General features: G+C 32.6%; 40 protein-coding genes and 1 tRNA gene (2 of these 41 cut by a window edge). 17 read left to right on the top strand and 24 right to left on the bottom strand.

Annotation, left to right across the window (positions count from 1 at the left end):
- Positions 1–1890, bottom strand: partial view of a SusC/RagA family TonB-linked outer membrane protein gene (locus CLV00_RS16275; RefSeq protein ID WP_099716150.1) — the 5' portion only. Its footprint begins 1200 nt before the window's first position; the window shows 1890 of its 3090 coding nt (coding positions 1–1890); it begins with the start codon at positions 1888–1890; the stop codon falls past the left edge of the window.
- 568 nt (positions 1891–2458) lie between these two features.
- On the opposite strand from CLV00_RS16275, the gene CLV00_RS16270 reads away from it, so the two are divergent.
- From CLV00_RS16270 to kdpA, 10 genes are all read left to right on the top strand, one after another.
- Positions 2459–3028, top strand: coding sequence for an RNA polymerase sigma factor (locus CLV00_RS16270; RefSeq protein ID WP_099716149.1), 570 nt, complete (start codon positions 2459–2461; stop codon positions 3026–3028).
- A 195-nt stretch (positions 3029–3223) separates the two neighbouring features.
- Positions 3224–4363, top strand: coding sequence for a FecR family protein (locus CLV00_RS16265; protein WP_099716148.1), 1140 nt, complete (start codon positions 3224–3226; stop codon positions 4361–4363).
- A gap of 132 nt (positions 4364–4495) precedes the next feature.
- Positions 4496–8131, top strand: coding sequence for a SusC/RagA family TonB-linked outer membrane protein (locus tag CLV00_RS16260; RefSeq protein WP_099716147.1), 3636 nt, complete (start codon positions 4496–4498; stop codon positions 8129–8131).
- Between the two features lie 4 nt (positions 8132–8135).
- Complete coding sequence (locus tag CLV00_RS16255) at positions 8136–9560, top strand: RagB/SusD family nutrient uptake outer membrane protein (RefSeq protein ID WP_099716388.1); 1425 nt, start codon at positions 8136–8138, stop codon at positions 9558–9560.
- Positions 9561–9565: 5 nt separating this feature from the next.
- Complete coding sequence (locus CLV00_RS16250; RefSeq protein ID WP_099716146.1) at positions 9566–12004, top strand: zinc-dependent metalloprotease; 2439 nt, start codon at positions 9566–9568, stop codon at positions 12002–12004.
- A complete protein-coding gene (locus CLV00_RS16245; protein WP_099716145.1) occupies positions 12001–12522 on the top strand; it encodes a DUF3347 domain-containing protein in 522 nt (173 codons plus the stop codon). Before CLV00_RS16250 ends, CLV00_RS16245 begins: the two co-directional genes overlap by 4 nt.
- Before the next feature lie 338 nt (positions 12523–12860).
- A complete protein-coding gene (locus CLV00_RS16240; protein ID WP_099716144.1) occupies positions 12861–14198 on the top strand; it encodes a sigma-54 dependent transcriptional regulator in 1338 nt (445 codons plus the stop codon).
- A 163-nt stretch (positions 14199–14361) separates the two neighbouring features.
- Positions 14362–14643, top strand: coding sequence for a hypothetical protein (locus CLV00_RS16235; protein ID WP_099716387.1), 282 nt, complete (start codon positions 14362–14364; stop codon positions 14641–14643).
- Positions 14644–14775: 132 nt separating this feature from the next.
- The gene (gene kdpF, locus CLV00_RS16230; RefSeq protein WP_072975519.1) at positions 14776–14853 is read left to right on the top strand and encodes a K(+)-transporting ATPase subunit F; all 78 of its coding nucleotides are present in this window, start codon (positions 14776–14778) and stop codon (positions 14851–14853) included.
- Between the two features lie 109 nt (positions 14854–14962).
- Entirely contained in the window at positions 14963–16681 is a 1719-nt protein-coding gene (kdpA, locus tag CLV00_RS16225) for a potassium-transporting ATPase subunit KdpA (protein ID WP_099716143.1), read from the top strand.
- A gap of 76 nt (positions 16682–16757) precedes the next feature.
- Here the strand turns inward: kdpA and CLV00_RS16220 are convergent, their stop codons facing one another.
- Positions 16758–17120 carry a four helix bundle protein gene (locus CLV00_RS16220; RefSeq protein ID WP_099716142.1) on the bottom strand — a complete coding sequence of 121 codons (363 nt, stop codon included), beginning with the start codon at positions 17118–17120 and terminating at the stop codon, positions 16758–16760.
- An 84-nt stretch (positions 17121–17204) separates the two neighbouring features.
- Between CLV00_RS16220 and kdpB the strand changes: the two genes are divergently transcribed.
- The 5 genes from kdpB to CLV00_RS16195 all read left to right on the top strand — a co-directional run bounded on the left by kdpB (position 17205) and on the right by CLV00_RS16195 (position 24221).
- The gene (gene kdpB, locus CLV00_RS16215) at positions 17205–19262 is read left to right on the top strand and encodes a potassium-transporting ATPase subunit KdpB (protein ID WP_099716141.1); all 2058 of its coding nucleotides are present in this window, start codon (positions 17205–17207) and stop codon (positions 19260–19262) included.
- A gap of 91 nt (positions 19263–19353) precedes the next feature.
- Positions 19354–19908, top strand: coding sequence for a K(+)-transporting ATPase subunit C (locus CLV00_RS16210; protein WP_099716140.1), 555 nt, complete (start codon positions 19354–19356; stop codon positions 19906–19908).
- A 156-nt stretch (positions 19909–20064) separates the two neighbouring features.
- Complete coding sequence (locus tag CLV00_RS16205; RefSeq protein ID WP_099716139.1) at positions 20065–21147, top strand: porin; 1083 nt, start codon at positions 20065–20067, stop codon at positions 21145–21147.
- 101 nt (positions 21148–21248) lie between these two features.
- Complete coding sequence (locus tag CLV00_RS16200; RefSeq protein ID WP_099716138.1) at positions 21249–22376, top strand: histidine kinase; 1128 nt, start codon at positions 21249–21251, stop codon at positions 22374–22376.
- 108 nt (positions 22377–22484) lie between these two features.
- Positions 22485–24221 (top strand): ATP-binding protein, encoded by a 1737-nt coding sequence (locus CLV00_RS16195; protein WP_099716137.1) that lies wholly within the window; start codon positions 22485–22487, stop codon positions 24219–24221.
- Between the two features lie 641 nt (positions 24222–24862).
- On the opposite strand, the gene CLV00_RS16190 is transcribed toward CLV00_RS16195, so the two are convergent.
- The 21 genes from CLV00_RS16190 to CLV00_RS16095 all read right to left on the bottom strand — a co-directional run bounded on the left by CLV00_RS16190 (position 24863) and on the right by CLV00_RS16095 (position 56123).
- Positions 24863–25066 (bottom strand): hypothetical protein, encoded by a 204-nt coding sequence (locus CLV00_RS16190; RefSeq protein ID WP_099716136.1) that lies wholly within the window; start codon positions 25064–25066, stop codon positions 24863–24865.
- 690 nt (positions 25067–25756) lie between these two features.
- Complete coding sequence (locus CLV00_RS16185; protein ID WP_099716135.1) at positions 25757–26833, bottom strand: PorP/SprF family type IX secretion system membrane protein; 1077 nt, start codon at positions 26831–26833, stop codon at positions 25757–25759.
- Between the two features lie 13 nt (positions 26834–26846).
- Positions 26847–34688, bottom strand: a complete 7842-nt coding sequence (locus CLV00_RS16180) for an Ig-like domain-containing protein (RefSeq protein WP_099716134.1) — start codon at positions 34686–34688, stop codon at positions 26847–26849.
- A 190-nt stretch (positions 34689–34878) separates the two neighbouring features.
- Complete coding sequence (locus CLV00_RS16175; RefSeq protein ID WP_099716133.1) at positions 34879–36135, bottom strand: McrC family protein; 1257 nt, start codon at positions 36133–36135, stop codon at positions 34879–34881.
- The gene (locus tag CLV00_RS16170) at positions 36128–38476 is read right to left on the bottom strand and encodes an AAA family ATPase (RefSeq protein WP_099716132.1); all 2349 of its coding nucleotides are present in this window, start codon (positions 38474–38476) and stop codon (positions 36128–36130) included. Before CLV00_RS16170 ends, CLV00_RS16175 begins: the two co-directional genes overlap by 8 nt.
- A gap of 32 nt (positions 38477–38508) precedes the next feature.
- Positions 38509–39198 (bottom strand): phospholipase D-like domain-containing protein, encoded by a 690-nt coding sequence (locus CLV00_RS16165; RefSeq protein ID WP_091169286.1) that lies wholly within the window; start codon positions 39196–39198, stop codon positions 38509–38511.
- Between the two features lie 203 nt (positions 39199–39401).
- Positions 39402–42014, bottom strand: a complete 2613-nt coding sequence (locus CLV00_RS16160; protein WP_099716131.1) for a hypothetical protein — start codon at positions 42012–42014, stop codon at positions 39402–39404.
- Positions 42007–43488, bottom strand: a complete 1482-nt coding sequence (locus CLV00_RS16155; protein WP_099716130.1) for a hypothetical protein — start codon at positions 43486–43488, stop codon at positions 42007–42009. The genes CLV00_RS16160 and CLV00_RS16155 overlap by 8 nt, the downstream gene beginning before the upstream one ends.
- Positions 43489–43490: 2 nt before the next feature.
- A complete protein-coding gene (locus CLV00_RS16150; RefSeq protein ID WP_091169295.1) occupies positions 43491–44444 on the bottom strand; it encodes a hypothetical protein in 954 nt (317 codons plus the stop codon).
- A 107-nt stretch (positions 44445–44551) separates the two neighbouring features.
- Positions 44552–46741, bottom strand: a complete 2190-nt coding sequence (locus CLV00_RS16145; RefSeq protein ID WP_099716129.1) for a DNA/RNA helicase domain-containing protein — start codon at positions 46739–46741, stop codon at positions 44552–44554.
- Positions 46738–47076, bottom strand: coding sequence for a nucleotide pyrophosphohydrolase (locus CLV00_RS16140; RefSeq protein WP_091169302.1), 339 nt, complete (start codon positions 47074–47076; stop codon positions 46738–46740). Before CLV00_RS16140 ends, CLV00_RS16145 begins: the two co-directional genes overlap by 4 nt.
- Before the next feature lie 233 nt (positions 47077–47309).
- Positions 47310–47459, bottom strand: a complete 150-nt coding sequence (locus CLV00_RS16685) for a DUF6804 family protein (protein ID WP_317614713.1) — start codon at positions 47457–47459, stop codon at positions 47310–47312.
- Between the two features lie 26 nt (positions 47460–47485).
- Positions 47486–48073, bottom strand: coding sequence for a DUF6759 domain-containing protein (locus CLV00_RS16135; RefSeq protein ID WP_099716128.1), 588 nt, complete (start codon positions 48071–48073; stop codon positions 47486–47488).
- Positions 48074–48114: 41 nt separating this feature from the next.
- Complete coding sequence (locus CLV00_RS16130; protein ID WP_091169315.1) at positions 48115–48624, bottom strand: hypothetical protein; 510 nt, start codon at positions 48622–48624, stop codon at positions 48115–48117.
- A gap of 1 nt (position 48625) precedes the next feature.
- On the bottom strand, positions 48626–50344 hold the full coding sequence (locus tag CLV00_RS16125) for a hypothetical protein (RefSeq protein WP_099716127.1): 1719 nt from the start codon (positions 50342–50344) through the stop codon (positions 48626–48628).
- 13 nt (positions 50345–50357) lie between these two features.
- Positions 50358–51878 carry a DUF4407 domain-containing protein gene (locus CLV00_RS16120; RefSeq protein WP_099716126.1) on the bottom strand — a complete coding sequence of 507 codons (1521 nt, stop codon included), beginning with the start codon at positions 51876–51878 and terminating at the stop codon, positions 50358–50360.
- On the bottom strand, positions 51862–53106 hold the full coding sequence (locus CLV00_RS16115; RefSeq protein ID WP_099716125.1) for a DUF4407 domain-containing protein: 1245 nt from the start codon (positions 53104–53106) through the stop codon (positions 51862–51864). Before CLV00_RS16115 ends, CLV00_RS16120 begins: the two co-directional genes overlap by 17 nt.
- Positions 53103–53666 carry a hypothetical protein gene (locus tag CLV00_RS16110; protein ID WP_099716124.1) on the bottom strand — a complete coding sequence of 188 codons (564 nt, stop codon included), beginning with the start codon at positions 53664–53666 and terminating at the stop codon, positions 53103–53105. The genes CLV00_RS16115 and CLV00_RS16110 overlap by 4 nt, the downstream gene beginning before the upstream one ends.
- Complete coding sequence (locus tag CLV00_RS16105) at positions 53653–54273, bottom strand: SH3 domain-containing protein (protein ID WP_099716123.1); 621 nt, start codon at positions 54271–54273, stop codon at positions 53653–53655. The genes CLV00_RS16110 and CLV00_RS16105 overlap by 14 nt, the downstream gene beginning before the upstream one ends.
- 363 nt (positions 54274–54636) lie before the next feature.
- The gene (locus CLV00_RS16100; RefSeq protein ID WP_099716122.1) at positions 54637–55995 is read right to left on the bottom strand and encodes a site-specific integrase; all 1359 of its coding nucleotides are present in this window, start codon (positions 55993–55995) and stop codon (positions 54637–54639) included.
- A 51-nt stretch (positions 55996–56046) separates the two neighbouring features.
- A tRNA-Met gene (locus tag CLV00_RS16095) sits at positions 56047–56123 on the bottom strand.
- Positions 56124–56278: 155 nt separating this feature from the next.
- On the opposite strand from CLV00_RS16095, the gene CLV00_RS16090 reads away from it, so the two are divergent.
- A complete protein-coding gene (locus tag CLV00_RS16090) occupies positions 56279–56671 on the top strand; it encodes an START-like domain-containing protein (protein WP_099716121.1) in 393 nt (130 codons plus the stop codon).
- A 55-nt stretch (positions 56672–56726) separates the two neighbouring features.
- A complete protein-coding gene (locus CLV00_RS16085) occupies positions 56727–57566 on the top strand; it encodes an aminotransferase class IV (RefSeq protein ID WP_099716120.1) in 840 nt (279 codons plus the stop codon).
- Here the strand turns inward: CLV00_RS16085 and CLV00_RS16080 are convergent.
- On the bottom strand, positions 57563–57671 hold the final stretch of the coding sequence (locus CLV00_RS16080) for a YqgE/AlgH family protein (RefSeq protein WP_099716119.1). Its footprint extends 452 nt past the window's final position; the window shows 109 of its 561 coding nt (coding positions 453–561); its start codon lies beyond the right edge, outside the window — the gene reads right to left on this strand; it ends in the stop codon at positions 57563–57565. The genes CLV00_RS16085 and CLV00_RS16080 overlap by 4 nt on opposite strands.

Genomic DNA, 57671 nt, shown 5'->3' with positions numbered 1-57671 from the left:
ATAGAAATAAGAATTGTTATCTGCCGGAAGTGTAGAAGACCAGTCATTTCTGGCGGTAAGGTCTAAATAAAGATAGTTTTTGTATCCAATATTTGCCATTCCATAAGTACTATTTATACGTTTCTTATAAATATTTCTAGATTGTATAGGCATTACATTAATGTTCTGCAAGTTGTAAATTCCAGGAATACTAATTCCCTGTCCTTCAATTTTACCTTCGGAAGTGTATTGATTCATTCGGTTTGCACCCAAAGATAGTTTTGTAGAGAAATCTCCAAAAGTACGGTCGTAAGTAAGCAAAGCATCTGCATTGTACTCTGTAAAAGCGATACTTTGTTCACGGTACATTCCTTGTGGATATCTGGAAGAACCAATAGGTCTTCGTGACCAACGGAAATCATTAGAGTTGTCCATTCCCATTCGAACCATCAAGGAAAGGTTTTCATTGAAATCATACGTTGATGCTATGTTTCCATATAAACGTCCTTTTTTAAATGCATTGATGTTTTCATAAGCAATTTTAAATGGATTGTCTCCCCAACTGAACATGCTGTTTTGTTGAACATCTTTTGTAATCCAGTAATCCTTAAGCCAGTCTAAATCAACATTGGTGTGGTTCCACAATAGATTATACATAAGTCCTTGGCTTCCATATCCGGTTACAGGAGTATTGTCACTACCGCTTTTTGTATAGGTTGCTATTGTTATTACTTTCCATTTGTCAGAAATTTTATAGTTTAAGTTCAAACTGATATTATCTCTTTTTAAATTTGAATTTGGTACGATATCTTCACTGGTGGTCTTTCCGTAACTCAAACGGAAATTAGTCTTCTCGTCTGAACCGGTGATGGATACCGAATTAGAAATCGAACTCCCTTTTCTGAAAAAGTCATTCAAATCATATCTGAATTGAAAAGGTAATGCAACTCCTTGACCAACAGAATAACCTGGACTTCCGTTTTGTAAAATAGACAATCCTGCATCTAGTCTGGGACCTAAATTAGTATCTGCTCCCGGATCATAGGTTAGTTTTGATCCTGCACCGTAAACACCTTGTATTTCTGGCAATCTCAACGCTTCACTTGTCATGTATGAGGAAGAGATGGAAACACCAAGTCCTTTATTTTTTTTACCTGATTTTGTGGTAATAACAATAACCCCATTTGCGGCTCTTGATCCGTACAAGGCAGATGCTGCGGCACCTTTTAATACATTCACACTTTCTACATCTTCTTGGTTTATTTCGGATGCGCCATTCCCATAATCTGTTGGTAAATCACGTTGATTGGTTGAGTTACCACCAACTCCATACGTATTGTTGTTTATTGGTATTCCATCAACAACAAATAGTGGACTGTTATTATTTATGTTTAAAGATTTATCCCCACGAATCACCACTCTAGAAGAGCTTGTAATCCCATTTCCGGAGCCTGTTATTTGAACACCGGTAACTTTTCCTGATAGATTGGAAACAAAATTTGTGGAGTTGACTTTATTAATGTCATCTGATTTTAATTCTTGCGAAGCATATCCTAGAGCTCGTTTGTCTCTTTTGATACCTAAAGCTGTCACTACGACTTCCCCCAAAGCCAATGAGTTATCATCCAATGTCACATCTATTTTAGACCCTTCGGAAGTTAAAATCTCTTTGGTTTTAAAACCCATAAAAGAGAATACTAACGTTTTTCTATTTTCAGTTTTAATGGAATAGTTTCCATCTAAATCTGATATGGAGCTCAGTTTGGTTTCCTTAACCATAATACTGGCGCCTGGTAATGGAAGCCCCGATTGATCGGTTACTTTCCCCGTAATTGTTTTTGTTTGTCCATTAATTAAGTGAACAGAAAAAACAAATAAAAAAAACAATAATTTTTGTCCTAAGATTTTCATTTTTTGTAAAGTTTGATTTTCGAGGACAAACTTAGTTGTAGGATGTTTATGGTGTATTATGATAATTTTAACAAAATGTATTCTTTTATTAATAAACAAAATGGAATGTAAAGTTATTGGTTGACGCCCTTTTATGGAGTGTTTAATAAATTTCTAAAGTGTCATAAAGTATTAAATAACAAGTTCTTATGTGTTTTTTTTTTTGATTTTAGCTTTCTCCAAATAGGTTAAAATTTAAAACTGCTAAAACTAATTAGGATAAAGACATAGATTATTTGGACTTGTAGCTTTAAGGGAGTGTTAAGTGCAAATTCCAGTAATATTAACTCAACCATTTAGAAAAAATAGAAATTGAAGAGGACGCGTAGAAAATTCAAATTTTTTGGAATTTAGTGCGTCACTCTAATTTCTCACTTTTGTATTGTAACCTTTTATGCTTGTTAAAAACCTATTATATAAGAAAATAATGGTTATAAATAGGTGCATTTTTTCTAACTGAATCATCTTTTTGTTTTTAACATAAAAAATGTTTAATATTGCTTTTTTCGATCCTCACCTCTTTTAATTAATGTCTGTTTATAGCAAATATGCTGATCATATTTTATTAAATCTTCTTAGGGAAGATGATCAATTGGCGTTTACAGAAATTTTTGAAAGGTATTCTAAAATTTTAGTTAATCATGCTTATAAAATGCTGGGCAATCAGGATGAAGCAAATGATGTTGTTCAGGAAGTATTCTTATCAATCTGGAACAAACGCTATGAATTAACGCTTACCGGATCTCTTTCTTCTTATTTATACAAAGCCACAAAAAACAGAATACTAAATCATATCGCCCATGAAAAAGTGGTTTCGCGTTATGCGGATTCAATTTCAAACTTTATCGAAAACAGTTACGTTTTAGCAGATTCTAATCTTAGAGAAAAAGAATTAGAGGCAATTATTGCAAGAGAAATTGCTTTACTTCCAGAAAAAATGCGCGAAGTTTTTCTTTTAAGAAAGGTAGAAGAACTCTCCTATGATGAAATTGCACTTCAATTAAATATTACAGATAAAACAGCCAAGCAGCAAGTGTATAATTCGCTGAAGATACTACGAGGAAAATTCAAGTCTTTAATGAGCGTTTTTGTTTGGTGAATTATAGTAGTGCTTTTTGTTAATTTCTATGATAGAATCTAGTCAGAACATCCTTGTTGATGAAAAAGAAATAACATTGGTCTGGATTTATTAACGATATAATAATATTTTTTTTAATTTTTTTTGTCATTGTCTATGACAAAAGTTATTTCTAACTGTCTTACTTAAAACAGGACAAAATTTCGTGTTGTAGTTATGAATGAAACTGAAATCTTAGCTTTGCTACAAAAATACCAGAAAGGTACTTTATCTAATGAAGATAAGGATAAACTAGATGCGTGGTATTTGCATAAAGCGTCTAATAGTAATGGGCAGCTTAGCGAGTATGAACTGCAAGATAGTTACGAATATCTAAAATCGAAATTGCCATTAAAGTATGAAACAAAAGTAGTTAGTCTTTGGCCACGTGTAGCGGTTGCGGCATCAATAGCTTTATTATTGGGTACGGGAATATTTTATTTTACAAAACCAAAAGAACAAATTATTCAGGTTGTTGAAAAACCACAGGAAATTGCTCCTGGAGGAAATAGGGGAATCTTGACACTTTCAAACGGAAAGCAAATTGTTCTGGCGGATATTTCGGCAAAAGATACTATTGCCAAAGAAGGAGAAAAAGAAGAAGTTACAATTAAGATGAATGCAAATGGAGTTATCACGTATATCGTAAATCCAGATGCTGATGCTTCAAAAAATGATGCTAATTCATTCAATACACTTTCAACACCCACAGGAGGACAATACAATATTGTTTTGGCAGATGGAACCAAAGTTTATCTAAATTCAGTTTCATCCATTAAATATCCAACCCAGTTTAATGGAGATCAAAGGATGGTGGAGTTAGAAGGAGAAGCTTATTTTGAAGTGGCCAAAAATAAAAATAAACCTTTTAGGGTAAAATCCGGCAATCATGCTATTGAAGTACTTGGAACTCATTTTAACGTAAATGCTTATAACAATGAATCAGTTGTAAAAACTACTTTATTAGAAGGAAGTGTAGCGATTACTTATAAAAATCAAAAAGCAATTTTAAAACCGGGACAACAATCTAATGTGTCTGATAATTTTAATAAGATTGCAATTCGGGAAGTGGATACCGAAGCTGCTATTGCTTGGAAAAATGGCCGTTTTAAATTTGATAATGCCAATCTGAAAACAGTAATGAAACAATTGGAGCGCTGGTACGGAATCAAAGTAGAATACCGTGGCGATGTTTCGGATGTAAGGTTTAACGGAGGTACGTTTATGAATAAAAATTTGTCTGAAGTATTAAAAGTACTTGAGCTTAGTAATATAAAATTTAAGGTCGAAGGAAAAACGATTATTGTGTATCCCTAGATGTTAAGTTTACCCGATTATTAAGGCTATTAACCAAAAAACCAGAAGCAGTTACGATGCTTCTGGTTGTGATAAAGGTTAATGACCAATATAAATTGTTCTCGTTGTTTAACCCTAACCAAATGTAAATGTATGAAATTTAATTTACAACCAAAAAAAAATCCCCAAAGACCAGGGAAGAGAATTCCTAGGCTAAATTTATCAACTTATTTATGGGTATTCAGTACACTATTTCTACTATGTAGTTATACTTCTGAAGCACAAAATATTTCGATAAATGTAAAAGATGCACCTCTTGAGACTGTGCTGAAAAACATTGCTAAACAGGCTAACTATGAAGTTTTTTACAGCCAAAAGCTTCTAAAAAGTGCTAAGCCTGTCACTATTTCTGTAAAAAATACTCCGTTAAGAAGTGTTTTGAATTCAATCTTTGATGCTCAGCCATTAAAGTACTCCATCACCAATCAAACCATTGTGATAAGTGCTATTATAAAAGAGGATAAAGGAACGGGTTCTATCGATGTTCGCGGTCGTGTCATTAATGCTAAAAATGTACCTTTTCCCGGAGTAAATGTTCGGGTTGTGGGAGCTGAAATTGGAGCAATAACAGATTCTGACGGTAGTTTTGTTTTAAATAATGTACCTGAAAATGCAACAATTGAAAGCTCAGGATTAACTATTGAGAAAAAATCTTTTTCTGTTAATGGACGCACTGAATTGACGCTTGTAGTTGAAGAGAAAGTGTCTATAATGAAAGAAGTTGTTGTGACTGGTTTTCAGACTCTTGCCAGAAGCCACTCCACTGGTGCAATTTCTAAAATTGATGAAAAAACCTTAAACGAAAATATCAATGCTAATTTATTAACTGCACTGGAAGGTCGTGTGGCTGGTTTGATGTTTCAAAAAAATCCTTCTGGATCTGCAGCAGATAAACCCATATTACGAGGTATAGGTACTTTTTCTTCTTTAGGAGTTGGCTACACTCCGCTATTGGTAATTGATGGTTTGCCAACTGAATTGACTCTGGAAGAGATTAACCCTTATGATATTGAAAGTGTAAATGTCCTTAAAGATGCAGCAGCAGCTTCTATTTATGGTTCAAGAGCAGCAAACGGTATTATTGTTTTAACTACTAAAAAAGGAAATGGTAGCTTAAAAGTGAGTATCAATTCTGATTTCTTTATGGCTACAAAACCCAATTTAAAGGATATGAATTATGCCTCTACAAGTGACTTAATTGATTTTGAACAGGCTGTATATAATAGAGAACGAGCGAGATTTGCCAACACGGCTACTATGTTCAGCAGTTATGGAGATGTTGGAAATAGCAGTATGAAATATTATAGCCCTCTTTACCAGCTCAACAGAGATTTTGAAGAAGGAAAAATTAACAATTTAGATTACAACAACACGATTACCCAATGGAGAAAGAACGACTATAATAAAGATTATAGGGATAATGTATGGCAAAATGAATTAAGGCAACGTTACAATATTGCGTTTTCAGGTAGTACCAGTAAGCAAAATACCTATGTGTCATTTAATTATGACGAGTCAAAAAATCGTATTAAAAACAATGATAGCAGAGCATTTAATCTGTATGCAAAAAGCAGTTTTCAAGTATACAACTGGTTAAATGCTACCATTGGATTAAATGGAACATATAGTAATGATGATGTTACGGATTCTAGTTTTGGTAATTACGATATCCAAAAAAGATACGAGCGCATTACCGATGACAATGGAGATCTTGTAATATCTCCATTTGTAGGTATTAGCGATGGTTTTACGTCAGGCGGTGTAATTAATCCATTAGTAGCTTCAAAAATAGCAAGTCTTAGTGGTTTTAAGCCAGTAACTTTTAATGTTTTAAATGCGCTTCAGGAAGGTATTACACATGAAAAATCTTTAAGTTTAAGAGCTTTTGCAAACTTGCGTGCCAAGATATGGAAAGGTTTAAGTTTTAACACACAATTTCAATACGAAACAAGAAGAAACGATAATGAGCAATATAATGACATCAATTCTTATAAAATGCGTTATGCCATTAATTCTTTAACGGGATATAATCCCACTACTAATGCTTATACCTATGTAGATGGCTTCTCTACAGGAGGGCGATACAAACAATTTAGCAGTCAGGCCAGTAACTATTCTTTTAGAAACCAATTAGATTATAGCCAAGATTTTGGTGAAGGTAAACATTCAGTTAGCGCTATAGCTGGTTTTGAAATGCGAGAAACTTTTGTTCCTAGAACTATTGAACAGTTAAGATACGGTTATGACCCCGTTACACTTACCTCTGCGGTAATCAATAATCTTGCTCTTAGTCAAACAGGAGTTGCAAGTTATATATATGGAAATAACCGAACTTTAGCAGCCTTGTCAAGAACTCAACAGGAAATTTTACATCGTTATTTTTCGGTTTTTAGTACTTTAGGGTACACCTTTTTATCTAAATATAACGTAACAGGAAGTTACAGGGTTGATAGAGCAGATTTGTTTGGAGTAGATCCAAAGTATAAAAACCGCCCTTTGTGGTCTGCAGGTTTAGGATGGAATGCCAGCAACGAAGATTTCATGAAAAAAATACAATGGGTAAGCTCGCTTAAACTTAGAGCAACTTATGGTGTGAACGGAAATATTGATCAAACTACCACTCCATACGTAACCGCTACAAGAAGAAACGATAACTTATATCAATCTTTACAATACATCAATATCACGGCTCAACCAAATCCTTTATTGAGATGGGAAAAAACACAAAGTACCAATTTAGGTATAGATTACAGCCTGTTTCAAAGTAAGTTAAGAGGTAGTGTTGATGTTTATCGTAAATACAGTTCTGATTTATTAGCTACAACCGATTTAGATCCTACTGTTGGTGCATTGACCAGAAGAATTAATGCCGGAGCTTTATTGAACAAAGGAATCGAATTTAGTATTGGTTCTGAATGGTACAATAATGGTAATTTCCATATTAGTTCTAATGTAGTTTTGGGCTTTAATAAAACGACCGTTAAAAAAATTACCAGAGCGCAATCGAATGCTTCGGTGTATGTTAGTTCGCCATCAGATTACTTTTTAGAAAATGAGATATACAATAGTTTGTATGCTTACAAATATGGAGGAACGATTAATGGGTATCCTTATATTTTAGATGAAAATGGAAGTCCGTCAATCACTTTTGATGCAAATGGTAATCCAATATCAAATACTATAAAAACAGTTAATAATCCGGATGCTTTAGTAAACATGGGGAGTTTAACACCAACTTATACCGGTTCATTATCACAGCGATTTTCGTACAGACAATTCGATTTGAATATGTTGTTTGTTTTCTCAGGTGGAAATGTAATGCGAAAAGAGGTTCTTGATATGAGTTCTGATGCAGTAAATCTTTCAGGTATTTCAGATCGTTATACTGATTTGCAACAAAATGGCAATACTCGTTTGTATGTAGATTTTGATGAAAGTGTTAGAAATTATGCTGGAACTATCAGCAGTCAATGGCGAAATTCAGATGTAAATGTTGTAGATGGGGATTACATCAAGCTTAGAAACATTTCATTAGGCTATAATTTGCCAAAATCTTTTGCAAATAAAATTAAAATGTCATCGGCTAAATTTACTTTTCAAGTAAATAATCTTTGGTACTGGAGTGCTGCTGGAAATCGTATTGATCCAGAAGTCTATTCTGTTAATGCTGGTACACGTAATTTACCATCGCCTAAAACGTACTTATTTGGTTTTAATCTTACAATTTAAAAAAATGAAACACATACATACTATATTGCTATCGCTGATCATGTTAACTGTAGCATCTTGCGAAGATTACACTGATGTTACACCTAAAGGAGCTTTAGTTGTTGAAACAGCTGCACAATTTCATGAAATGGTATCGCTCCCAAACAGAGGTTATCCCATCAACAACTTTCAGTATTTGTCAGACGATCAATGGATGCGAGAGGCAAACGTAATAGGAAGAACGCCAAACATCGATATTATTAATTTTACTTTTGATGAAAGCACAGATAGAGTTTCTTTATTTACAGGTTCCAGCTTTTATAACCAGGCTTACACTTATATTAACAGGTGGAACACCATTATTTCATTAGTTGATAATAGTAAAGGAGATGAAAGTATAAAACAACTAGCGAAAGCAGAAGCTAAAATCTATAGAGCCTACGATCACTTTTTGTTAATAAATACCTATGCAAAAGGGTATGACCCACAAACTGCCACCACTGATGGAGGTATTTGTATCATGGATAAATTTGATTTAGAGGCGCAGCCATCAAAATCTACTGTGGCGCAAGTTTACGAATTTATTCAGAAGGATATAGAGGATGCATTGCCGTATCTTCAGGAAAAACCACTTGATGTTTACCACCCGTCATTAGCATTTGCTTATGCGTTTAAAGCTAAAGTTCATTTGTTTAAGCGCGAAATTGCCAGTGCGGCTGCTGCTGCAGAAAAGTCACTAAGCTATAATAATCAAATATTTGATATGAAAGCTTACAGTGCACAGGGAGGACCAACAGCAGTTGCTGTACCGGCAGCAAATAATGTAGAAGTACTTAGCTATATGTACATGACAGGTTATAATGAGATGAATTTTGCACAGAGCTATATCATAAGCCCAGAGTTAAGAACTTTATTTGGCACTAATGATGCACGTTTTAATTTGTTTTTTAATTCTACCAGCACAACAAATCTGGATCAAGGTTCAAATACAGCGTATTGGGGAACTCAATATACGAGATTTTTTTATCCTACTGTTGGAATGAAAACGCCGGAGGTCTATTTGATGTTGGCCGAATGTTATGCCAGAGAAGATAAATTTAGTGAGGCTGTAACTGTTTTAAATACATTAAGAGCAAAACGTATTTTATCCGGTACTGTAAATTTAGCTGTTCCAGCTACCAGAGCAGCAACTATGGAGCTTGTTATAAACGAGCGCAGAAAAGAATTACTATTGGGTTTCCATCGTTTTTTTGACCTTAAAAGGTTAAACAATGAAACGGAATACGCAAAGACTATCACAAGAGTATTTCCAATCGTTAACAAGACCGTTCCACAAAAAACGTATACTTTACAGCCCAACTCCAGATTATACATTGTGCCGTTTCCTTTGTCTGCTCTATCAAAGAATCCAAAACTTACATTAAACACAGACGAAAAACTCCCATTTTAATTCGAATGAAGAAATTATTTATATTAATAATCATGTTCGTTGCAGGACAGCAGCATGGTTTTGCACAAACTCAAGAAAAGAAAGCGGATAGTATCAGTACCCAGCCAAAAGGGATACAGCCCTACAGTAAGGTAATCAATGAAAGCGCTAAAAGTAAATTAGGTCTCTTTACTATTAGTAAGGTTGATAATAAGTTTTTCTTTCAAATTCCGGACAGTTTGTTTAATAGATATATGCTGGTGGTAACCAGGTATCTTTCTACTCCTGAAGGCATGGGGCGTTTTGGTGGTGAGAAAGCTAATGAGCAAACGATTTACTTTGAGAAAGGAGCTAACAATACCGTTTTCTTGAGGTCATTGCAATACAAGCAAGATGTCCGCAATGCAGATTCGATGTTAGCAAAAGCATTGGCTGGAAGTAACGAAAATCCAATTGTTGCAGCCTTTCCAATAAAAGCAATCAATCCTGATACGAAAAATAGTATCATTGATGTAACAGATGCTTTCAAGAAAGATAATCCAATGTTCTCTTTGGCGAGCCAAGAGAAAACGGATAAAAAACTAACGACTCTTGCAGATGATAAATCGTTTATCGAGACTATAGATGTCTATCCTATTAACATTGAGGTCAAAACTACAAAAACGTATACAAATGCTACGGCGAGTAGCGGTAGCATAACACTGCGATTAAATACCTCAATTGTACTGCTTCCAAAAACGCCAATGCGCAAACGTTTTGCTGATGAAAGAGTGGGTTATTTCGCCAATAAATATGTTCTGTTTGATGATGATGAGCAGCGTGCCCAAGCCAAGTATATCGTTCAGCGGTATCGTCTGGAACCTAAAGACAAAGACATTAAAAAATACGAAAGAGGCGAATTGGTTGAACCAAAAAAACAAATTGTCTACTACATTGATCCTGCAACGCCTAAAAAATGGAGACCTTACTTAATTGCAGGGATTAACGATTGGCAAAAAGCTTTTGAAGCCGCAGGTTTTAAAAATGCTATTGTTGGTAAAGAATGGCCGGAAGATGATAAGACGATGAGTCTGGAAGATGCACGGTATTCTGTAGTACGATATTATGCTTCAGAAACGCCTAATGCTTATGGACCACGGGTGAGCGATCCTAGAAGTGGAGAAATCATAGAAAGTCACGTGGGATGGTATCACAACGTGATGAAATTAGTACAAAAGTGGTATATGATTCAGGCAGGACCTTTAGATCCCAGAGCCAGAAAAATGCACTTAGATGATGAGTTAATGGGGCAATTAATTCGCTTTGTTTCTTCTCATGAAATTGGACATACCATTGGTTTACGCCACAACATGGGAGCCAGCAATGCCACTCCGGTAGAAAAACTCAGGGATAAAAAATGGGTGGAAGCAAATGGTCATACCGTTTCTATAATGGATTATGCCCGTCTTAACTATGTTGCACAGCCAGAAGACAATATTAGTCCAGAGGGTATTTATCCGCGTATTGGTATGTATGACAAATGGGCGATTAAGTGGGGTTATGGCTATTTTCCAAACGCTAAAGATGAGTTTGAAGAAGAGAAATTACTCAGCAAGTTAACGACTGATAGTTTGACCGCTAATCCTAAATTATGGTTTGGGGGCGAAGGAAAAGAAGAAGATCCACGCAGCCAAACAGAAGATCTTGGTGATGATGCGGTGCTTGCCAGTGATTATGGAATTAAAAATCTAAAGCGTGTAGTGCCTAATCTTATTGAATGGACTTACCAGCCTAACGATGGGTATGATAATTTATCAGATATGCATAAAGCAGTTGTAAAACAATATGGGGTGTACTTGTATCATGTGCTGAAATATATTGGTAATAACTACATAACCAAAAGAACTGTTGATGAAAAAGGTTTGGTTTATCAGCCTATTCCGAAAGCAAAAGTTAAAGCGGCTGTCGATTACGTAGGCAGACAATTGTTTGCAGCTCCTCTATGGATGTATCCGCAAGAGATTAGTCAGCTGATTTCTTTGAAAACCGCAGACGAAATATCAGATCAGCAAAATCAAGTGCTAAATATGTTGTTAAGCTCTGGTATGCTTTACAATATCAGTCTTAAAGCAATGCAATTTGAAGGAGCTTATACTGTTCCCGAGTTTCTAAACGATTTGCAACAAACCGTGTGGGTAAAATTTAGTGGTAACGAAAAATCGGATTTTTACAGACGAGGTCTGCAACGTAGCTATATTGATAAGCTAAACATGCTGTTATTACCTAAAGAAGTAGAACCCGGTAAAGCTTTAAATGCAGCACAACGCAGTGATGTGGCGTTATACAGCAAGCAACATCTTTTAAGATTAAGAACTGATGTTACAAAGCTAATGAGTGTAACAACAGGTCTAAACAAAGAACATTTGGAAGGGATTTTGATAGAAATAGATAAAATAGTTTCAAAAATAAATAAAACAACTATATGAAAAATATATTAGTTATAGCATTAATTTGCTTTAGCTGTTTGGTGCAAGCCCAGTTAACATCAAAGCAAGAAGTTACTCCCGAATTAGTAGCAAAACGCGAAGCAGATAAAAAGGAAATCACAAACAATTACCTGGCTTTAAAGAATAATTTGCTGATTTCAGATAGTCTGGCAGTTGTTGTAAATGCGACTGCATTACAGAATTCATTAAAAAACTTCAAGTTTAAAAAGTTAAACCTTGAACAAATGAACGAGGCTACGAAAACAAGAAAGGAAATTATAGAACTTGCAACAGAAGTTTCATCAACTAAAAACATCAATAAGCAGCGTAAAATTTTCGAATTACTTTCTGTGAAATTTTGGAATATGGCACCCAAATTCAAGGCTGCTGATATCACATTACATCTGCAGGTATGCCCAATGACAAGCGCGATGTGGTTAAGTGATAGTATGGAAATCAAAAATCCCTATTATCCAAAAAACATGTTGACTTGCGGTGAAGTGAAAGCAAGTTTATAAAAAGTAAGGTAGTTTGTTTTTCAGGTTGTCAACTATCTAAAAAAGCTCTTTACAGATATTTTATCATCACATTCAACTCATGGTATTCTCGAAAGGCATTATATTGACCTAACTATTTTCGTCACTACTGGAGTTGAGGTCTGAAGAATTTTACAAATTTTAAACATAAAAACCCTAACATATTGATGTTAGGGTTTTTGCTTTGGTAGCGAGATCGAGATTTGTATAGTGTAAACATTAAAATTTAAAACTGCATTAATAAAAATTTATTAGAAGATATGACCTCTCTAAAGAGGCAAAGATGTAATTTTGTTTATTAAATTTATTTAGAGCCTGTTTTGAAAAATATACTTATCATCGACGACGAAGAAAAACTTCGTGGACTTCTCGCTAGAATTATAAAATCTGAAGGTTTTGAAGTTTTTGAAGCATCGGATTTAAAATCGGGTTTCAAAAAAATGGAAAGCAAAGATATTGATGTCGTTCTTTGCGATGTCAAACTTCCAGATGGCAATGGTGTTGAATTTCTTCATAAGATGAAAACAAGTTTTCCATTAACAGAAGTTATCTTATTGACAGCTTTCGGGAAAATTTCCGATGGGATTCAAGCCATGAAAAACGGAGCTTTTGATTATATAGTAAAAGGGGATGATAATGATAAAATCATTCCGCTTTTGTACAAAGCATTGGAAAAGGTGCAATTGCAAAAAAAAGTCAAACAACTCGAAAAAAGAATCTCAGATAAATACTCATTTGATACCATTATTGGAAAATCTAAAGGATTGGAGCAAGTAATTGATTTGGCCCAAAAAGTTTCTAAAACAGATTCAACAGTTCTTTTAACAGGAGAAACAGGAACAGGAAAGGAAGTTTTTGCGCAAGCAATTCATGAAAACAGTAACCGCATCGGAAAATCATTTGTAGCACTAAACTGTAGCACTTTCAGCAAGGAAATCCTTGAGAGTGAATTATTCGGTCATAAGCAAGGTGCTTTTACAGGAGCTGTTAAAGATAAAAAAGGATTTATTGAAGAGGCTAATGGAGGAACTTTATTTCTAGATGAAATTGGCGAAATGCCATTGGAATTGCAAGCTAAATTGTTACGGGTTTTAGAAACTAATGAATACATTCAAATAGGAGATACGACTCCCAAAAAATCAAACTTCAGGCTAATAGCAGCAACAAACCGAAATTTGAAAACCGAAAGTGAAGCGCATCATTTTCGTTCTGATTTGTATTTTAGACTTAATATTTTCGAGATTGTAATTCCGCCCTTACGGGAAAGAATAAAGGATATTGCTCCATTGGCGCAGTATTTTGTAAAACAATTTTCAGCTAAAACGAACAAGCAAACCTTATCTATTGATCCAGAATTCCTTCATAAATTGCAAACATATCATTGGCCGGGAAATATTCGAGAATTAAAAAACGTCATTGAACGAGCCGTTATCTTAGCGAATGATTTAAGCCTCACGCAAGATGTTTTGCCTTATGAAATTCAGCATCAGCAAGATAATTCCAATAAGACGATGTCGGCTTTTTCGATGCAAAGTATTGAAAAACTCCACATCCAGAAAGTTATAAATTACACCAAAGGGAATAAAGCAGAAACGGCACGTTTACTAGAAATAGGAATTGCAACGCTTTATAGAAAATTAGACGAATATAACATATAACAGAAACCTATTGTTTTGAGAAAAGCCTATCATTTTGATAGGCTTTTTTTATGTCTTTTTTTAGTTGGGAATCATAAAGACTAAATTAACAATCACTTACAAATTTTTATTTTTCTTGGAATACATTTTGGCATAAGCGATGAAGAACATAAAAATCATTCTTATGAAAAATCAAGTCAATACGATTTACAAACAAGCAGAACGCTTTGCCGAGATCACCAAGACTGCAATTATTACGGGAAATATTTCCAGGGCAAAAAAATGTTTAGCACTTGCTGAACAATTATTGATAACGGGAAGCAACGAAACAAAAATCGCTATTTCCAATGTTTATCTTTTTTCAGTTTCTTCTTTTATGGAATTACGCCATTGCAGTATTTCAAATCTTTTTCCTAAATCGTTGAAAGCAGAATACATTAAACAAATCAATGCTTCAGGAGTATAATGAGGCAAATCGATTGTCTAATAATCCAATAATCTAAAATCTATGTTAATCACTGTTCTATTACTCGCATTAGCCGTTTTGCTGTTTGCGATTTGTTTTAAATCCGTCGAATTTTTTGAAAAAATCTAAACTATGACTGCACTATTTATTATTTCAATAGCTGTTTTCGGCTATTTGGTTTATGTATTAATCAAACCTGAAAAGTTTTAATTCATGTAAAAAGTAAAATTTGAATTGTAAAAAGTAAGAAGACGAAAAATCTACAGTACTACGCATCTCACATTTTACAATTTACATTTCACAAAAAAAACAACAAATTATGAACACAGAATTATTTGGTGTCATCATTATTTTTATTCTCTCAATAATTTTAGCTATTCCCGTTGGGAAATATATTGCTAAAGTTTTTATAGGAGATAAAACATTCCTTGACCCGATTTTCAATCCAATTGAAAAATTTATTTTCAAAATCAGCGGTATCAATGCTACCGAAGAAATGAACTGGAAACAACACTTAAAAGCACTATTGAGTGTCAATATGGTTTGGTTTTTCCTTTGCTTTTTCATTTTATTATTCCAAGGATCTTTATTTTTAAATCCTGATAATAACCCAAATATGTCACCTGATTTGGCTTTCAATACAGCCATTTCGTTTGTTGTAAATTGTAATTTACAGCATTACTCAGGCGAAAGCGGCGTTTCTTATTTATCACAAATGTTCTTAATGTTCTTGCAGTTTGTTTCTGCAGGTGTAGGAATGGCCGCCGCCGCCATGGTTTTCAATGCAATGAAAGAAAGAACTACCGATAAATTAGGTAATTTCTATAATTATTTTATCAAAAGTTGTACTCGTATTTTATTGCCGCTTTCAGCAATTGTAGCTATCGCTTTGTTATTCAGCGGAACACCAATGACTTTTGAAGGAAAAGATGCGATTACCACTTTACAAGGAGATTCAGTAGCCGTTTCTCGTGGTCCTGCCGCAGCATTTATTGCCATCAAACATATTGGTACCAACGGTGGTGGATTTTTTGGAGCCAACTCAACGCATCCATTAGAGAATCCTACTTATTTTACGAATGCGGTCGAATTATGGGCACAATTAATCATTCCGTTTGCAATGATTTTTGCTCTGGGTTTTTATCTCAAAAAAAGAAGATTGTCCTATGTAGTTTTTGGAGTAATGACCATTGGTTTTTTGCTATTGGTAATCCCAACTGTAATATCAGAATTGAATGGAAATCCAGCCATTGAAAAAATGGGAATTTCCCAAGCAACAGGAGCTATGGAAGGCAAGGAAGTCCGTTTTGGACCCGCTATTTCTGGATTTTGGAGTATTGCTACGACCGTAATTTCTACAGGATCGGTCAATAGTATGCACGATAGTTCGATGCCAGTTTCAGGTTCCATGCAATTATTGGCTATGATGGTCAATGCCTTTTATGGCGGATGCGGTGTCGGCTGGTTGAATTTTTATATTTTCATTATTCTCGCTGTTTTTATTTCAGGTTTAATGGTGGGAAGAACACCTGAATTTCTGGGAAAAAAAATCGAAGCTCGAGAAGTCAAAATAGCTGCTTTTATTGCCATTCTTCATCCATTATTGATATTATCAGGAACGGCTTTGGCTTCTTATTTTGCTGCCCATGATACGGCGATGGGCTATTGGTTTAACGGAAATGCAACTGGCTGGCTCAACAATTCGGGGCATCATGGATTTTCGGAAATGCTATACGAATATACATCAAGTGCCGCGAATAATGGTTCTGGTTTTGAAGGTTTGGGAGATAACAATCCGTTTTGGGACATCACTACAGGAATTGTTTTGTTATTGAGTCGTTTCATTCCTATAATCGGGCCATTGGCTATTGCAGGATTATTAGCCAATAAAAAATATATTCCGGAAAGTGCAGGAACTTTAAAAACAGATACGACCATTTTTGGTGTGATGGTTTTTGCTGTAATCGCCATTATTGCAGCTTTATCGTTCTTTCCTGCATTGGCTTTAGGTCCATTGGCGGAATATTTTTCAATGTAAAATGTAAAAAGTGAGATGTAAAATGTAATAATATTCACAACTCACATTTCACAAAAAAACAACTCACATTTTACAACTATTGTAATCTGCCTTCGAGGTTTTTAATTAATCCATAAATGAGTTTTCCTATGATGTCTAATTTTCCAATCAGTTGTTCACATTCTTTTTCATTGATAAAGTTTAATTCTTTACTCAATAAAAGCAAAGTGTCAAGTTCAGATAAAGAACCTAATGAAATATGCAGAAAATGGATGAATTCTTTCGTGCCTTTTCTTGCAGCACCTTCAGCAATATTTACTGGAACTGAAACGGAAGCTCTTCTAATTTGTGAAGTTAATCCAAATTTTTCATCTGAGGGAAATTGATTTGTAACCAAATAAATTTCTTTGACGAATTCAAAACTTTTAATCCAAGAATTCAAATTTTTATGTGGCTTCATACTTTAAATATTTTAAATGAATATCAAATATATCCAATCTTATGACATTTCACATTTATCATCTAACATTTTACTAATAAGAAAATGACTAAAAATAAATCCAATTCATTATTCGAAGGGAAGCAGGTAAAAGATGCCTTGGTGCAGTCTTTTGTGAAGCTTAACCCGAAAATAATGTTCAAAAATCCGGTAATGTTTACCGTAGAAATCGGTACAGCGATTATGTTTGCTGTGTGTATTGCCATTTTGTTTGGCGCACAGGATCAAGGTAGTTTTGCTTATAATTTCATAGTGTTTTTAATTTTATTAGCAACGCTTTTGTTTGCCAATTTTGCCGAAGCTATCGCTGAAGCCCGTGGAAAAGCACAAGCTGACAGCTTAAGAAAAACAAGGGAAGAAACTCCGGCGAGACAAATTTTGCCTAATGGAGAAATCAAAAATATTAGTTCATCTGAATTGAAAAAAGGAGATGTTTTCGTTTGTGAATCAGGCGATTTAATTGCTACAGACGGTGAAATCATCGAAGGTTTAGCTACAATTGACGAAAGTGCGATTACGGGAGAAAGTGCTCCTGTAATTCGGGAAGCTGGTGGTGATAAATCATCAGTTACCGGAGGGACAAAAGTATTATCGGATAAAATTAAAGTTATTGTGACCAATGAGCCAGGGGAGAGTTTTCTGGATAAAATGATTGCTTTGGTAGAAGGAGCAAGCCGTCAGAAAACACCAAACGAAATTGCCTTAACGATTTTGTTGGCAGCCTTTACTTTAATCTTTGTGATTGTTTGTGTGACCTTAAAACCGTTTGCTGATTATGCAAATGCACCAATAACCATTGCGGCTTTCATTTCCCTTTTTGTTTGTTTAATTCCAACAACAATTGGCGGTTTGCTTTCTGCAATTGGAATTGCAGGAATGGATCGAGCCTTGCGTGCCAATGTAATTACTAAATCAGGAAAGGCAGTGGAAACTGCCGGAGATATTGATGTATTGCTTTTGGATAAAACGGGAACAATCACAATTGGAAACCGAAAAGCAACCCGTTTTTATCCTTCAAAAGGAGTTTCTGAAGGCGATTTTATCAAGGCGGCAGTTTTAAGTTCGCTTGCCGATGATACACCGGAAGGGAAAAGCATCATTGAGCTCAGTAAAATGTTAGATGTAAACGGTAAAATAGAGTCCGACATTTCACAACTCACTTCTCACATTTTACACACTATCAAGTTTACTGCTGAAACCAGAACCAGTGGTGTTGTCTTAAAAGACGGAACGGATATTAGAAAAGGCGCGCAGGATGCAGTAAAAAATATTGCAAAACAAGCCGGAAATGCATTTCCGGAGGATACAGCGGAACAAGTAATCGAAATATCCTCTAATGGAGGAACGCCATTGGTTGTAGTTAAAAATAGTATCGTTCAGGGCGTTATAGAATTGCAGGACATTATCAAAACGGGAATGAAAGAACGTTTTGACCGATTGCGAAAAATGGGAGTAAAAACCGTGATGGTTACTGGTGATAATCCTTTGACAGCAAAATTCATCGCTGAGAAAGCAGGTGTTGATGATTTTATTGCCGAAGCCAAACCGGAAGATAAAATGAACTACATCAAAAACGAGCAACAAAACGGAAAACTGGTAGCGATGATGGGCGACGGAACTAATGACGCACCCGCTTTGGCGCAAGCCGATGTAGGTGTAGCCATGAACAGCGGAACTCAAGCTGCAAAAGAAGCTGGAAATATGGTCGATTTAGACAATGATCCTACCAAGTTAATTGAAATCATAGAAATCGGGAAACAATTGTTGATGACTAGAGGAACGCTTACTACGTTCTCGATTGCAAATGACGTTGCCAAATATTTTGCCATTGTTCCCGCACTTTTCATCACGGCTATACCAGCACTCGAAGGATTGAATATTATGTGTTTGCACAGCCCGGAAAGTGCCATTTTATCGGCGGTAATTTTCAATGCGATTATTATTCCAATATTGATACCGCTGGCCTTAAAAGGGGTCGACTATAAACCAATTGGCGCGAGTGCTATTTTGAAAAGAAACCTATTGATTTATGGTTTGGGTGGATTAATTGTTCCTTTTATTGGGATTAAATTGATTGATTTAATTGTGGCGTTATTTCTTTAATTAGTGAAATGTGAGATGTAAAAAGTGAAAGGTAAAAATTACAGTTCAACTAACATCTTACATCTTACAACTAACATTTTACATTAAAAACATGAAAAATATATTTTCAATACTCAAATTCACACTATTCATGCTGGTATTGCTTGCTGTTATTTATCCCATGGCGATTTTTGGGATAGCACAATTGGCTCCAAATAAAGGAAAAGGAGAAACGGTTACCGTAAACGGAAAAGTGGTAGGATATCAAAAAATTGGACAGAAATTCGATAAGTCAAATTATTTTTGGGGAAGACCATCGGCGGTGGATTATAATGCTGCCGGAAGTGCCGGAAGTAATAAAGGACCCAGCAATGCAGATTATCTGGCTTTGGTCCAAAAAAGAATTGATACTTTTTTAATCGTTCATCCTTATTTGAGAAAAGAAGAAATTCCATCGGATATGGTTACGGCTTCCGGTAGTGGTTTAGATCCGAATATTTCACCACAAGGAGCGTTGATTCAAGTGAAACGAGTGGCGGTAGCAAGAAAATTATCAGAAGAAAAAGTAAAAGCTTTGGTAGAAAGTAAAATCAATGTGCCAACAGTTATGGGAACTTCAACTGTAAATGTTTTGGAGTTGAATATAGCTTTGGATGAATTGAAATAAAAAAATAAATTATAGAACAAATTTTTTAGCCCCGATAGAAGGGAAAATCCTTTTGTTTTTTCCTTAAAAAAACAAAAGATTTGGAATGATAGCGGGATTAGCTCTTAATATAAATAATGAGGATGAGATTGCTTCGTTCCTCGCAATGACAAAACAATGAGAAAATTAATAGTTTCTGCTTTATTAGCTTTCGGATTTACAACAATCAATGCTCAAGAAGGTGGGAAAGAGAAAAGTCCTTTCACGTTTTCGAGTTATATAGAAACGTATTACAGTTATGATTTTGGCGAACCCGACAATCACGTCAGACCCGGATTTTTTTACAGTCATAACAAACATAATGAGGTCAATTTGAATTTAGGATTGGCAAAAGTGAATTATTCGCAAGACAATGTTCGCGGAAATTTTGCTCTAATGGCTGGAACGTATGGCGAATATAATTTGGCAACAGAACAAGGTTTATTGAAAAATGTATATGAAGCCAATGTGGGAGTTAAAATTGCTAAAAATCAAAATTTATGGATTGATGCGGGAGTTATGCCGTCACATATTGGTTTTGAAAGTGCCATTGGTAAAGATTGCATGACGCTGACCAGAAGTATTTTGGCGGATAACTCTCCGTATTATGAAACGGGAGTCAAAATTGGCTATACTTCGAAATCAGAAAAATGGTATTTGGCTGCGATGTATTTGAACGGTTGGCAACGCATTCAGAAAGTAGAAGGAAACCAAACGCCGGCTTTTGGGACACAAGTAAGCTATAAACCCAATTCAAAAACAACGTTGAACTGGAGTACCTATGTTGGAAATGAGCAACCGAACAATGACAGAAAATGGCGTTATTTCAATAATTTTTACGTATTGTTTAAAGTGTCTGAAAAAGCAAGTGTTGTGTCTGGTTTTGATATTGGGTCACAACAATCAGTCCATAAAAGTGATAAATATGATGTATGGTTTTCACCAATTTTGATTTTGCAATACAAACCAACCGCTAAAATTCAATTGGCAGCAAGAGGCGAATATTACCAAGACGAAAAAGAGGTAATCATTGCCACGGGAACGCCAAACGGATTTAAAACCTATGGTTTCTCCGCTAATTTTGATTATTTGGTTACTGAAAATGTAATGTTTAGAGTAGAAGCCAGAAATTTGAATAGTAAGGATGCGGTATTTTTGAAAGATAATTTGCCTAGTAATGAGAATTTATTTTTAACGACTTCATTAGCGATTTCGTTTTAAAAAAAGGAAGATGTAAAATGTAAAATGTGAGAAGTGAAAGAGAGATGAGGTCAATCACAAACATTTCACATTTTGCTTTTTACTTTTCATTCTATCAGACAATGGAACAAGAAAAAGAACATAACGTTAAGCACTTTCTGGATTTAATCCAAAAATCACGCAAAGGAAAGTTTAAAGTCTACATTGGGATGAGTGCCGGTGTGGGTAAAACGTTTCGAATGTTACAGGAAACACATACGTTGTTGAAAAAAGGTATTGACGTAAAAATTGGGTATATCGAAACGCATTTTCGCAAAGAAACCCATGAATTGTTAGAAGGTTTGCCTGTAATTCCAAGAAGGACACTTTTCTATAAAGGCAAACAACTCGAGGAAATGGATGTGCAAGCCATTATCAATTTACGTCCTGAAGTGGTTATTGTTGATGAATTGGCGCATACAAATATTGAGGGGAGTAAAAACGAGAAACGCTGGCAAGATGTTTTGGAGATTTTGGAAGCGGGAATTAATGTGATTTCGGCCGTGAATATTCAGCATATTGAAAGTCTGAACGAAGATGTAAAACGCATTACCAATATAGATGTCCAGGAGCGAATTCCAGATAATGTTCTGCGATTGGCAGATGAGGTGGTGAATATTGATTTGACTTCAGAAGATTTGATTGTGCGATTGAAAGAGGGGAAGATTTATACTGTGGATAAAATTCAGACTGCCTTGAATAATTTCTTCAAATCAGATCAGATTTTGCAATTGCGAGAATTGGCTTTAAAGGAAGTTGCGGGTCAGGTACTTAGAAAAGTAGAGAATGAAGTTCCAAATAATAGTGCTTTTAGACATGAAAAACTGCTGGCTTGCATTAGCAGTAATGATAAAACTGCTAAAATTGTAATCAGAAAAGCAGCTCGTTTGGCTAGTTATTACAATTGTAATTGGTCTGTTCTGTATGTGGAAACACCAAAAGAAAGCAGTGATAAAATTGCATTGGACAAGCAGCGTCATTTGATAAATAATTTCAAATTAGCCACACAACTTGGAGCAGAAGTGATTAAAGTTCAAAATCCTAATATTACAAATGCAATGCTGAAAATTGTGGAGCAAAAAAACATTACAACGGTTTGCATAGGAAAACCACACTTCAATTTATTTAAAGTAATTTTGTCTACAACAATTTTCAGACGCTTGTTGAATAGTCTTTCGTTATCAAAAGTTGATTTAGTGATTTTGTCATAAAAGAATGTAGCCGCAAGTTCACAAATTTATAGCCGTAAATAGTAGTGATAAATAAAAAACGAATTAAATAAAAGAGGATGGGATTACTTCATTTCTCGCAATGACACGATGAAAATTAAAACTAAATTAAACCTGGGTGTTGGGCTGCTTTTTCTAATGATAATTATTTTGTCAATAATAGCTTCGTTTTATATTTTTTCGATAAAAAAAGATACCGAAAACATTCTGAAAGCGAATTATAATACCTTAGAATATTCTCGGAACATGCTTCTTTCATTAGATGAAATTAATGTCGATAAAGGAAAGGCAATTGCTGTTTTTGAAACGAATCTTAAGAATCAAATTGCCAATATCACAGAAATCGGGGAAGATAAAGTGACGTATAATTTGCAAAAAAGTTTTGATTTTTTAGAAAAAAACAGAACAGATGAAAACATAAAAAGTCAAATACGTCAGGACATTTTCGAAATCATGAAATTGAATATGATTGCGATAAAAGAGAAAAGTGATATTGCTAAACACACTGCTGAAACCGCTAATTTGTGGATAGCCGTTACTGGAACACTTTGTTTTTTGATTGCGTTCAATTTATTAGTGAATTTGCCTAATAATATTGCCAATCCAATAAAAGAGCTTACCGCTAGTATTAAAGAAATTGCGAATAAAAACTATTCTGAACGCGTTCATTTTATGAATCATAATGAGTATGGCGATTTGGCCAAATCCTTCAATACGATGGCACAAAAACTGGAAGAATACAGTAATAGCAACCTACATAAACTATCTTTTGAAAAGAAACGATTGGAAACACTGATTAATAATATGCATGACCCGATTATTGGATTGGATAATGATGGTCTTGTATTATTTGCGAATGACGAAGCCTTGAAAATTATGGGATTGAAATCAGAAGATGTGATTGGTGAACTAGCTTCTTCTTTGGCTTTGACAAATGATTTGATGCGCTCATTAATTATAAAAGAATTAGAAAGCGATATTAAAAACCCAAGACAAAAATCGCTTCCCATGAAAATTTTCGCAGATGGAAAAGAGAGTTATTTCGAGAAAGAAACAGTAACAATTACGATACAATCAACAGGTGATGACCAAACTACCACTATTGGTGATGTGATTATTTTGAGAAACATTACCGTTTTTAAAGAATTGGATTTTGCCAAAACAAATTTTATTGCGACGGTCTCACATGAATTAAAAACTCCAATTGCATCCATAAAATTAAGTTTACAATTATTAGAAAAACCGGAAACCGGAAAAATAAACGAAGAGCAAGAGCAGTTAATCGAGAGCATAAAAGAGGATAGCCAAAGACTTTTAAAAATTACAGGTGAATTATTGGATATGGCGCAATTAGAAACAGGAAATATCCATTTAAGTATAGAAAAAAGTAACCCGTATCAAATAGTAAAATATGCTATAGATGCTGTAAAAGTTCGAGTCGATCAAAAGGAAATTGAACTAATTATTGATGGAGAAGATGAATTGCCAGATGTAAAAGCTGACAGTGAAAAAACGGGCTGGGTATTAATTAACTTTCTAACTAATGCTATAACTTACTCTTCAAATCAAAGTAAAATAATTGTCAAACTCAAAAGAGAAAACAGCCAAGTAGTGTTTCAAGTTGTAGATAGTGGAAAAGGAATTGATAAAAGGTATAAAGACAAAGTTTTTGATAAGTATTTTCAAATTCCAGGAAGCAATAAATCGGGAACAGGCTTAGGTTTAGCAATAAGTAAAGAATTTATTGAAGCACAAAGTGGAACTATTGGAGTTGAATGTGAATTGGGATTGGGAAGCGCTTTTTACTTTAAATTGAATGCGGTTTAAAATTTTTGAAATAGATTTATTTAAAAAAAATGTTGAAGATTTAAAATTGAACAATCCAAAAATCAAATAGTCTAAGAATCTGCCAGATTCCCGATGATTGAAAAATGACTTTGAAAATTAAAATGTTTAATTTTTATTGATTTTTTTATCTCAATTTATAAAATCCCTCACTCATTTTCCTCACTTGAGCCATTTGCAGTCGGTATTTTCGAAATATAATTTCAATAAAAAACCCTAACATATTGATGTTAGGGTTTTTGCTTTGGTAGCGAGACCGAGATTTGAACTCGGGACCTCAGGTTTATGAATTAATTTTCCTACGAAATTTAACCCCTTTTTTGCCTTTAAAAGGTATATTTTTTAAAAAAGTGTACGGTTTGGTGTACTGTTTAGTGTACTGTTTTTGAAATTATTTTCAAGTCAAAATTACTTATTTTTTCAAAATTATAGCTACGGTTTTTTATTTATTTTTTGAAGCTGAATTATGTTTTGATTTTGGGTTTTCGTGCTAGATAAATAGGGTTGCTAAATGCTATTTTACATCAAATATTACTTTAGAATTTCTATTAAATGGATTTTAAAGACAATGCCGGGTAAGCATTGAAAACTGAAAAGAGGGGAGTAGTGTAATAAATTTTAAGCTATTTTTTTGAAGTAAATACATTTTTGAAGAGATAGTCTAATGCATCTTGCTTGGTATAGGTAAATTCTTTTTTCTTTGTTTTGGATAGTATGGAGAATTTTGTGTCTTCTTTCCTTTTATATTCATTTACTAAAGCTATATGACGTTGCCTTTCCGATTCCGGAAGAGCAAGAAAAATGTCATATACCGTATTAGCAGTCATTAAATAGTTTTTAGGTAAACAACAAACAATGAGTTTGTTTTGATTACAAATGTTTGATTTTAAATTATATGCCTGTTCGCATTTGTTTGGATTCGCTCACATTTGTTTGGATTTGTTCACATTTGTTTGGATTCGTTAGCATTTGATAGGATTTTTGTTATTCACGATCAATATTATCATTTAGCAAACTCAATAGCCAATGTCGATGAGGCTTGAAATCCACGTAGCAAATATTTAGTTTTAATTTTTATGTCTAGAAGGATTCGGTTGGATTCGGTTGGTTAAACTAGTTTTCGGGAGGATTTTGTTGGTTAAAGGATCTTTCGGTCGGATTGTGAAGGACTAAGATTGCAAAAGCGGCGAATCCGACCGAATCCACTCGAATCCGATCGAATCCGACCGAATCCAACCGTATCCACCCGAACCGGGGCGAAATCTTATCATAAAACTCCCAGTTTTATAACAGATGCAATGATGAGTTGGATTAATTATGAACTTTAATTTTGGTTTAATATTTTTTGCATAAAAAAAAACCGCTAAGAGCGGTTTTAGAAATTCTGAAGAATTTGTTAACTTGAGATTTTCAAAAATGCAAACTTTTGAAGTAGATTGTCTAGAAAAATTTGCAGGAAGTAATTAATTCGTTTTATTTTTTTTTTTGATATCGAAGATTTAATTTCTTTTAATTTTTTAATCATCATAGTTCCTGCCCCAAGGTCTTCTTGCCAAATAATTATTACAACTATGACATTCCCTGCCTATTTGCCAAGTCAAGGAAAATTCATGAACTCCCTGAGTATTCTCTATTTTTGAAGTACTTACGTCATACGAATAACCAAAAGTGAAGTTGTATATTTTAATGGAACCGATCAGATTCACTGAAGACAGAAGATGGCTGTCAGCACTTTTCATCATCGGATTTGTTGCAGCAATGACTCCTAGAATAAATGGATTAAAATGCACGATACTGCCAAAATCTAATCGGTTATATTGTCCTTGTTTCATGAAATTGGACGTGAGGACAAATTTAGAATTATCTGGTAAAAACGATAAACTGGGATTGTTGTTCAGATTAAAGGAGTATCCACTCTGAAGAGTAAAATTCATATCTAATGGCAGTTTACCTTCTGAGTTAAATGCAATATTGGGAGTGTTAAGATGCTTCACTGAAGCTCCGAGCCAAAAATCATCAGTATAAAGCAAAAATCCCGAAGAAATGTCCATGAAATCTATTTTATTTTGCAAGCCTAAAAGACTTGGATCTAAACTGCCACCGCCAATGCTACCATCGTTAGTATTAATTTGGTCTTCAAACAAAAGACTTTTGAAATTAAAATTTTTAGTTCCATAACCTCCTTCTAATCCTAAAATCATTCTTAATCCCGAATAAAAATTATCTAAGTCAAGATTTAGCGAAAATACCCCGTTAATTTGAGTGTAATTATAGTTTGTAAAAACCTCATGTTGATTTAATACGGTGATGCCGACTCCAATATTTTGAAGATTGGAATCATTTGGACGTGAATCTTCTGATAAATTTCCGATTGAGCCGTTGATAAAAGCATAATCTGTATCCAGTCTTCTGGCTCCATCAGGCCATTGTGTTCTGTGTAGAATTCCTGTGTTTAAAGTATTTACGGTTCCTGTAAACGCTCCGTTCTGCGTTTCAGGAACAAAATAATAATGTGAAAAAATAGGATCTTGTGCATGAACTTCTACTATAAATATGGAAGTTAACAGTATATATATAATAAATTTTAATTTCATTCTCTGTGGGTGCTTATTTTATTAATATAAAAGGGTGATTTTCATTGACAATAGTTCCATAAAAAGTTTCTGCGCTAACTTTACAGTAATAATTACCGTTTTCCGCATTCTGTTCTTTTATCTTACCATCCCATCCCTTTAAAGTGTCTCCGGTTTCTGAATAGATTAGTGAACCCCAAGTATCATAAATATCTAATCGAACATTTTTTAAGGCCTTAGTCACAGGTCTGAATGTATCATTGATAGCATCATTGTTGGGTGTGAAAGCATTGGGAACCACAAATAAATATCCTTTTTCAACATTAAAAGTGATTTTTTGCACATACACACATCCAAAAGGATACGTAACAGTTTGTGTCACCACATACTCTTTTGGATTTAGGAATGTATGCACTGGGTTGAGCTCGGTTGAAAAGCTACCGTCACCAAAATCCCAAACCATACTTATAAAATCACCGGTAGCGGTATTGGTAAACTGTATGGGATCTATTATAGAATAAGTGCCATACGTTACTAAAGAATAGGAGGTTGAATTAAATGAAGGTGTTCCTAGGGACTGCAATTTAACATTGAAGGAATAATTTGCTTTACAACCCAAAGCATCCGTTACATATAATATTGCTGTTCCGTTTTGACTGGTATTCATCATTTCATTATTTGAACCGCTGACCGTTCCGCTGGACCAGGCCAATTGGTAGGGTGGAACCCCACCCGAAACTTGGGCTACAAAGTTTTGTTTAACATATTTAGTTTCACAATCAAATTCTGTTTTGGTTGCCACTCCTATAACGATAGGCGGTGGTCTGTTAATACTGTATTGCGCCTGTTTTGAACAGCCTCTGCTATCAGTTACTGTAACCAAATAATTTCCTGCAGGAATATTTACTAAATCTTCTGTTGTAGATCCGTTTGACCAAGCATAAGTGAAAGGTGGTGTACCTCCAGCAACCAGAAGATTTATTGCACCACTATTGGCATTGTCACAATCAAAAGCATTGTCGACATTGGCAGATAGAATTAAAGGTTGAGGTTCTAATATAATAAAAGTCTTTTTGATTGTACAGGGCTTACTGTCAACAATCGTTACCGTGTAAGAGCCTGGTCCCAAATTATTCCTGACATTTCCAGCTACTGCATTATCATCCCAAACTAATTTTACAGGAGCAATACCTCCAATAATATTTAGATTGATACTACCATCATGGGAACCAAAACAAGAAATATTTTTAACCACCGGATTGATTGTAAAAATGGGTGCTTCAGGGATATTTACATTCAGTGTTTTTACACAATTATTAGAATCTGTAACGGTAATTAGATAATCCCCAGCCGATAGATTATCCTGAAACGTTCCACCTCCCAGATTACTCCATGCAATAGTATAAGGAGTAACACCACCATTTATAGCAAGAGTTATAGAAGCATCATTAGAGCCATAACAGATTATTGGTGTCGTAGTGGCTGCCAAAACAATGGCAGTTGGTTGGGTAAGTGTAACACTTAATACTCTAGAACAACCTGAATTATCGGTAACCAGTACATTATAAGTTCCAGCAATAATGGCAGTGAGATTTTTATTGGAACTTGTAAATCCGTTAGGTCCAGTCCAAGCAAAGTTATAGCCCGAAAGTGCAGGTGTTCCTCCAACGACAGCAATGTCTATTGCTCCTGTAGCTTCTCCAAAGCACAATATATTGGTTTGGTTTAATAGGCTTACCGCTAATATTGGTGGTTCGGTAATAGTAAATGTCGCTATTTTTGGACCGCAATTGTTGGCGTCAGATACGGTAACCATGTAAATTCCTGGACTTAAATTGGATAAGTCTTCGGTGGTAGTATAAGGAATTCCATCTTTCGTCCAAGTATAATTATAATTTAATGTACCTCCAGTGATTGTGATTTTAATTTCACCATTGGCATCATTAAAGCAAGTAATGTCTTTTTCTAGATCAGTAGTTATATTAATATCGTCAGGTTGCGTAATATTTACTGTTTGAACCTTAGTACAATTATTAGCATCGGTAACGGTCAAATGATAAGTTCCTGCAATTAATCCTGTTGCATTTAAAGAAGTTTGTACCGGAATGGTATCCCAGGAGTATGTTAATATTCCCGTTCCACCACTTGCTAAAACAGAAACTGCACCTGTATTATTTCCATAACAATTTACATTGGTTTGTGAGGCTATTGAAATTACAATACCGTTTGGCTCCGTAATTGTGGCTTGTGTCGTTGTAGTACAACCTTTAGCATCTGTAATTGTGGCTGTATACGTGCCGATTGCCAGATTGATTGCAATAGCTGATGTTTGAACTGGTGTTGTATTCCAAGAATAGCTGTAAGGCGCTGTCCCTCCAGTAGCAGTTACAGTTGCTGAACCGGTGCTATTTCCTGAACAGAAAACATCCGTTTGAGCGGAAATAGTTGCGGACATTCCTGCTGGTTCTGTTATTGTTACGGGGCTTGAATCTACACATCCATTTGCATCTGTAACCGTTACATTATAAGTTCCTGCAGTTAATCCGGTAGCCGTTGCCGAGGTTTGAATTGGGTTGGTATTCCAAGAGTAGGTATAAGGGGAAGTCCCTCCAGAAGCTATGACAGTAGCATTCCCATTATTTCCTCCAAAACAACTCACGTTAGTTGAATTAGAAATTGTTGTAGCCAATTCGGAAGAAGGCTGAGTAATGAGTCCTATTAAAATTTTGGAACAACCATTGGCATCTGTTATGGTTACATTATAAGTACCTGCTACTAATCCCGTTGCTGTTGCTGTTGTTTGTATTGGAATAGTATCCCATGAATAAGTTAAAGCTCCTGTTCCTCCGGTGGCAGAAACCGTTGCAGAACCCGTATTATTGCCAAAACAGAGCACATTGGTTTGTGATGAAATGGATGCTGTAATCCCGTTTGGTTCCGTTATTACAGCAAGTTTTTGGATTGAACAATTATTGGCATCTGTAATAGTAACTGTATAATCTCCCGCTGTCAAACCTGTTGCTGTTGCTGTGGTTTGAATTGGATTTGTATTCCAAGAATAGGTTAGAGTCCCTATTCCTCCAGTAGCAGTTACCGTTGCTGAACCCGCTGCACTTCCAGCACAACTGATATTTGAAGGATATGATATGGAAGCTGAAATACCGCTAGGTTGTGTGATTTCTATTCCTAGAATAGTCTTACTACTTCCATTTGCATCGGTAACTTTAATGTCATAAATGCCTGCTGCCAAACTCGTAAAAGTATAATTTGTAGCCGTTGCGTTAATAATGCTACTGATTGTTCCTCCACCTTGCAAAGTCAATAAATAATCATAAGGTCCAACAGATTGTTGTGTAATATCAACTTTAATGGCCCCAGTCAAATAACCAAAACACAATACATCGATTTGTGCTGCAGGATCTTCTTGAATAAGTAAAGGTAACGGTGACGTTAAGTTAAAATTTAATATCACAGGATTACAAAGTCCATCGTTAATAGTTAATGAATATGCGCCCGCTGGACCATTTGAAATGTCTTCGCTAGATGCCGTATAACTGCCTGGTCCTGTCCATAAATAAGTATATGAACCCGAACCTCCAGTAACTGTTACATTGATCGCTCCATCATAGGCACCAAAAGTGCTCACATTAAAACCATTAAAATTAGACAGAATACTTGATGTAATTATAGCAGGATTTACCGTTATTTTATACTCTAAAGGTGGTCCCGAACAAGAAACCCCGTTGTTTTCGAAAGTTGCTGTTGCAGCGTAAATTACAGTTAGTGCCGTTGTTGTTACATTTACCAAAGTCTGTGTTGGAATAGTTCCTGTTCCCGAACCTGTTGCTCCAGTTATTCCAGCAGGAATAGTTGCTGTCCAATTAAAAGTTACATTTCCGGTAGTAAGACTTGATAAATTTATCAAAGAACTATCACTTCCAGAGCAAAGTGTTTGATTTGGTCCCGAAAATTGAACTTTTGGAGAAGGATTAACTGTTACTACTGCCGTAAATGAAGGTCCTGTACAAGTTCCAGATTTTGGAGTTATAGTATATGTAGCCGTTTGAGCATCATTTGTTGGATTAATTAATGTACCCTTTATGGTTGTTTGATTTGCTAAGGCTGCACCTCCCGTAATTCCGCCCGTAACCAAAGGTGCCGACCATGAATAGGTGGTTCCAACCGGGACAGTATTTCCCGCACCGTCTGCAGGAACTATTGAAAAAGGGGCATTAGAACAGATGGTTTGGTTTTGTGCGGTTATAATACTTGGATTAATACTCACAGTAAATGTTTCTGTTTTCTGGCAACCATTAGAATTTGTATATGTAATTGTTGTAGTTCCGCTGGTTAATCCAGTAACTAAACCAGTTGCAGTAATTGTAGCAACGATTGGGTTAGAAGATGACCACGGTGAAGTTGTTGATGCTGTTCCAGAGCCATTTAATTGTGAGGTAAAACCAATACATACATTAAAACCACCTCCTATTGTGGGCTGTGGGTTTATTGTTACTGAAACGGGTTTAATTATAGAACAGCCGTTTGAATTCGTTGCTTTGATGTAATAAGTACCTGATACTGTTATCGCAGTTGCTGTTGACATTGATATTGTAGCTGCTGCGTTAAACCAATAACTATAAATTAACCCACTGTCTGAACCTAGTGTAATGGCTGTGGAGGTAATGTCTACGGTAGCAGGAGAACAGACTGCTGAGGGATTTGTAACAATTAAATTAGGCAATTCATTTACAGAAAAAGGGAAATCTACTGTACAACCATTGCTGTTTTTATATGTAATTGTTGTTGTTCCGGCTGCTATACTTGAAACTAGCCCAGTATTATTGACCGTAGCTATAGCAGGATTTGACGATATCCATGGCAAACTAATGTTAGCTGTACCTGAACCTGATAATTGTGTAGTAGTCCCTGTACATCCTTTTGACAGTCCTGTTATTGTTGGAATGTCGTTTACTATAAATGTTACATTTACTGTACAACCATCTGAATTTGTATAGCTAATTGCTGTTGTACCAGCCGTCAGCGCGTTCACTAAACCACTACTATTAACAGTAGCGATAGATGGATTTGAGGATGCCCATGGCAAACTTGAAGATGACGTTCCAGAACCTATTAATTGGGAAGTGGAATTGGTGCAAACAGATAGAGTTCCTGCAATCGTTGGCAAAGCATTCACCGTAAAAGTGGAGGTGACCGCACAATTATTTGAGTTCTTATAAGTAATTGTTACTGAACCTGCCGCTTTAGCCGTTACCAATCCTGTATTACTAACTGTTGCAACAGCAGTATTTGACGAAGTCCATGGCAAACTGGATGCAGGTACTCCAGAACCCGTTAATTGAGCAGTAGCATTTATGCATGCTGAAGTAGGGCCTGAAATTGAAGGTAAAGCATTAACCGTGAATGTTTCGCTTTTTGAGCAACCATTAGAATTTGTATACGTTATTACTGTTGTACCTATTGCAATTGGAGAAACTAAACCTGAACTGCTTATAGTAGCTATACTTGTATCAGATGAAATCCAAGGATTACCTGAAGCAGGTGTTGCTGTAGTTGATAATTGAGAGTTAACACCAATGCATGTAGATAATGTTCCTACTATAACTGGTAAAGCATTTACTACTACTGTTACTGGTTTAATTATAAAACAGCCGTTTGAATTTGTTGCTTTGATGTAGTAAGTACCTGAGACTGTTAGCGCAGCTGGTGTTGATAAAGTTGTTGTTGCTGATGCATTTATCCAATAACTATAAATTAACCCGCTGTCTGAACCTAATGTAATGGCGGGAGCTGTTATGTCTACAGTAGCAGGTGAACAAACTGCTGGGGGATTTACAACAATTAAATTTGGAGATTCATTTAAAGTAAATGTAAAAGCAGCTTGATTAGAGCCTGCGCAATTCCCATTGACCAGAACTGTAATTATATAAGTTTTATATGCAGTAAAGTTTATTTTCGGGAACTGACTACTTGCTGTTGTTCCAGAAATGTAATTGTAATCTGCTGCAGTGACTCCGCTACCGGAAATGGACCATGAAAAACTTGTAGGTGCAAAAGGTGCGACACTATAATTAGGCTTTGTACCAATTTGACTAAAATCAATTGTGTAATTTGGTGGTGCCTGACATATTGATAGTGCGTTAGGAGTAAAACTTACCGTAGGACTTCCTGAAACTTCAATAATTTTAGAAATTGACTCAACAGTTCCACAAGAATTTGTTACAAATAATTTTACAGTATAAGTGCCAGGGTTTGTAAATAATATTTTAGGATCTTGAGAGGTAACACTAGATGGATTTACAAATTGATATCCAGTTGAAGGAGAGACAGTCCATAAATATGTAGGCTCTTGGCAAGGCTGGGTTAGTACATTTGACGTATTTGTAAATTGGATTTGTGTATTTGGACAAATCGGTGTTTCTGGTGTGTTTGTGAAAGTAGCTGTTGGTGCAACCTCTATTTTTATGGTTTTAGTAACTTCTGAAAGAGTCTGACATAAGTCGTCATTTACTGCTGTCAATTTGATTTCCCAGCAACCGGGTAAAGTTATCATGCTTTTCGGAATTCTTAAATTATTCGAAGAAATAATCCAGCTAGCGATTGTAACCTCAGTAAAGGCAAGATCTCCTGGTTTTTTGTAATACCAAGTAAAAGTTGCTTTATCAAGACAATTTCCTGCAGTCCCATATGATCCCAAAACAGTTGTATTCAGAGCATTAATATCTTGATTGATACACTGCTTAGGAGCTAATGTAAAATTAGCTTTGGGAGCTAAACTCACGTTTACTTTTTTCTCAACACCATTTCCATTCTTATTAAATTCAGTACAGTAATTTGTATTAACACCTCCATTGTAGACTCCTTTATTTAAAAGGGTTTCTTTGATAATAAAATTACTGTCTGTTTTGGCACAAGAAACAGTTGTGTATTTATGGGTTACTGTTGGATTAGACATCAATTGTGCTTGAGTAAGTACCAGCACCGTTGAATTGTCTCCAAAATCAATCATATATTTGGAACCATTGTAATTTCTTCCTATCCCTTGATTTGTTATATCAACTGTAAATGAAACATCCACACCCACACAAACCACTTCACTTGTTGAGTTGCCTAAACTTGTACCATTACCGTGAAACAAAAACACCAAACTATACACAGAATTACTGTTTTTTTCAATCTCAAAAATATATGTCCCGATGGTTAAATTATCAGGGATTAATATATCTCCATTTCCATTGTTGTATGATATTGTAGTTTGTGTCCCGTTAATTAAGTCTATTAAGGTTATTTTGTAATTATCGGTATTTGAATAACTACAAATTGTGATTTTCTTTTTTGGTAAAATAGTACTAGTAGCTCCAAAACTTTGCGTCAAAGAGCCAAATGTATTTGTTGTTTTTAAACAACTTTGGGTACAATTAAAAAAAGAACTGTTATTGGGTAATTCAGAAGTTGCAGATGGTACATCGCTACTTCCCAATATAATATTAAATGATAAAGTCTCTACTACGGGATATGTTTCTGGTGTTGTCCCTAAACCTGTCGTTGCTCTTACCCTTAATTTATAAGTTCCAGCTGGAAGCCCAGGTGGAAGAGTACCGTTAATTACAGGAGCGTAAAACTCATCTAAAGTGTTTAAAGTTGTAGGTGTTGTAAATGCTCCTCCTACATTAGACAATTCCAGAATAAATTTATTATCTAATTGAAATATTCCTGTTGGGTTAATGATCACAGAAACTCCCGAACCAACAGTATAATTTGCTGTATTGTTAAATCGAATTAAGTTGATTGTTTGGGACTGAACATTTAAAGTAAATAGGAAGATAAATAAAAATAGAATCTTGTAAAGATGTTTCATAGTTATGCTTTAATTCAACTAACGTATACTGTTTTTTTTACGACGGAAGAAAGTGTTTTGGCCAAATGTAACGTAATGCTTTCCCATTTCATTACGGGTTTCCGTAAAAGCTGTTATTTGCAGAAAAAAATAATATAGTTATTCTAATAATGAGGATTTTGAAAAGGTAGCTTTTTAAGGAGAAGACTTGTCAAATTATATTAAACCATTCTAAAATTGTGTTTCCTATTTCTTTGTCTAAGGTTTTTTTATCCGAATCAAAAATAGAAATTTTACTTATTCCGCATTCGTGATGTGCTGTTTCTGTTATTTTATTAAAAGGAATAAAATCCTCTTTTGTAAATGTTGTAGTATTGGAAGGATACAATAACATGGCTTTAGTAGATTTCCAATAGTCATTGTACACATACATTTGGCGTAAATCATCCGTTGAAGGTTTACTGCCATTTATGTTTTTCCATTTAGTATCAATAATAAAAGTTTCGTCTTCTTTTTCAATAACGATATCTGGACGAATGGTAATCCCATTCCAAAAAGGTTGTGATTTTTGACCATGAACAGCGACATTTAAATCGTTGTTTTTTGCTGCTTTTTTCAAGCAGACTAACACATATTCTTCCCATAAAGAATTCATATCAAAAAGTAAGGCCAACATATTTTCCTTACCACTGGACACATTGGGTGCAAAGTTTAAAATAATTAATCTTGCAATCTCCAAAGCCATTTTATAAGGAGCTGTTTTTCGGGATTTAGGTATCTTAGCAAAAGTCGCTTCATTTGCCTTAATTGTTTTTACTTCAGGAAAATCCAGTTGAACGGACTTGCATTTACTGTACAAATGATTTCCTTTCGAAAATTGTTTAATAATGCATAAAGCTTGTCCTAAAACCTGATGTACTAAATGGTCTTTTTCATAGACTTGATGTGTAGTGTAAAACCGCTCTTTATGAATTAGATTTTTTTGAATATGACCTGCGAACTCTAATTTTCCTTTTAATGCTTTAACATTATTCGTCTCTTTATAATATTGCTTAATCAAACCTTGGTGAATAAGTAATTGTATTTCATTAAGATACCATTCAAAATAAATATCCAGTAAATGAATGTTTTGCTTGTTGACATTGGCATGACCCACATTATCCACTTTTAGTTTTTTGGTAGCTCGTAACATTTCTATTAAAACACCTTGCCAAACTTTCTTGTCATCAGATGAATGATCCGCTTTTGGAAGAATCTCAATACATAAACCATCAATTTGGACTACGCCAACATATTGAGCAAACTTAATGCCTTTATGGACAACCGTAAAATACTTGTTATCGTGAAGCTCATTCAGTTTAGCCAATGCATTAAAATGCTTTTCTTTAAACGAAACAGCGTTGTACTCTCTGCCATAATAGAGCGTTTGATGTTCAAAAACCTGTATTTTATTTATGGGTTTAGACATTGCGGTTTAATAACAAATGAACGGCCCCTTCTATATCTTCTATTTTGTCAATTAACTCAAATTGAGTTCCAATATCTGGAGTATTAATATCATTGAACTTAGCAAACTTTACCGTTTGATTCTTTTTTACACGGACAAAACCTTCTCCTAATATCAAAGCAATTTTTTCATAATCATGATAAAAATATTCCTGCAATAATGGAAAGATATTGTTTTTGAAAACCGATTTTAAACTTCCAACGTCTCCGTTTCTTATTTTTAAAAAATAAGAATGACCAATAGTATGATCGCGATCTAATAAAACTTCAATTCTTTCATTAATGGTTTTCAATACCTCAGCTAAATTAAAACCATTAAATTCGATCTCTTCTAATAGTTCAGGATTAGGCATAATTTCTGAAAAGGAAAAACGTCTGCGTAAAGCGGTATCCAAAGCTTCTACACTTCGATCTGCCGTATTCATGGTACCAATGATATAAAGATTAGAAGGAACTCCTAATTCTCTTTTAGAATAAGGCAATTTTACTTTAAGTTCGTTAGTAGAACCCAATCTTTTATCGTCTTCAATCAAAGTGATTAATTCCCCAAAAACAGCTGAAACATTTCCCCGATTTATCTCGTCAATAAAAATTGCATACTTGTTTTTCGGATCCGATTCTGCTTTAATACAGAGTTTTTTAAATATACCGTCTTTGATTTCAAAAGCGACTTCGGTTTCTCCTTCATCTAATCTCGGTTTTATACCTTCTACAAAATCCTCATAACTGAATGACTGATGAAAAGTAACGAAGTCATAATTCTTAATTAAGGTATCATTACTAGGTTTGTAATTTTCACTAATCGCTAGAATTTTTTTTCCTTCAGGGTAATAATCTTCTAATAATTTTTCATCTATTGTCCATAGCGAATCTTCACTTTTTGAGAAGTATAATGGTTCCGATCTGTTACTCACATTCACAAAAGGGCATTCCATTACAGTATGACTTTGCAATTGTCCCCAAATGGTTGGTCGAACTGTTTTTGAAGAAGATAATTTTTCTTTTATTTTTATTAATTCATGATTTACGATATCATTTACCTTTGTCTTACCAAGATCAAGAACAGCAATACTTATTACTTGCCACCACGTTAAATCAGCAACAACTGATTCTAAATACTGTTCTCTTGTTAAGGCAGTTTCTCTTATTGTAAAATTATCAAAATGGGTGTTTTGCAATTCAAAGGTTTTTCCTGTTCCAGGAGGACCGTAAAGGATTTGGTTTAGAGGTTGAATGATTCTATTATTTATTGTTCCCATGTCGATTCCACTTTTTATACTATTGAGATCTAATAATGTTTCATATTGTTCTCTTATTGTAGTAAAATTAGTTCCCTGACTACCACCTTTGAAATCTTTAAAAACATCATCATTTTTGATGGTTTCCCAAAGAACAGGGTTGTTAAAATAGTTGTGCTCTATCTCAATTGACACACGATTATTATCAACTTGTTCTGTTGATTTTAGGTAAAAATCCATTTCTGAATTTTCTTCTTTCCTATAAGTGACAGCAGAAGTTACACGAGCCAGAGCATAACAACCTGAATTTTGCCCTGTTAACCACAAAATTATTTTATCCCCAATTTTGATTTTGTCTTTATGTGCACTAACAGTCCATGTTTTTATAGCATTAGCTTCCAATGCAGCAATCATGTTATATATTTTGGGATTACCTTGAAAAACCCAATAATTAATTGTCTTCTGTTGAATAAATCTCTCTTGCAAAAATTTCAGGTAATTATTATTACCTAAAATTGCTCTCGGTTGATCATTGGAACGCTCCTTACTATAAATAGCAAAATCGCTATTTTTATCATAAATATTTTCTTTTATGCTTTCAAATTGAGTTTTAAAATTTATGGTATCAATAACGAAAAGTTCAGTATTGAAATTTTCTTTATACTTTGTTTCATTTAATTCCAATTCATTTAAAAGCCGCTCCTTTTTTGCACCAAATTGCTTCGAAAAATAATTACTTTTTTTACCATCATTAGAAATAATCCAGTCTGCAAATTTTTCCTTTACATTTATTAAGTCTGCCGTTTCCACTATCTTATTGACTATTTCAAATCCTTCTTTTTTTAATAATTGAAAAGCAGGAGTATCAATGCCACCTGAAAAAGTATTAGAATCAAGTTCTTCCCCTGTTGCAAATCGATTAGCAATGCTAATAACTAATTTTGGAGGATAGGGTTTGTCTTCATGGATTACATCATAGGTACTGGAATGTCTTCCGGATCTAATTCCCTGTTTGTCAATTTCTTTAATTGCAGCTAGTATGTGCTCTTTTTTGATTTCGTTCATTTGATGTTATTTACTACTAAAAGCTTGAAAAATTAATTATACCTGTAACAATTATAGCATTCAGGTTTAGACATCGTTGTATTCTCTTCTTTACCACACTTGTGGCAAACATTCTCAATGTAATCATAGTTCTCCCAAAAATTCCAATTTGAAAAACAATCAGTACAATAAGGTTTTTCAGGGTTGCACTTTATTTCATCTTCACAACGAATACAATAACCCTTATGTTTATTTTGTTCTTTTGACTTTGGTTTTGAATAATTATTTACTTCTTTAACATAAGTTTTTTTTGCTTTTATTTCATCAGCTGAGCCAATTATAGACATGGTTTCTTTTACTGCACTTTCATACAATTCTTTGTCATTTCTTCTTTCAATAAATATACCCATTTCTCTATTGTTTTGTTCCGAGAATTCATACATATTCATTGAGGTAATAACCATTTCACTTTCATTAAAATAGCATTTTGCATGCAGATTTTCAAAAAAATACAACTGCATGTTTTTCAATGTTTGTAAGTTATTTAATTGATCCTCTTTTAAATTATTTTTACCATAAACAATTTTAATGTTTACGCCCCTTTGTGAAGCGTCCTTCAATCTTTCTAAAAATGTTTTAGAGATTTGTAAATAAGGAGAAACCAAAAATAATTCTTTTGTTGCCCCAATAATTATATCTTCTAAATGATGGGATGTACCTTTTGTTGTTAAAAATTTAGCCATTTAATTTCTACCCTGTAATTAATATATTTTTTTATTTTTCTTCTTATAAAATCTTTATGTAACAAATAAAATAATCCAATTCTGAACTTTTTAAACCTTTTCTAATGAAAAAGTAAAGTTTGCATTAGCTTTATGTTTGGTCATTTACCCATGTACGCTTGTTTTTCGTAGCCTTTTTAGTCTAGCATAGTTATTCTTTTGAGTTACATAAAACTCTGTTCTAATCCCATTTGTCTAATTCTATCCAACCACTCAAAAATCATAGTTGAATTATATTTTCTATTACCAAATGCATCTTTCTCTTTCTCCATTGCTATTGCCATTAGCGCATATTCATTTTCTAATGAAGTTGAAAATATCCCTTGGTCATCTGTATTTATTGAAACAGACAGTTGGGGACAATCTTTTATTAAATCGGGAGACGTTTCTAATCCAAGATTGAAAAATTTACTAATTGGATGTTTTGCATATCTTTTGAACGTACCAATCAAATAATTAGAAGTTGGATTGCATTCAATTGCAATATTTTTAATTTTTATGTCATGCATCATTTTTTCTTGGACAGCCTCAACTAATAACATATAATCATGTGTGACCTCAAATTGCTTTATCAATTTACCGTCTTCCTTTATTTTTGGATTAAAATGATATTGTTGATTTAAAAACTTTACATCAATATTTTTTCTTGTATTTTTTGATTTAGGATATTCTTCATTTATGCGACATCTTTCCCAATAGGTTAAATTTATTTTTTCATATACATCTGTATCTAAAGTGTCTATATATAAATATGGATCATCACCTCTTAATTTCCAAGCGTCATGATATATTGTTTGATGAAAATATTTATTTTTAAATTCATTTTTTTTATCAAAATTATCTTTATACAATTCTGAAAATAGATTTTCATATAATTTTTCCAATCTATTCACTTCATTTCTACAAATAGCTATTCCAAATTTTCTAATTTTAGCAAGTAACCAAACCGTATTGTCTAAAACGATTTGTTTTGGAAGCATTAATTTATGTTTCTTAAACTGATAATACTCTTTTGCATCTATTCCTAAAGCTAAAGCATGTCCAATACGGTCACCCTGCGTAAGATTTAGAAAAATAACACATTCATCAATGGCTCTTAATCCATCAACTAAATCATAGAAGTCTTCTCCAGCGTGATACGTTGCATATATTTTATGTTCACTCACCACTTGTTTTAAATGATTTAAAGTGCCTTTTAATTTGTGATTTTTTAAATATCTAAAGCCCTGTGCAAATACTTCAGGTGATGCTGCAAATTCACTTGAAGCTGCATCAATACCTCTTATAGATTCAGAGTATTTTATGTTTTTTTCTCGTAATGTACTTATAGCAATGGATTGGTTTTTAATTTCTTTCCTCAATTTAGAATGCCTGCAAGTGACATAACTTGAAATACTTGAAACTTTTAATTTATCTTCTTTTTTAATATAATGTATAGTATAAAAATGCTTTGGTTTTTGATTCAATTCGGAAGTAACTAATTCGGGTCTAAATTCCTTTTCTGATTGAATAGCATTTTTTTTTAGTGTTTTATTATAAGAGGCAATACTTTCACTTAATTTACTATATTCCTCTTTTGGTGTTATACGTACTTCAAAAGAACTTATTTTACTATGATTCAAAGTGTCGTTAACTGCAAGGTTCACAAATGCAGTATGGTAAATGGAATGGTCTGGAAGAAATAATTCCTTTCTGTCTTGATATTTTGAAAAATTTCCAAAACCTATTTTGTCATTCACTTGAATTAACTCAGCTCTAAATTGTGCTTTTATCAATAAATAAGTATGAAATAGATGATGGAACTTTTTGAAATCTTTATCTTGATTATATATTTTTTTGAAACAATCATACATTAATTTGCGTTCACCATAAAATATATACGAATGCGATAAGTTTTGAATATGAATGTTTTTGGGTATAGCATAATCAATTACTTCTGTATTTTTAAAATGCTTGAACCTGTGTCCACAATCTTTTTTATTTAAACCTATTTCTTGATTTAATTCATTCAGTTTAATTATTAAATCGTTTGAATTTATATTATTTGAATCTTGAGTTAAATCAATATCTAGTATTGGATTTAAATTGTTAATATGATTGAATAATTTTGATCTAATATATGCAGCTTTGTAAACTAATACTTTTAATGTTTTTTTTGAAGAATTGGAAGAATTGGAAGTCTTAGTAAGTAAAGTCATTTCTTTTTCTAAAGCAGTAAATTCCTTTTCAAAATGATTAACATTATTCATTAAGTTTATCCAACTCAAATCAAAAACAGGTCCTGAACCTTTCAAATGAAAATGATTTTCTGCTAATCCTTTTTTTAATAAAATTCGCAATCTTTTATTGTTGGAGAATGCTGTTGGTCGCCATGAGAAGAAATCTCTACCTCTTTGTGAAACACTATCTGTATAGGCAAAATGAGAGCAAGTCAATAAATCCTCTCCAACATAATAGGATAAATCACGCCATTTTAATAAATGTTGGTATTCTATAAAAGGCTCAAGATTTTCTTCGACTACTACTTTGGAATTAAAATGGGTCAGAATATTAAAAACCGATTTTTTTTTGACTTTATCATTTACCAAAAACCAATCAGTTTCTAACTTGATAAATACATTTTGAATTTCATCCAAAGAATAATTAGAAAATGAATGAAGTCCATTTTCTAAAAAACTTTGCTGACCAATATAGTCTTCTTCGTATTTTGCCCTTAATACTTTATCAGGACAATAATCAGCAAATAATAAGCGTATTGATTTACGAAGATTATCCATTTGCGATTTTCAATAATAAGCTGTAAATATTGTTAAATCCACTATTAAATTGTCTATCCATTAGATTTCTGTATTTTTTTAAATCTTTATAAACTTCAATATCTTTTTCAAACACTTTAATCAAATTATTTATTGCTTGTTTTGTTCCTTGTTGACTATTTTTAGAGTTTTTGTCAAAATACTTAGCGTACTTTTCTAATACAAGGTTAGCATTTTCTATAGTGTTTCTATTATAAGGCTGATTTTTATTTATTCTATTAAAAACATTTTCAATTATATTATTGCAATCAGTCTCATTTTCAAGCCAGAATTTAAATATAGGATTATTGATCATTACATCATTTTCAATATGATCCAAAAATTTATATTTCAATTTTAATTGGTCAAAACAAAAAACAAAACCTTTGAATAAATAATCATTAATAGTTTTTGAATAACTTATATGTGGTTCTCTATAATTTGTCGTAAAATCATCAAGTTTATCAAGAAATTCTTTTACAAATTCAATATTTGTAAACAATATTTTCAATTCATAATTATTTATGCTCCAATCCTTACATTCATTGATGAATTGAATAACATTATTATTATTATTATTATTATTATTATTATTGTTATTATTGTTATTTAGAAAATCATAATTATTTGCTTCAAGTATAAAAATACTTACAAAAGGGTATAGTGGCGAAAACATTGCATTATCATAGATAGAAAATTTTCTTATCCTTTCAAAAATTCTTTCATCGGTTAACCTGTATTTTGAATCATATTTACCTAAATATGGTAAAAAATTAATTAGCCAAATTTTTTGCAAATCATTTAGTTCATTATGAAAAGGCTTCAAATTAAACTCAAAAAAATCTCTTCTTCTTCTTCTTGAATCAGATTGGATTACAGGGAAAACTTCAAAGTTATCATTAACTAGACCACCTTTAAATAAATTTTCTTGAATTGAAGAATTTGCTTTTAAAAATCTTAATGATGTATATATTTTTAAATAATTTATAAATTTTCTACTAATATGGTCGTTTATATCAAAGCTTTCCTCTAGATATTGAAAACTTAAACAAATATCAGATATTGAAATGTTATTTGGATTTTTAGCTTTAAGTATATCTGTTTCAATTTCCGAAATACTATCATCACTCAATTTTAATAAACTATTTAATAATACAACATTAAAAATAAGATCGTTGCAGTCTTCAAGTCTTTTAAAAATACTTGTTTTTTCATTATTAAATTCTGATGTGACTCTATTTCCAAGATACCTAATGAATTTATTCAAATTATCATCTTCACTTTTAAAAGGACTCATTAGTTCATGATATCCTCTTAAAGTATTCGGAATTAAATCGTTGTAAAAAAAATCTGGTTTACTTATGAACAGACCTATTTTCTTATAGATAAAATCAAAAGTTAAGTCTTGTATGTCCTTCCCTTCTGAGAGTATTAAATCATTAAATTTTAAAATCATATTTAAAACATTTTTAAGTTAGGTAATTCTAGTCTTTTCTCAAATGGCAATATTTTTTCAATATATTTTTCTGTTTTATTAATTAACTCAATTTCTGTTAACTCATTTGATTTGTATTTGATTAAATTATCAAATTCTTTGTAATAATTATTTAAAACAGATTCTCTCAATTGTTCAACTTTACAAGCTATTAAAATAATAATTTTACTTTGAATTAATAACTGACGAATATCTTCTAACATTTCATATGTTTTCGAAATATTCAAATCAAAATCATCAATTGCAATTACTAAAAATTCTTTATCTTCAAAAGATTTTAAATATTCCGTAACTAAATCTTTAAAACAATCTCTTAAATTACTACTCGTTGCTAGCTTACTTAGAGCTTCAATAGTTTCAAGTTTATATAATTCTTTTCTATCAGAATTTATTATTTGAAGGTTTTCAAATACTTTTTGAAAACGAGAAATTAAATTTCTTCTTACATCTTCTGAAATGTCTGAATCCTTTTCTTTTAATTTATCTTGAAACTTGGAAAACATTTTAGCTAAAATAATTTCAAATAAACTTTCATTTCCCTTGAATAAAGAGGGATCAATAATATCAATTTCAGCAAATTTATTATTTCGTAAAATTTCAAAGGTTGACTTTAATGATTTATCGTCAAGTTTTTTCGCGTCAAAAAAAACTTTATGTTTATTTTCATCTTTATTATTTATCAATGCATTTCTAAAAGAAATCATTGATGAACTTTTTCCTTTACCTCTTTCTCCAGTAAAAGCTATTATATTATTAAAATCGTCATATTTGTTTTTACTATTAGATTGATTAATTATTTCAACAACATTTTCTGCAGCATTGATGTAAACATCTTTAAAAATAGAATTATGAAAATCTTTTCCCTCTTCAATTTTTATTCTGTATTCTTCGTTTAAATTAATTGTTAATGTTGACATATATTATTTTTTATTTTTTAAATTCAATTACTCTCCCACACTTACCTGACTATTCATCAACAAAGGCAACAATCGATCTAGTAGTTTTTTTTAAGATAATTGGTGGTTTACAGCACACACTCAAACACCCCAATTACTTTCAAATTACTCAACTCATCTTCTGCAAGTATAATATCTTGATATTCTATATTATCTGAAAGAGGTTTTAAAATAATTGACTCATGAGTCCATACTTCATTCTCCATGTTTTTTTTACTTCTATATTCTTTTACAGTATATCCAGAACCAAAATCAAGGTCTTGTATATTTGTATGTTCCGCCAATACTATTTTTCCATCTCTAGATCCACCTGAATATTTTCTAAACATACAAATTGAACCGTTTGGAATTATTTTATTCATAGATTCACCAATAACTTTGCAAGCAAATAAATCTTGTGAAGGTTTAGAAGTGTTAGGTAATGCAATCCATTGACAATCATTTACAGTTTGTAATTCACTGAAGTTTCCTGCAGCAACCTTTAAGTCATATAGGGGAATGCTATTTACATAAGGAATAACATCATGATCTTTTAAAAATACTGTTTCTTTTTCAGTCCTATATTTTGGAATAAATTGAGAAAAATAGTCTCTTAGGTTTTTATCGCAAACGTATACGTAAGTGCCTCTAATGCCTCTAAGCATTATGGTCTTGTAAATATTTAAGATGAAATTTTTTAACTCTTCTGGATCAACGATAGATTGTTTTCCATTTATATCATAATAGTTTTCTTTTAGAATTTTAATTTGATCTGTTGCCTTATCATAAGTAATTTCATTTCCAAAAATTATTCCTGTATAGTTTAAATCATAGCCTTGGGTAGTATGAATACAACCCACTTCATCTCTTGATTTTTCAGAATTAACCCAATCAATATTTGTACTGTTCCATTTTAGCCTAGTATTTTCGATTTCAATATCATAGTCTTGCTTAGCGTCTTTTTTATTAGACACCCATGGCCAAGAATATCCCGCTACTACTCTAGACAAGCCGTTTTCTATATCTCTAGATTTTATTTCGCTTACAATGTCTTCAATAGAATCAAAAAGGATAAGTTCATAATCTTTGGAGTTAAAAATAACATCAGAATTAGTCAATTTACATTTTAAAAGATTATCAATATAATTGACATAATCATTGCCTCCTCTTGCTCGAAACTGAGATTTTAAATATTCTGTTTTGGTTAAACAATTTACTTTTAGTTTATCGAAATCTTCTTTCTTTACATCTGATGGTTTTATTGATTGATTTTCATCATAAAAATAAATTGTACTTTCAGATTGTTTCATTATCCAATCTAATTCACTGCAAGTATGTTTGTTTAAATTTAATTTTTCACAAACAACATCAAATGCTCTAAAATAAGCACCCAAATTAACACGTCTCCTTAATCGGTGCGACTCGTCTACAATAACAATATCAAAAGTATCTTTTACGATTTCTGCGGGACCAATTACCATATTGGCATTTAATCCTTTAATATTTTTAAAAACTTTTTTTAAAGTAGTTCTAAAAGATGACATTGGAACAACTAATGCCATTTTGGGGTTTGGAAATTTTCTTTTCAATTCAAAGACAATTTCCATGAATTCAAATTCATCATTTCCGAATTCCTCAAAATTAAAATCCTCATTTGTAGTATTAAGTAACTTAAATAAGAAAATAGCTAAAATTGTTTTTCCAGTTCCTGCACCACCTTCAATAATAATATTTTTATACGTATTATCCAGAAGGTTTTTCATAATAACAAGTAGACCGCTCTTTTGTTCTGAGGTTAAAGTTTTGTATGGTGAATATTTAAATAAATCAGAATTATCAATATAATTAATAGGGTGTTTAGCTATGCCAGCTGCTCTTAAGTTATCCCAAATGGATTTGAAAATATCCCAATATACTTCTTTCTTTTGGTAGTAATTATGATTCGCTAATCCAACATTTCCATTAATTAATTTATATTGTCCATCTCCAGAAATATATTTAATGAGATTAGATTCTATATCTAATGTTGCAGATTTATTAAACTTTTCACTTGAAATTAAATGTACTGCGGAGAGTTTATTTTTTATGTTATTCTTTAAATGGCTGCTCATTCTAGCATATGCATCTGTAGTTTCACCAACATAAGCTTCATTTACATTTCCATCACTTATAATATAAACAACAGGCCACAAATCTTTGACATAATGTATATTATTAAAATCATTTATGAGGTTGAAATCAAAATTAAATTTTTTAATAGAGAAAGGGTTTTGACTCATAGTTCATTATATTTTGTCGAAGTGCCTTTTGCTTTATCAACTGGATATTTTAGAGCATTTTTTTTAATTTTTTCTGAAATGATATCAAAAATATCCAAGTCGTGCTTTTCTGCTAATAAAAAAGCAAAAGAGAGTACATCAGCAAGTTCTTCTTTTAACTTTTCGTGATTTACATTTTCAACTTCACTATCCTTTTTCCATAAAAAAAGTTCATTTAATTCCGAAGCTTCAAGTGAAATGGCAAGTGCTAAATTTTTTGAATCATGAAATTGTTCCCAATCTCTTTCGTTCCTAAATTGAATTAATTCATTTATTACTTTTTTGTACTTATCCATAACATTCAAATTGTTTTTATTAGATGTCCAAACTTAAGAATAATAAAAGTCTTACACAATTTCTATTAGACGAATACTATAATGAATTTGCTATATAATAAAAAAAATATTATCCATATTTCACAACATATTAGATACCGGTTGACTAATTCTTAATTCATTTATACAAATAAATGATGTTTTATGAGATTTTACTATACCTGTTTTTGATAACTTTACAGGAAAGCCGTAGATTACCGATTCAATTTTGTTTTAGAATGATTGATTATCGAAATAAGTAATCCTATTCCAACAATTAAATCCACGATATTCCAAATTGTTCTGCCCAAAGCTATTTTGATAAATTGCTGAAATAAAATGGATAAAGCAATATAGATTAGCATCTCATTTTTGTGGCCAGTTAGTCATATTATCTAAATGTTCTTGAAATGTAATAGCTTGAGGAATAATTACCACTTAGGTCTTCTGTAGATGAATAACTTTCACCACAAGCAGTTGCAGTGACCCTATAATCTCCACTTTTTATTGAGATACTTCTTAGTTGGTTTTGTGGAATTGATATCATTCTAGAATCGATTCCGCTATATCTAACAATCAATTCGCAAGAAGTATCATTTTTTATTGATACTTCAGAAATACCAGAATTTGATTCACCAACTTTGTCAGAATTTGGCATTTTTCCTGTATTCTCATCGCTAAAAATTTGATCTACTTCTAAGTCAATTACTCTTGCTTTTAATTTTTCAATATTTTCATGATCTGGGTTTTTTTCAATAAAATTTTCTAAGTCATGTATAGATGTGGTTTGTATAACTTCTTCAAAAGTCAATTCTTTAATTGGTTCTTCAATTATTTCTGACGACATTGTGACTGAATCAGCAACAAATTGATCCACAGCTGTAGCAGCAGAATCAACCGCAATTTCGTTATCATATTCATATTTGGTTTCTTTGCAAGAATAGCAACAAATAACTAAAAGTAGAATTATTATTTTCATTATGTTTAAAATTAAGATTAATATTTTTTGCTTTTTATGTTTTAATGGTAAAAAGGGGTTTCAACAGCAGGGGCAAACCATCTTAAAAAATGCTCGAAAATGGTTATTAATGAAAATACCAATGTTAATAAAACTAGTCCTTTAATTAAAAAATAACCCACATTGTCTTTTTCAATTTCGATACTATCATTACGATTACCAATTGAAAATTTTATGATAACATGAACAATGTAATAGGCTAAGAATGTAAATAAGAAGCTAAAACCAGTGAAGATCGCTATTTGCTCCATTACTGCTACAAATGTGTTATTAATTGATTTATCAGCAATTATTAATTCAATTGAATTTTCGACAAGTTCTAACGCTACTTTTAAAAACAGGATAAAAGATAGGAGCAATGATCCAAACCAAATGGAATAGGAAGTATTAATTTTTTGTTCTGTGTTTGTTTGTATTTTTAATCTTTTTGCTAAAAATTGAATTGCTATCAGCATTAGTGCGATTGCAACAATTCCTACTATACTTGTAAAAAATAAACTTTGTTTGTCCATGTTATTTTGATTTTAAGGAGATTCTCCAGTTATTTAAATTTGAAATTTTATTTGATATTATTCCGGGTTTGCAATTGGGGGTTGTTGTTTCCCACATCACATACCTATTCTCGTTATAATTATAAGCAGTACCGTTTATGGGTAAATTTATTCCTAAAATGGAATGTCCATAAAATTCACTGCTTAAAACTGCCACATCATAATTGTAATGAGCGAATATAGTATATAATAATACTGTTCTCGAATCGCAATCCCCTTTTAGGCTTGCTAAAAATTCGACAGGTGTATTTATTCCAAATCTTTGATTGCCGTCGCATGATGCGTTTGGGTCTAAAAGATATTGTCGAGTGAAAGTATCATTGTACAAACTGGCGTCACATCTTTTATCCAATATTAAAGCATATGGAATGTCCTGAATAAAGGAGACAACCATTTCTGCAAATTTAACTTTAGAAAGTTTGTTTGATTTATTGATACTATCAAATAATTTATAAACACCATTCAATTTATTTTTATCATTTTCTTTTAGGCTGTATATGATTTTATCATAGCTATCGATATTATTTTGCGAAAGCGGTAAGTTGTTTTTATGGTATGTAGCATTTTTTAAATCACTTAATCGGAGTTGGTATTTGCCTTCGTATTTTTTACCTTCATAATCTTGCCAAATTCTATATCGTGTTATAAGAGTGTCATTTTTATTTAATTGATTACTTGTCGTATCGATTATTGTAGATCTTTCCTCAACTACTTCTCTCGGTTTATCTACAACGACCGGAGTGGGGATATATCTCTGAGACCCTTGATTGAATGTATTTATTAATGAACTGATGAATCCTATTAAAAGAAGCACACCTATGACTCTCAGGATCCATTTTAAATATGGAGCTAAAATGCTAATCAGAAACATAATGATAAAGAAACCAATAAAATAAAGTATTCCAGGAAGAATAGTAATTAAAAACAGCAGTCCTAAAATCAAACCTATTATTCCAATAATAGATGAAAAGCAGCCTTGATCAGGTCCAGTATTTCCTTTTTTGTATTCCCAGTTTCCCCAGGTTTTATCATCGTGATTTTTACAATAATATTCACTTCTGGTATAATTTCCTTTAGTTTGGGTTGCGCCGGTTTTAATATTTGATGCCTGGCAGGTTAAAGGTTTTGGAATTGGAATCGGATCTACGATTACGGGCCCAATTATTGGTCCTACAATTTCTTCAACAATTTTCTTTTCATAATCAAAAACATAACCCGTTATGAAGGCATTAAAAGTCCCAAATACATCATCGCCGTCAGTTTGATGAAATTTACGAACGATATCAAATTCAAACAACTGCGGTTCTAATACATTTACACCAAATGATTTTTCATTTGCTATAATTGCCACAGGCAGTGTTGCTGGTAATTTTTCTTTTGGAAAAACGGTCCCTTTTATTTTTTTTTGATCGCCTATATTTTTAAAATCATTAGGAAAAACAAAAGGTTTGTTCTTTCTAAAATCTTCTATTGAATTACATAAAACTTCTGCTTCATAGATTTCAAAATCAAATAAATCAGATTCATTGCTTATTCTGTCCCCTCTATATTTACCAGTAATAGTTCCTTTTAAATATGTTTTTCGTGGAGTCGAAATTTCTTTCGTGACTTTGTTATAATCCAAACCATCCTCTCCGATGAAAGGTTCTACTTTTATTATTTTTTCAAGAATATCATGCATAGTAAAAAGTAGATTATAATTCTTGGTTATAAATAAAATCTAATAAACTTTCTTCGTTATTAGAAATAGATGTAGGTGTGTTTTTTCTTTTTGTTCTGAATGGGGAATCAAGCCAATACTCGTACTTAATCATTAACTCATTTTTGTATTCATCTGAAATTCGTTGAGAGATAGTATTATATTTGTTAAGACTAACTTTTTTAAGTTTTTCTTGTAGATGAGATAATCTATCGGATGATGTTTTGTTATATTTTTTAATATTTGATGTCAATATTTCCGAAAATTTACTTTTTGTCTCATCATATTCCTCCAGAATTATTTTATGCTCTATAAGCATTCTCTGAAAATAATAATCGGAGGTATTTATACTTCCAATATTGATTGACTTTATTTTATTTTCTAACCATTTATAATCTTTTGTATGAATGAGTTCTTCTCTTAATTGTTTAATATCAGATTGATTATTTGGGTTTTTATAAAATAAGCTAGTAGATAAATCCCGAACTTTATATTTGAAATAAATGGGTAATAAAAAAGTTAAACAAACCAAGATAGTGATGAACCATGAAACAGGGTTTTCAATCAGTAATAACTGAATTGTTTTGATATAAAAATTACTTTTATTTAGTAAATCGTTTAATGCATTGTAGTTGTCTGTCTTCTCCGTAATCAGATTTATTAAATTGTTCTTATAAGTAATGTAGTCCTCTTTTAAACTACCGTCAATTGATGTTGAGTTGATAGTAGCAATAAAATCAGCATCTGAAGCTAATTCATCATTTAATAAATTATCAAGCTGGTTTAGAAGCTTCTTTTTTTCTAACTCAGCCTTATCGGTTAAAAATAAATCCGAATCAATTGTATTGAGATGCTTTAATTTCTTTGAAGTGATTATTATGAATTGATTGTCTCTTTCAATTTTACTATTAATAATAGCTATTTGAGCTTTGGTTGTACTTGCCAAATCTTCATTCAACCTGTCTAGTATTTTTTGGTTAAACTCTTTTTGATTAAGAAGTTCGTTTTTAATTAACTCTTTATTCGTTAATGCATATAACTTAACTCTTTCAACTATTTTGTGTTTTTCAATACTACTTTCTACTGTTGAAGAAATCATAAAAACGTTTAATGGCTGTGCAATTATTATAGCTAACAGTGCCATAAAACCCAATCTTAAAAACATAGATAAAGATGGGATATTAATTGTTTTTTCACTTTTTTGAAAACCGTTTTTACTTTTGGTAGATAACGGAATTATAGCAGGAGAAATAGTATGTAGTAATAGTAAATACATATTCACAACCACAGCCCCCCAGATTATTCCTATGGGAAGGCTTGCCCATTTTGCCCCCTCAAATAAAGAATAGGCAAAACAAGTAGCACTGAAAAGACATCCGGAAAAAATTAATAATACAAAAAAACCAATGAGAGCAAATCTTGTTTGGATTTTAGCGCTACATTTTTTCAATATATAATTATCTTCTCCTGAACATGTAAAAAGAAAAAGCCGTATTTCGTTAACTGCTTTGTTCATCCGTCTTAATGGTTTTTATATATTCCTCCAAGTTCTCATCAATTTTTTTCATCTCTCTTTCTTTGTATTTTTGAACTGCATATTCGGTAAGCTCCTTCTGAATCTTTGTGACTTCAATTTTTTCAAAAATTAATCTTTCTGCTTCATGGTTTACAGTGAGGTGCTTTTCTACTCCTTGCTTGTCCTTGTAATAATCATATTTTACTTCAATTCCATATTCTGCTTTAATGAGTTCATCTCTGTTTTCTGCTAAATAGTCATAAGTAGTCTTTGTTAACATCAGTTTGAAAAAGATTGGTGTTAACTCAATTGCCATAAAAAGTAATGTGATAAACAAGGATATCCAGAAACCAGCAACTTCGTGTGCTATTTTTATTCTTTCCAATAAACCATCAAGACCGTTAGCAATTTTAGTATTATCCGCTCTTGCAATTTCTTTTTCTATCCTTAAAGCTTCCTTTCGTTTATTTAGTTCTTTAAGGTCTTTCCCATTTTGACTATCAAAAACGGCTAGCTGGTTTGTTAAATCATCTAATTGAGATTTTAAAGCTTTTGATAATGGTCCATTACCACCAACAATGCCTACAGCTTTCCCCATTAAATTGTCTGTATATGCCTGTTCGGCCACTTTAATTCTAACATTTAAAGAATTTCGTTCTTCAGCTATTTTTCCGAAATCAGCCGTTAAAAGTTTTTCTCGGTCAGAATACGTTTTGTCTACCTTTTTTTGATATTCAGCTTGTTGCTCTAATTGCTTTTCACGAAGTTTAATATCAATTTCAGTTTTAAACATCCTAATTTCAACCGGTTTTGATATGGTCATTGCTATAATCATTCCCATTAGGATACGTGGTAAAGCACTTTTTAATTCTCCCATCGTTATGGCTTCAGTGCCATCACCTTTCCCAGTACTGGTAACAATAAATCGGTCAATATTAAATATCATTAATCCCCAGATAATTCCAAAAAAGATTGCTGTAAAAACAGTTTGCATATCAATTGGGTTTTCAATAGCAGAACCTCTTGGCTCGAAAATAGTATAGAAAGCATATCCACCTGCAATTCCTGCCAAAGCTCCCGTTGCAAATACTATTCCGCCTAAACACATATATTTAATCTGATCAGAATATGTTGCTCTTTCTAAAAGATAACGGTCGCCACCCGCACATTTCCATAGAAATCGCATAACTGAACTTGATTTTGGTAATTGATAGTAATCTCGTGTCATATAAATTCGTTTTGGTTATAGGTATTATTGTTAATTATAATTGGTTTGTTTGTTACTTTAATTTTTGAAGCTACTAGAGATGGTTTTCGTATGTTACTGAATAAATTTGGTTGTATTAGAGCAGGAATAGTTTTTTCTACTATTTCTAATGAAAGATTTGACAAACTAGTTTTAAAACGTTGTGTATTTATGGTCAGTTGCGGTTCAAATTTCAGTTTGAAGACTTTCCTTTGAAAAAAGCCATACACAACAAGATCAAATTCAGTATCAAAATTTTTAAGATTAAAAATCTTGATTTCTTTTTCTAATGTTTTGTGTTTTCCAAATCGATACCATAATCCATTTCTAAATCTATAGTTTATTATGATTAGGCTATTATCAAAAATATATTCTGTGGAGTAGTTAAGGTAGAGTAATTCTATTTCTTTACTCTTACGAAAAAGAATTTTTAAAAAACGTCCTACAATTATTAAAATAAATTGCAGTTTTTTGAATACCAGTGTGAAATAGTGAGAAACCAAATCTTTAGATTTATTAATTAATAATTTATCTGGAAACAATATAAAACTGCCAAGAATACCCTTGATTACTATTTAGATTTTCAGTTCCTATGTAGGGTATGACACCAGGAGCTGAAGCTCTAAAGTCATATTCACCAGGATTTAAGGATATATTTTTAGTTTCATATGCACTGAAATAATATAGTTCCGTGTTCATCTTTAATGTTAACGTTTTTCGGGTGTTATTAAAAATTTTCACTTCGGATTCATAATTAGACGATTGACCGATTGGTGAAAAAACACTTTCATTACTTTTATTAACTATTTTCCCAACTTTCACATATGATTTATGCACATATCCTTCTTTATCAGTATTTATATCAATGATATTGTAGTAGTCATTATCTGTTTCAAGTGAGATAATAAAGATTTGTGTCTGGGGTTTTAAGGAGCTAATTATCTTATCAGAACTGCTGGATCCTGCTCTAAAATTTACTTGCTTAGTAATTGTGCCAAGGTAAGACTGGCTGTAAATCACATTTGAAATTAAAATAAGAAATAATAACAGTACCTTTTTTTTCATAATCAAATTATAATTGCTTGGTTGACTTTTAAACTTTTCCAAACCTACATCCAAAAACAATTCTTTCTTTACGGTTTTCCTCATTTGAAGAAAATAAATATCTTATTCAAACCTTCTCTCTATTTATTTTAGTTCAAGATATATTGCTGTGACGGTCATAATGTAAATAAACATGGTTCCAAATGATTTTACAATACCTACTTTTAGTGATATTGATTTGTCATTTAGTATAAAAAAGTGAGCTTTTTTATCCAAATCACGTTAACGTGAAATTTTTATCACGTTGACGTGATTTTTTTGTCACGTTAACGTGGTTTAACGTGATATTAAATAATTATTCCTATAATTTAAGCCATTAACAGTGTGATAATAAAATCCCGTTAACGTGATTTTTTATCACGTTAACGGGAATAAGGAGTCATTCTTTAAAAATATAGGTATCTTTCTTTATACTAACATATGAGAATAGTCTTCTGGTAATTCAGCGTCTATATCTCTTAAATATTGTTCTAGTGCAGTCATAGTAGAATGCCCTGTTATAAGCATCAGCCTACTTTTGGTTTCAAAAGGGGAGTAGCTCTTGCGTAGTTCTCGATATAACTTAGTGATAAACGTATGTCTAAAGCTATACATGCCATAATCGGCACCTAATTTGAAATGATCTTTAACGACTGTTTTAAATTTTTTTGAAAAATTATCTCTTCGATTGTTTTCTGTGGCGATCCATTCCGCCCCAATTTCATAAGGAGTGAATAAAAAATGGTCTTTATTTAATTTTGATAAATCGGGTAAGTCTTTTAGCAGAATTTCAGGTATGATTTTAATTTTTATTGCCTTATTCTTAGCTCTTACATATAGTTTTTTGTCAATAATATCTATATCACCCACTTTTAAACGGCAAACCTCAACAGGACGTAAAAAATTGTAACAAATGAATTTTATGAATAATAATAGTATAGGGTCATTTGATTCAAGATAGGAATAAATATCCTCTTGCATTTTTGGGGTGTAAGTTTTATTACGTTCCGGTTTAGCCTTTAGAATATTTATTTTCTTAATGAAGTTTTCTGGGATTATTTCATCGTTAGTCAAAACTTCAAACAAGGAACTTAAATCAATTCTTGAATTATTGCGGTTTCTTGGACTCGAATTTTCTAAAATCTCATTTAGGTATTGATTCGTAATTTTTCTTGTAATAGATGTTATGGGTTCGTTTTCATCCAAATATTTTTTAAATCGATTGATTCTTCCCTCATAATTTATATAAGAGACATCATTAAGTGATTTTTTCTTGATTTTTAATGCGTATTCAAAAGCTTCTTTAATTGACAAAACGGGTTCGTCTGATATTTTGACGACAGGTTCAATAATAGCTACGGTTTCAACAGCGGTTTGTGGAATAACTATAATAGGTTTTGTGGTGCTAGTAGGTTTGTCGTCTTCAAGTAAGGTTAAATCGGGATCGGTATAAGGATTTAAGCCTTTCTCTAAAAGATATTCCAAAGAGTCTCTTAATTGATTGAATATAATGAGTCTTTCTTTTTTGGTTTTAAAACGATTAGCACCGCCTTTTATGTTTGGCATGCGTTTTAGTTTGCCAGTTGTCTCATCAATAAATTTATAATAGATGTACCAATCCTTTGAGAGTGCAGTGTTTTGCTCTTCTTTTGATAGTTTATTCCATAAAGTAATGTCAACTCCTCCGGTATAAATTCTAGGCTCTGAATATTTTTTTGGGGTCAAAGTGTGTACTGTTTGGTGTACGTTTTGGTGTACTCTTTGTAAAAGTAATAAAATACTAGACATAAAAAAAGCGGTTTAGTGTACACTAAACCGCTTGTTTAAAGAAAATTACCTTGGTAGCGAGACCGAGATTTGAACTCGGGACCTCAGGGTTATGAATCCTGCGCTCTAACCGACTGAGCTATCTCGCCATGATTCCGGGTGGATAACCATCCCTGAATGCGGGTGCAAATATAAAAATAAAATTAATGCTTGCAAGCATATTTTTAATAAAAAAAAATATTTTTAAAAACGCTTTTTTTTCGGAGTTATATTCTATATATTTCGAAAAAAATAAATGTAGCTCATGGATCAAAAAGTACGTTACGAAATCGAGTTTCCCATAAATTCTTCGCCTCAATTATTGTATCAATATATATCGACTCCGTCAGGTTTATCTGAATGGTTTGCTGATAATGTGAATTCTCGTGGTGAGTTTTTTACCTTCATTTGGAATGATTCCCAAGAGAAAGCTAGACTTGCTTCAAAGAAAACAGGTGAAAAAGTAAAATTCAAATGGGTTGATGAGAATAGTAAAGACACGGAATACTTTTTTGAGTTGCATATTTTAGTGGATGAACTTACCAAAGACGTTTCTTTGATGGTAGTCGATTTTGCAGAGAAAGATGAGGTTGACGAGGCTACATTATTGTGGGAAAATCAAATCTCAGACCTTAAACATCTAATAGGTTCCGTATAGTAAAATAGTATTTTATAACTTATATTTGCCCTGAATAAAATTTAGGGCTTTTTTTATGATTAATTTTAATGGAACTATTGTATCTGAGGATGCTAATATATTGACACAAAACCGAGCTTTTTTATATGGCGATGCCGTTTTTGAAACGGTTAAAATAGTAAACAATAAAATCCTTTTTCTCGAGGATCATTATTTTAGGTTAATGTCTTCAATGCGTGTTGTTAGGATGGAAATTCCGATGAATTTCACCATGGAATACCTTGAAGAACAAATACTTTCTTTAGTCGCAAAAAATCAAGTGCTAAATTCTTCTCGTGCTCGAATTACCGTTTATAGAAATGACGGTGGATATTATTTGCCGCAAAATAATTCGGTATCTTTTCTTATTCATTCAATAGCGCTTGAAAATACGTTGTATTCAATTGAAAAAAAGCAATATGAAGTTGATTTATACAAGGATTTTTACATTACAAAACAATTGCTTTCGTCTATTAAAACAACCAATAAAATTATAAACATAACAGGAAGCATTTTTGCAAATGAAAATGGTCTAGATAATTGTTTGCTGTTGAACGATAGTAAAAATGTTGTAGAAGCTTTACAGGGTAATATCTTCATGCTATTGGGTAGCAAATTAGTTACACCTCCGGTTTCTGAAGGATGCTTAAATGGTGTTATGAGAAAACAAATTCTAAGTTTGGCTAAAAAACTAGGAAATTTAGAAGTTGTAGAGGAAGTAATCTCACCATTTGACCTTCAAAAAGCAGATGAATTATTTATTACAAATGTCATAAAAGGAATTCAACCGATAACACAATACCGAAAAAAAGCATTCAGTACGAATGTATCTGTTGAATTGTTAGCGAAACTTAATGAAATGATCAGTACAATTTAATTTAAGTATGGATTTTCAGGGGTATTGGACCAGATAATATATTCTCCTCCCAATTCCATGATTTGCTCTTTCCAGAAATGAGTAGCTGATTTTCCAATTATTTTA

Source organism: Flavobacterium sp. 11 (assembly GCF_002754315.1).
Taxonomy (GTDB): Bacteria; Bacteroidota; Bacteroidia; order Flavobacteriales; family Flavobacteriaceae; genus Flavobacterium; species Flavobacterium algoritolerans.
The sequence above is the reverse complement of the archived record's forward strand: the minus strand, read 5'-3'. Positions and strand labels throughout refer to the sequence as shown.

What these genes read in the sequence shown, in the direction of transcription:
- CLV00_RS16265 (WP_099716148.1), top strand. Translation starts at nt 3,224, where the DNA reads ATGAATGAAACTGAAATCTTAGCTTTGCTACAAAAATACCAGAAAGGT.
- CLV00_RS16085 (WP_099716120.1), top strand. Translation starts at nt 56,727, where the DNA reads ATGATTAATTTTAATGGAACTATTGTATCTGAGGATGCTAATATATTG.
- CLV00_RS16170 (WP_099716132.1), bottom strand. Translation starts at nt 38,476, where the DNA reads ATGAACGAAATCAAAAAAGAGCACATACTAGCTGCAATTAAAGAAATT.
- CLV00_RS16175 (WP_099716133.1), bottom strand. Translation starts at nt 36,135, where the DNA reads ATGTCTAAACCCATAAATAAAATACAGGTTTTTGAACATCAAACGCTC.
- CLV00_RS16165 (WP_091169286.1), bottom strand. Translation starts at nt 39,198, where the DNA reads ATGGCTAAATTTTTAACAACAAAAGGTACATCCCATCATTTAGAAGAT.
- CLV00_RS16125 (WP_099716127.1), bottom strand. Translation starts at nt 50,344, where the DNA reads ATGCATGATATTCTTGAAAAAATAATAAAAGTAGAACCTTTCATCGGA.
- CLV00_RS16245 (WP_099716145.1), top strand. Translation starts at nt 12,001, where the DNA reads ATGAAAAATATATTAGTTATAGCATTAATTTGCTTTAGCTGTTTGGTG.
- CLV00_RS16145 (WP_099716129.1), bottom strand. Translation starts at nt 46,741, where the DNA reads ATGAGTCAAAACCCTTTCTCTATTAAAAAATTTAATTTTGATTTCAAC.
- CLV00_RS16190 (WP_099716136.1), bottom strand. Translation starts at nt 25,066, where the DNA reads ATGACTGCTAATACGGTATATGACATTTTTCTTGCTCTTCCGGAATCG.
- CLV00_RS16135 (WP_099716128.1), bottom strand. Translation starts at nt 48,073, where the DNA reads ATGAAAATAATAATTCTACTTTTAGTTATTTGTTGCTATTCTTGCAAA.
- kdpF (WP_072975519.1), top strand. Translation starts at nt 14,776, where the DNA reads ATGACTGCACTATTTATTATTTCAATAGCTGTTTTCGGCTATTTGGTT.
- CLV00_RS16235 (WP_099716387.1), top strand. Translation starts at nt 14,362, where the DNA reads ATGAAAAATCAAGTCAATACGATTTACAAACAAGCAGAACGCTTTGCC.
- CLV00_RS16150 (WP_091169295.1), bottom strand. Translation starts at nt 44,444, where the DNA reads ATGTCAACATTAACAATTAATTTAAACGAAGAATACAGAATAAAAATT.
- CLV00_RS16105 (WP_099716123.1), bottom strand. Translation starts at nt 54,273, where the DNA reads ATGAGGAAAACCGTAAAGAAAGAATTGTTTTTGGATGTAGGTTTGGAA.
- kdpB (WP_099716141.1), top strand. Translation starts at nt 17,205, where the DNA reads ATGACTAAAAATAAATCCAATTCATTATTCGAAGGGAAGCAGGTAAAA.
- CLV00_RS16210 (WP_099716140.1), top strand. Translation starts at nt 19,354, where the DNA reads ATGAAAAATATATTTTCAATACTCAAATTCACACTATTCATGCTGGTA.
- CLV00_RS16140 (WP_091169302.1), bottom strand. Translation starts at nt 47,076, where the DNA reads ATGGATAAGTACAAAAAAGTAATAAATGAATTAATTCAATTTAGGAAC.
- CLV00_RS16250 (WP_099716146.1), top strand. Translation starts at nt 9,566, where the DNA reads ATGAAGAAATTATTTATATTAATAATCATGTTCGTTGCAGGACAGCAG.
- CLV00_RS16185 (WP_099716135.1), bottom strand. Translation starts at nt 26,833, where the DNA reads ATGAAATTAAAATTTATTATATATATACTGTTAACTTCCATATTTATA.
- CLV00_RS16205 (WP_099716139.1), top strand. Translation starts at nt 20,065, where the DNA reads ATGAGAAAATTAATAGTTTCTGCTTTATTAGCTTTCGGATTTACAACA.
- CLV00_RS16100 (WP_099716122.1), bottom strand. Translation starts at nt 55,995, where the DNA reads ATGTCTAGTATTTTATTACTTTTACAAAGAGTACACCAAAACGTACAC.
- CLV00_RS16120 (WP_099716126.1), bottom strand. Translation starts at nt 51,878, where the DNA reads ATGAACAAAGCAGTTAACGAAATACGGCTTTTTCTTTTTACATGTTCA.
- CLV00_RS16200 (WP_099716138.1), top strand. Translation starts at nt 21,249, where the DNA reads ATGGAACAAGAAAAAGAACATAACGTTAAGCACTTTCTGGATTTAATC.
- CLV00_RS16220 (WP_099716142.1), bottom strand. Translation starts at nt 17,120, where the DNA reads ATGAAGCCACATAAAAATTTGAATTCTTGGATTAAAAGTTTTGAATTC.
- CLV00_RS16090 (WP_099716121.1), top strand. Translation starts at nt 56,279, where the DNA reads ATGGATCAAAAAGTACGTTACGAAATCGAGTTTCCCATAAATTCTTCG.
- CLV00_RS16195 (WP_099716137.1), top strand. Translation starts at nt 22,485, where the DNA reads ATGAAAATTAAAACTAAATTAAACCTGGGTGTTGGGCTGCTTTTTCTA.
- CLV00_RS16130 (WP_091169315.1), bottom strand. Translation starts at nt 48,624, where the DNA reads ATGGACAAACAAAGTTTATTTTTTACAAGTATAGTAGGAATTGTTGCA.
- CLV00_RS16270 (WP_099716149.1), top strand. Translation starts at nt 2,459, where the DNA reads ATGTCTGTTTATAGCAAATATGCTGATCATATTTTATTAAATCTTCTT.
- CLV00_RS16115 (WP_099716125.1), bottom strand. Translation starts at nt 53,106, where the DNA reads ATGACACGAGATTACTATCAATTACCAAAATCAAGTTCAGTTATGCGA.
- CLV00_RS16160 (WP_099716131.1), bottom strand. Translation starts at nt 42,014, where the DNA reads ATGGATAATCTTCGTAAATCAATACGCTTATTATTTGCTGATTATTGT.
- CLV00_RS16260 (WP_099716147.1), top strand. Translation starts at nt 4,496, where the DNA reads ATGAAATTTAATTTACAACCAAAAAAAAATCCCCAAAGACCAGGGAAG.
- kdpA (WP_099716143.1), top strand. Translation starts at nt 14,963, where the DNA reads ATGAACACAGAATTATTTGGTGTCATCATTATTTTTATTCTCTCAATA.
- CLV00_RS16155 (WP_099716130.1), bottom strand. Translation starts at nt 43,488, where the DNA reads ATGATTTTAAAATTTAATGATTTAATACTCTCAGAAGGGAAGGACATA.
- CLV00_RS16685 (WP_317614713.1), bottom strand. Translation starts at nt 47,459, where the DNA reads ATGCTAATCTATATTGCTTTATCCATTTTATTTCAGCAATTTATCAAA.
- CLV00_RS16255 (WP_099716388.1), top strand. Translation starts at nt 8,136, where the DNA reads ATGAAACACATACATACTATATTGCTATCGCTGATCATGTTAACTGTA.
- CLV00_RS16180 (WP_099716134.1), bottom strand. Translation starts at nt 34,688, where the DNA reads ATGAAACATCTTTACAAGATTCTATTTTTATTTATCTTCCTATTTACT.